This window comes from Mesorhizobium sp. LCM 4576, assembly GCF_001854815.1.
GTDB classification, from domain to species: Bacteria; Pseudomonadota; Alphaproteobacteria; order Rhizobiales; family Rhizobiaceae; genus Mesorhizobium; species Mesorhizobium plurifarium.
Map to the genome: position 1 here is coordinate 1 of NZ_MDDT01000029.1, position 57,671 is coordinate 57,671.

Below are 57,671 nucleotides of genomic sequence, written 5' to 3' on the forward strand. Positions count from 1 at the left end.
ATCACCGAGCGCGAGGGACTGGCCGACCGCATCGACATCATCCAGGGCACCTTGGCCAAGGCCTTCGGCACGCTTGGCGGCTACATCACGGGAACGAGCGCGGTGATCGATGCGGTTCGCTCCTATGCGCCGGGCTTCATCTTCACCACCGCGCTGCCGCCGGCCATCGCCGCCGCCACCACCGCCTCCATCCGCCACCTCAAGCGCTCGCAGGCCGAGCGCGACGCGCAGCAGCGCCAGGCAGCCAGGACCAAAGAGGTTCTTGCCGCCGCCGGCCTGCCGGTGATGGAATCGGCCACCCATATCGTGCCGGTGCTGGTCGGCGATCCCGAGCTTTGCAAGATGGCCAGCGACCGCCTGCTCGGCGTGCACGGCATCTACATCCAGCCGATCAACTATCCGACGGTGCCGCGCGGCACCGAGCGGCTGCGCATCACGCCAACGCCGTTCCATTCGGATGCGCTGATCGCCGAATTGCAGGACGCGCTGGTCGAGACCTGGGATGCGCTGGGCATCCCCTATGCCAGCTCAGGCCGTCCCGCCGTCGCCAAGACCGACCGGATCATTCCGCTGCTCACGGCGGCGGCGGGCGGCTGAAATCGAGGACGTCGAACTTTGATCCGACGCAATGCGCGGGGCTTCCAAAGGAGGAAAAAAGGAAACCACGTTCAGGGATGCCAGCCATGATACACTCTGTTTCGCACACCTCAATCACGCATGCTGCCGATCAAGCGCAGCAATGGGTAAACGAGCTTGCCAAGGACCTGGATTGGAACGAACAAAGTGCGTTCCGGCTGTTGAAGGCAGTCCTGCACACTTTGCGCGACTGGCTCTCGCCACAGGAAACGGCGGATCTGTCGGCACAATTGCCCACCTTGATCCGTGGAATCTATTTTGAGGGGTGGAACCCACCCGGCTCCGTGTGTGAGCGCAAGAAGCGCGACTTCGTCATCAGCGTCAGGAAGAGCTTCGGTTATGAGCCGGAGATCGACGTCGATAAGGCTATTGCAGTTGTGTTCCGACTGCTCGACCGTCACATTTCCCACGGCGAAATCGTCCAGGTCCGGAACTCGATGAAGAAGTCGCTGCGTCAACTCTGGCCGGAGGGATGACCGATGTTTCGCGATCGGCAGGAGGCGGGGCAGAAGCTCGGAGCTTCGTTGGAGGCGCTTCAGCTGAAGGATCCAATTGTACTCGCCTTGCCGCGCGGCGGCGTTCCTATAGCGGCCGAAGTGGCCAAGGTTCTCCAGGCACCCATGGATCTGGTCATCGTTCGCAAAGTCGGAGCGCCAGGAAATCCAGAACTTGCCGTGGCCGCCATCGTGGACRGCGATCCGCCGGACGTCGTTCTTAACCGTGAGATCGTGGAGGCCTATGCTCTCGATGATGGCGCCCTTCGTGTTTTGATCGCGCAGGAACGGCCGGAATTGGAGCGGCGGCGGGCATTATATCGCGGCAAGGAGCCGCCCCRGTCGGTGGCCGGCAAAACAGTGATTGTCGTTGACGACGGGGCGGCAACCGGGACGACGATGAAGGTGGCCATCCGGGCGTTGAAGCGACGTTCTCCCCGAAAGATCATCGTGGCGCTCCCCGTCGCGCCACCGGAAACAGTGGACGAACTTGCACAAGAAGCGGATTTGACCATCTGTCTCAACCAGCCAGCGCGCTTCCGGGCGCTCAGCTATTACTATGGCAACTTTCCGCAGCTTTCCGACAATGATGTGCTCGATGTCATGGCCCAGCTTCGCCAGGATCGCCACCCTGCTTTCGAAAGAAGAAGCTCCGGCACAAACGCCGCAAGCAAATCACGGCATGAAGCCGGCACTTAGGAGTTTTAGCCATGGAGATCCGCACGCTTTCCACTCTGGAATGTACGAAACTTCTGACGGCCAACAGGGTCGGCCGCCTGGCCTGCGCAAAGGACGGGCAACCCTATATCGTGCCATTCTACTATGCCCATGCCGACAATCATCTTTATGCCTTCTCCATGCCGGGCAAGAAGATCGACTGGATGCGCGCCAACCCGCTCGTCTCGGTGCAAGTCGACGAGCATGGCACGAACCGAGGTTGGAAGAGCGTCGTCGTCAATGGCCGTTACGAGGAGCTTCCAGATCGGATCGGACACAAGGTGCAGCTCGATCACGCTTGGTCGTTGCTGAGCAGGCACACCGACTGGTGGGAGCCTGGCGCGCTCAAACCGGCAACATCCTCGGTCGCCGAGCATCGCCCGCATGTATTCTTCAGGATATTTATCGCGGAAGTTTCGGGCCGCGAGGCGATGGAGACTTGACTGAGGCGTGGTGCGCCGTGCGCAAGGCAGGCTGCAACGCCGCAGGTCGACATCCGGCGGACGCATCCGCAATCCGGTCAAGGGCAAGCCCACATGGACGCGCTCATCCTTCAACTTGGCGTCGCTTTGGCGATTGGGTTGCTCGTCGGCCTGGAGCGCGGTTGGCAGGAGCGCGACGCGGCTGCCCATAGCCGCACGGCGGGCATCCGGACGTTCGGCATTGCGGGGCTTCTCGGCGGCATCATCGCGGCGTTGGAGCAAGCCCTCAACGCGATTTCCGTATTGATCGCCGGCTTCCTCGCATTTGCCGGCATCCTTGCATGGTACAAGGCGCGTGAAGCCGCGCATGACGAGGATTTCAGCGTCACGACGGTCATTGCCGGCTTGRCTGTCTTTGTGCTTGGAGCCCTGTGCGTAGCAGGCGATTTCCGCGTTGCAGCCGCAGGCGGCGCGGCGCTGGCGGCACTCCTTGCCAGCCGCGAAATCCTGCATGGCCTTTTGAAGCGCCTCACTTGGATTGAGCTTCGCTCGGCATTGGTCCTGGCAGCGATGACCGCCATAGTCCTGCCCCTGCTGCCTGACCGGGCCTATGACCCCTGGGGCGGTTTTAATCCGCGGGAGATTTGGCTGCTCACCGTGCTGATGGCCTCGATTTCTTTCGCTGGCTACGTCGCCGTGCGCATCCTCGGAACTGCTCGTGGTCTGATTGTCAGCGCGCTTGCCGGCGCTGTGGTGTCATCAACTGCTGTCACCCTGTCACTGGCTCGCACTGCCAGCGCGTCGAACAATTCCTTATCCCTGTCAGGGGCGGCCTCGCTGGCCGCGATGGTCTCGGTCCTGCGTGTCTGTCTCGTGGTCCTGCTGCTGGCGCCGGACGTCGCAGCATTCATCGCCATACCAGCACTTTTTGYTGCGGTCGCATTTGCAGCCTGCGGAGCAACCGCATTGGCGATTGCGGGTCAGAAACAGGACAGCCCTGCCCCATCGCGAAATCCGTTCGAGCTGATGCCGCTGACGATATTTGCGCTGCTGTTCGCATTCGCCTCCACCGCAAGCGCCGCATTGGYCTCCCGGTTTCAGGAACAAGGTCTGCTGGCGAGTTCCGCTGTTGCGGGTGCATTTGATGTCGATGCCTCGGTGCTCAGCGCCCTGCGGCTGGCCAAGCACTCGGTTTCCATCGAAACCATCGGGCAAGCCGTGCTGACCGCGCTGACGGCCAACGCCATTGGCCGCCTGTGCCTGGCGATGTCGGCAGGGCCGGTGAAATTCTGGCTGCCAGTGGCCGGCATGACCTTGATCGCCGCGACTGCGGGCTATTGCGTCATGCGGTTCCTCTAGGGGAGCGCGATTTGCGGTCGGCTCCGGCGCCAATTCAGATTTGACCGGCGTCAAGGCTGGCAAGCCCCATTCCTGTTGAACTGCTCCTATCATTCAAGGTGGGAGGGCCCTATGGCCACGACAGACATCAATGTCCCTGTCCGGGAAGCCGCGACCACAGCATCGATGAAATTGAGGCTGGGATCGCTTACGGCACTCGTCATTGGCTCCATGGTGGGCTCGGGCGTGTTCARCCTGCCCCAGAACATGGCGGCCGGCGCCGGCCCGCTTGCTATCCTGATCGGCTGGACGGTCACGGCCGTCGGCATGCTCGCGCTGGTATTCGTCTACCAGTCGCTGGCGGTGCGCCGGCCCGAACTCGATGCCGGCCCCTACGCTTATGCCAAAGCCGGCTTCGGCCCCTTCATCGGCTTCAACAGCGCCTGGGGCTATTGGATCAGCGCATGGGTCGGCAATGTGTCCTACGCCGTAATCGTCTTCAGCGCGTTGTCCTATTTCTTCCCCGCCTTCGGAGACGGGAACACCTGGCAGGCGGTGCTTGGCGCATCCATCCTTTTGTGGATCATTCATTTCCTCGTTCTTGGAGGCATTCGCCAGGCTGCAATCGTCAACACGATCGTGACCGTGGCCAAGATTGCCCCGGTGGTCCTTTTCGTTGGGGTTGTCGCGGTCGCCTTCAAGCTCAACGTCTGGTCGCTCGACTTCACGGGGCTCGGCAACGCTTCGCTTGGTACGATCGCCRCTCAGGTAAAGAGCACGATGCTGGTGACGCTGTGGGTCTTCATCGGCATCGAAGGCGCCAGCGTGTTCTCAGCCCGTGCAGAACGGCGCAAGGACATCGCCACCGCGACGGTGCTCGGCTTCTTCACCTGCCTCGCGCTCTATGCGCTGGTCTCGCTGCTTTCGCTCGGCATCTTGAGTCAGCCCGAGCTGGCCGCCCTCAAGAACCCGTCCATGGCGGGCGTGCTGGAGGCGGTTGTCGGGCCTTGGGGCGCCGTGCTCATCAATCTTGCGCTCGTCGTCTCGGTCGTCGGAGCCTTCCTGAGCTGGACCCTGCTCGCCGCTGAGATCCCGCATGTCGCCGGYAAGGACGGAACGATGCCGAGGTTCTTCGGCCGCGAGAGCGAACGCGGTGTCCCCTCGACCTCCCTGCTCATCACCAACCTGCTGGTCCAGGCGTTCCTGGTGATCACACTCTTTGCCCAGAGCACCTACCAGGCGCTTTTCTACATCGCCTCGGCGGCAATTCTCGTCCCCTACATCTTCTCGGGCGCCCTTGCCGCGAAACTTGCATTGACCGGGGAGAGCTACGAGAGCGGCGAGCGGCGTTCCGGCCCGCTCTTCGCTGGCGTGCTGGCAACGATCTACGGGCTCTGGCTCGTCTATGCGGCGGGACCTGCGTATCTGTTCATGWGCGCGATCCTCTATGCACCGGGCATCATCTTCTATGTCTGGGCCCGCCGCGAGGCCAATCAGCGCGCTTTCCACCCCGTGGAGGCCGTCATCGCCGTCGCGCTTGTCGCAGTCGCAATCCTTGCCGTCTACGAGATGTGGACCGGCGCCGTCAGCGCGCTTTGAGGGCCGTCTCATGGGGAATCTGGGGGTTCATTCGGAAGTCGGTCGCCTGCGCGAGGTGATGGTCCACAGGCCGGACCTCAGCCTGCGCAGACTGACCCCGGACAACTGCAAGTCGCTACTGTTCGACGACGTGCTGTGGGTGAAGCGGGCGCGCCAGGAGCACGACGTCTTCGTCGATGCCTTGCGTGAGCGCGCCGTGGTGGTTCATTCCTTCGGCGAGCTCCTCGCCGAGACCATGGGGATCGGCAAGGCCCGCGACTGGCTCCTCGATCGCCGGGTGCACGCCGGCGTTGTTGGCCTCGACATGGTCGACGAGATGCGAGGCTGGCTGAACGAAATGTCGGCCGGCCTGCTGGCAACCTGTCTCGTTGGCGGCATCGCCCGCGCGGAGCTGCCGTTCGAACCCAAGGGTTTGACTGGGAAAACGCTCGCGCCCCAGGACTTCGTGTTGCCACCGCTACCGAACCAGCTCTTCACCCGCGACAGTTCCTGCTGGATCTACCGCTCCGTCTCCGTGAATCCCATGTACTGGCCTGCCAGGCGACCGGAAGCGGCCAATGTCGAGGCGGTCTACCGCTTCCACCCGCATTTCCGGGACAGCGGCGTGCCATTCGTATCGCCGCAGGCAGGAACAGGTATCAGTCTGGAAGGCGGCGACGTCATGCCCATCGGCGGAGGCGTCGTTCTCGTCGGAATGGGAGAGCGCACGACGCCGCAAGCGGTGGGCGATCTCGCCCGCAGCCTGTTCGCAGCCGGCGAAGCCACGCACGTGATCGCGGCGCTGATGCCACGCGACCGCTCCTTCATGCATCTCGACACCGTCTTCACCTTCTGCGACCGGGACCTTGCCACCATGTATCCGCCCGTCGTCGACAGGCTGCGCACCTTCTCGATCCGGCCCGGAGACGGCGATGCGGCGGTCGAGGTCAGGGAAGAGAACACCCCCTTCACAAAGGTCGTGGCGGAAGCGCTCGGCCTGAAATCGCTGCGCATCATCGCCACCGGCGGCGACCGCTACGAGGCCGAGCGCGAGCAATGGGACGACGGCAACAACGTCGTCGCGGTCGAGCCGGGAGTCGTTATCGGCTATGACCGCAATGTCTACACCAACACGCTTCTGCGGCGCGCCGGCATCGAGGTGATCACCGTCGAGGGCGCCGAGCTCAGCCGCGGCCGCGGCGGCGGTCATTGCATGACCTGCCCCATTGCACGCGACCCGATCTGAAAGGATATCCAATGTCGATCAACCTGCATGGCCGCTCGGTGCTTTCACTGGATGACCTTTCGGCCGAAGAAATCCGTTTCCTTCTGAAGTTGGCCGCCGATCTGAAGGCCGCCAAGCAGGCTGGGCATGAGATACCGCGCCTGGTTCGCAAGAACATCGCCCTCATTTTCGAAAAGGATTCGACACGCACACGGACAGGCTTCGAGGTGGCGGCCTATGATCAGGGCGCCCATGTGACCTATTTCGGTCCTTCCGGCAGCCATATCGGGCACAAGGAGTCGATGAAKGACACCGCCCGCGTGCTCGGCCGCATGTATGACGCCATCGAATATCGCGGCTTTGCCCAGCATCAGGCCGAAATGCTGGCAACGCATGCCGGCGTGCCCGTCTACAACGGCCTGACGGATGAAGCGCACCCGACCCAGATCCTCGCCGATTTCATGACGATGCGCGAGTTCACGCACAAGCATCTGTCGGACATGACCGTCGCGTTCGTCGGCGAGGGACGCGACAATGTCGCCCAATCGCTGGCATTGGGAGCCGCGAAGGTCGGCATGGACATGCGCATCGCCTCGCCGAAGGAACTCTGGCCCGACCAGGAATTCTGTGACCATGTGAAGAAACTCGCCGAGCGCAGCGGAGGCCGCTTCCGGCTCGATGAAGACATCAAGGGCTGCGTGCAGGATGCCGACTTCATCTATACCGACGTCTGGATGTCGATGGGCGAAGACAAGTCCGGCTGGCCGGAACGCATCCGTCTGCTGAAGCCCTATCGGGTGACGAAAGAAGTGATGGCGGCCAGCGCCAATCCGCATATCAAGTTCATGCACTGCCTGCCGGCATTCCACGACACAGAAACCGAAGTCGGCGCCTATATCGCGCGCGAATTCGGCATCGACTGCATGGAGGTGACTGACGAGGTGTTCGAGTCCGACGCCTCGATCGTCTTCGACCAGGCGGAGAACCGCATGCATACGATCAAGGCGCTGCTCGTCGCGACGATCGGCAACTGACATGCTGATCGTCGTCGCCCTCGGCGGGAATGCGCTGTTGCGGCGCGGTGAACCCATGACGGCGGAAAACCAGCGCAACAACGTCAAGCGAGCGGCGTCCGCCCTCGCCGCGCTGATTGACGAAGGCCATTCGCTCGTCATTACGCATGGCAACGGTCCGCAGGTCGGCTTGCTTGCGCTCCAGTCGGCTGCCTCATCGGATGGGGCTTTCCCGCTCGACGTTCTGGGTGCCGAGAGCGCAGGCATGATCGGCTACATGATCGAGCAGGAGCTCGCCAACCTCGCCTCTCAGCGACTGTACGCGACACTGCTGACGCAGGWGAAGGTCGATCCGAACGATCGTGCCTTTTTGCGTCCGACAAAGCCGATCGGCCCGGTTTATGACGAAACGACAGCCCGGCGGCTCGGAAGAGAACGCCACTGGGCCATAGCGCTCGATGGCAATATATGGCGCCGGGTCGTGCCCTCGCCCCGTCCGATCGAGATTCTGGAAGCATCCGTTATTTCCTTCCTCGTAGAGCACGATGTCATCGTCATCTGCACCGGTGGTGGTGGCGTTCCGGTTGTCGCGCGCGAAGATGGCAGTATGGTCGGTGTCGAAGCCGTCATCGACAAGGATCTGGCCAGCTCGCTGCTGGCGCGCCAGATGAAGGCCGACATGCTCTTGATGCTCACGGATGTGGATGCAGTCTATGCAGGCTACGGCACGCCGGATGCCCGCGCACTGCGCAATGTCGGGGCAACGGAGCTTTCGGGGAAGAATTTCGCCGCCGGCTCGATGGGACCCAAGATCAGTGCCGCGAACGCGTTCGTGCAGGCGACGGGCAATCCCGCAGCGATCGGCSGGCTCGAGGACGCGGCGGAGATCRTCAAACGGCGTCAAGGCACCTGGTTTGAGCCCTAGCCTCGTTCGGAACTCATCCTCACAGCCGGAGCGAGGAAAAGGCACGGTATCCGGTTCCTGATGCCGATGCTGAGCTACGGCCTATCGGATCACGGACGCACGCCCGCTCCCTCCAGAAACCCTCGGATTGCTTCGCGAACCTGCTGAGCGTGTCCAACCAACAGATGTCCACCGGTGTCATAGACGATCAGCTTTGCACCGGTGATCTTGCCAGACGCGAATTCCGCTGCYGGCAGCGTGTTAAACAGGTCATCGCGCGCGGAGATGACCATTGTCGGCGCAGTGATTTCTTTCAACGGCAGTTCGTGCAGCTCGGGGACGCTGTCGATCTTGATTCCGGGAAAACGCAGCGACAGCGGCTCGACGCTCCTGACGAAGCTCATAACGCGTTCCCTCTCGGCCTGKGGCGCGACCGATACCAGCGCCGGCCGAACACCGAGAAAGCGAATGAGTATCGACGGTGCGGCGGTCTCGGCGGCCCACCATGCAAAATCGCCGCCGACATTGACGGCCCAGAAAGCGATCCTGTTRCCTAGACTCACATTGATCGAGACGGGGCTAGTGGGCGAGTAAAGCGCTGGGACGATCAGGACGAGAGCGGCAACCTTGTCAGGGTGCCGCAGTGCCAGCTCGACCGCCGAACGAGCGCCGGCCGAAACGCCGACAACCACCGCTTTGGGGACGTTCAATCTRGAAAGCAGCGCCGCGTGCGCGTCGCCCTGCGCGGCTGGAGAGGCGTCTCTGGGAACKGGCGTGCGCAGATAGCCGAAGCGCGACGGYGCGATGACCCGGAAGCCTCCACCTGCARGATCGGCGGCAAGGACGAGTCCAACGTCAAAACCGCCGCCGGCGCCGTGGACCGACAGCAGCGGAAAACCCGCGCCGCTGTCGGCATATTCGATCGGGCCAATGTCGAGGTTGGCGACCAGACTGCCTTGGCCGACGGCATGGCGCAGACGACCAAGCTCGTTCCGGTAGAGCAAGAAAGCCACGCCAATCGTGGTCGCCATGGCGATGACCGTGACCAGCAGGAAACTGCCAATTCGACTCATCGCGAATGCTCCTGCCCTTCTACCCCTTCGGTGATCGCGACGTCGCCCGCGCCTAGTGCGACATCAGCACCGGCAAGCGCAGATCCGATAGTATTCCCTCGGTTGCCCCACCGAGTACAAAGTCTCGGAGGCGAGAATGGCCCCATCCGCCCATGACAAGGAGGCTGCCATTGATCCTTTTGGCATAATCCTCGAGTGCGGCGCTAATYATCGACCGACATCATCGCCCCAGGCTTTTAATATAGCTGATAATCGCGACGATCTGATCGGGAGACGCCACGAACTCGGGCATGTCCGGATGTCCGGTGGATATTCCCTCGGCCAGAGCTTCCTGAAGATCTTCGATCGGGTACCGCAGGTGCAGCAATCGGAATGGCGGGGCGTCGGGATGGGTGCTCTGGCCACCCGGACCGACCGCGTGACAGCGAACACAGTTTTTCTCGACCAGTCTTTTTCCACGAACGATCTGCGTGTCTTCGCCAGCACAGGCCGACGATGCAACACCGAGTGCGAACATAAGCAGTAGGATCGAAAGCGCTGGCCTGGATCGCATCATCGACAGGGTCCTGCTTGGTCGCATCAGGCTAAGGAGCGAGGGTGGCTGCCCGCATGTCTTCGATCGTGGCTTCGGCCTCTTCTCGAGCTCGGCCCRCCGTTTCCGAAGCGAATCCGGCGCCCAGGAACGCAAGCCTGGCGACCTCGCCGGTATAGTCCGACGTGGCGTTCTGGAAAAAGTTGACGAACACATCGTAAGCATCAGCGAATTCGTCCCGCCTCATCAGCGTTTCGATCAGCCTCAGATCATCCCAAAACCGCCGGCTGAGAAAGGATGCTGCTTCTATCTGCAAACTGAACAGTGCACCGGTAGACTGCATCTGCAGCGCCACAGCGGCATGCGATAGTTTCTGCCCTGCCTTCACGAACGGCAGCAGATCCGGCGCGTTGAATTCTTCTACATTCCAACTCATCATAACGTTCCTTGGTGTCCGGCTTCGGTGTTYGGCTTTAACGTCAACGCCTGATCTTCGGGTGGCGCGGCCTTGAGCGGCGGCCGAAGCCATGGCTCACCGCATCGAGCTTGCGTTTCTTGGAAGACGCCGTTTCGAAATAGATGCCGACCCCGGCGATCCAAGCGAGGCAAAGCAGGACGCCCCAAAAGAGAATGCCTTCAGCGGACATGAACTGATCCTCGTGTGGCTCTGATCTAACATCGCAAGGTCGATTCCGGCATGCATTGATCCCGATCAATCGGCCGCCAGGCGCAAACCAGCATCGACCTCTTGGCTTCCCTTCTCGTCCCCGCCTTCCGACTTTGACCTCGATCAAGGCGAGGAAGGGCATTGGCTGGCACGACATCGCTGAAACAACTGTCTTGCGAAGAGCAGAAACGAGGACTGCGATGAAGGAACTGCCGCTTGCCGAAGTCTATCGGCTGATCGAGCCCGGTCCCGTTGTCCTCCTGACAACCAGGTCAAAACAGGGTCGCGCGAACGTCATGACCATGTCCTGGCACATGATGACGGGGATCGCGCCGCCGACAATCGCCTGCGTCGTATCGAGCGACGACTTCTCCTTCTTCGCCTTGCGTCAAACGAAGGAATGCGTAGTCGCGATCCCTGCCATTGGCCTCGCGGAAAAAGTCGTCAAGGTTGGAAACTGCTCCGGACGCGACACTGACAAGTTCGCGACAGCTTGGCTGACGCCCCTTCCCGCCGAGCGAGTTTCGGCTCCCCTGATCGCCGAGTGCTACGCCAATCTCGAATGCCGGGCCATCGATACACGCCTGGTGAACAGATGTAACCTGTTCGTCCTTGAGGTCCTGAAAGCCTGGGTCGACCCGGTTCAACCGAAACCGAAGACGATCCATCACGTCGGAAATGGCAACTTCGTTGTGGATGGCGAGTCGGTCCATTTCCAATCCCGCATTCCGTAAAGCGTGTCGCGATCTTTCAGATTCGCTCCGTGCGCTTTTGGTTTTTGTTTTGCGCATGTCTTTGTCGGAAGCCGGTTACCACTTCGGCGCCATTTTGATCGACATCAAGGTGAGATGTTTCTGCAAAACTAGCTTCGGTGCACCGAAACTCTCGAACCGGAAGCGCCCGATGAGCTACAGATCCATTCTCTTGAACCTAGGCATTGACGGTTCAATCGAACCGCTGATGCGGATCGRCATCGATCTTGCCAAACGTTTCGATGCAAAGCTGATTGGCTTCTGCGCCGCGGACGCCCCGCTGCCGGTGACGACGGCGCCCGAGGGTGCGGCGATTGCTGCTGAGCTTTGGGAGCAGTCGAGGAACGAAATCCGGCAAAGGCTGAATGATCAGCACTCCAAATTCAACGAGCTCGCCGGAACGGTCAAGGCGGAATGGCGTGACACGGTCGAGAATCCGGATCATGCCCTCGTCAGAGCTTCTCTTCTTGCCGACCTCGTCGTCACGGGCGCCTCCTTGGGCGCATCCACGGGTGACGGCTACCGTATGGCCGATCCGGGCAGTTTGGTGCTGCGCGTCGGTAGACCCGTGCTGGTCGCCGCTCGTGGCGCGGCGAGTTTGYCGCTTGGCAGAGTCGTCGTCGCCTGGAAGGACACGCGCGAGGCAAGGCGCGCCGTGGCAGATGCAGTGCCGCTGATGGCCATGGCCAATGAAGTCATCGTGGTGGCGGTTGATCCCAATCCGGGTGAWTGGATTGGAGACGGAGTCAAGGACGTCGCTAGCTTCCTCGCCGGGCACGGCATCAAGGCGCGGACCCAAGTCATCAGAACGGACGATGATGAAGGTAGCCGTCTCATTGATTTCCTCGCCTCGGTCAAGGCGGAGTTGGTCGTGTCAGGCGCCTACGGACACAGCCGCGTGCGGGAATGGGTGTTCGGCGGAGTTACCCGTTCGCTGTTGGATGAGGTTTGGCTCAATCGGCTCATGTCGAACTAACGCCGAAGCGGACCAACTTCCGTGATGTTGCTACCAATGACTGCTTTCAGACTGCCGCTGAACTCAACATCCGATATGAGGTGGAAAGCTGCCGTTCCCGTAGAAGATAAACACGGTCGGCGACTAGCTGGATCAGCTTCTTGAATCAACTTTGGCGAACTTCTTCGTAGTCCATTGGCAAATAACGATTATGTTATTCGCTGAGGGATGACCTTTACCAAAGAAAGTCAATAGTTTGCGGGCGGTTCGCCAATCCATGTGCTTCGTGTGATTTGGCGCGGTCTGGCAACCGGATAAGAACCCGAAGTGAGCCACCTTCTTATTCCTAATCTGTAGGTCGCATTCGATTCCTGYCGGGATCACCACTTGGGCTCGCGATAGGCTCAACTGACGTTGTCAAGGTCGGTATTCCGGGCAACAGCGCCTTATCGCTCGATTACGCGCGGAGCCACGAACCTAGTAGGCCTTCTCGTCATATCGCCCCGGCCCCGCGGGTGCGGTTTAAATGCRCCAAGGCCACAGACGTAAAGAACTTCTCGTGGTTCARTTKGCTGGGATCGCCACATTGAAATGCTGTTGTTTTTACTTACTTTTTTGTTCTTTGCCAACGATGTTGTATCACAATAGGTAGCACAAATGGTAGCACATCTTGGCCGGCGGTTGCTGCAACGGCGTCCCCCTGGCTTCAAGGTATCACTACCACGTATGTGGCTATGTTCCTTGCGAGGTGCTCAATGACCGGAGAGACGGCGTCGAGAATTTGGCAGACCCGGAGGATGTAGTAAGAAAGCTGATTCCATTGCGTTTTTGCGGGCTGAATCCCGGACGCTCCCGTATTGTTCCGTAAGCTTCCGCAAGTAACCCCCGACCGCTGACTTACCTACCCGAAGTCTCGCTCGCCGCAGCCTCCAGCGTCGGTCTTAGGTTCAAATCCTGGACAGGATTTGGCTTTCTTTGTTCCGCRGCGTCGGCTTCGCCTCCTCGCGGGCCCCTTATGCAGGTTAAAATCACCGGGCAGTTCCATTTTCCGACGCTTCCAAGCCCCCTGGGCTGTCAGCTGCCTCCCCCGAGCCCTTAGCTGGCCGCCCGTTCTTTCGAAAGGCGGAAATGACATCTCGCCGGCAGGCCAGCAGCATGATCGTCGTGCCGCCGCGCATGTGCGCGGTCATTCCCAAGCTGGTTGAGGAACTGAGTAAGGACCTTCGCGCGGCGTTACCCGGTTTTCAGTTTCAGATCGTACCCGACTACATCGGCTGRCACAGTCGCGAGTTCGTCGTCGAGGCGGATGTCATCGTGACCGATGCAGCGGTTGATGCGCTTCAGGAGGTGCTGGCACGGTATGGCGACAACGCGAGTGCTAAGGATTAATTCTCGCGCAAGCTTCAGCTAATAAACTCGCYTCAGCCGTTATTTATGGGAGGGCCAGTTGGATCAACCCACAACGCTTGAGAACTTGGAGTTTGCGCAGTCCATGCTGACGGAGATCCGCCGGAGGACTAGCGCTTCCGGCGAGCCGTTCCTCACATATTTGATCGATATAGCAGCTGCCGAAGCGCAAAAGCGGGCCCACGACGTTCGGTCCCAAGATTGTTCTGGCAAGACGATGCCCGGCCTGGAGACGTCTAGAGGGGATTAGGCAAGGCAGGCCGGGCCCTTGCCCAGCGCGCACCGCGCGGGCAGGCTTACACTGTGAGCCRCTTTCGGCCGTGCGGCATTAACAACTTTAGGACACGCCTAAAGAAAAGCCCGTCGCAGCTTCCTGGCTGCCACAGCAACATTTTAGCTAAGGCGAAAGTGTGGCTTCCACRCATCTTCCGAACAATATCCACGCACTCGAACTTGTCGGCGTTGACAATTGACGGGGTTCGGCAGCAACGCTATCCRCACTCAGGTGAAGACGCTTCGTGGGCGTACAATTGAGCTAAGCAATGGCACAAAGGGGCTATTCCGTGAAACAGATTCTTCTTGCAACCRCTCTCGTTCTCGCGACCGGCACCGCCTACGCGGCCGATGCTTTGCAGGAGGCACCGGTTGCTGCTTCCTATGATTGGACCGGCGCATATATCGGCGTGAACGCAGGCGGCGGTTTCGGCACGTTTAGCATTGATCCTTCTGATGGCGGCCCTGGTGGTTTCGACCTCAGCTCAAGTGGTTTCCTGGGCGGCATCCAGGCCGGTTACAACTGGCAGGTTGGCCAATTCGTCTACGGCGTGGAAGCCGACTYCCAGGGTTCCGACGTCAAGGGCGAGCTATCGACCGGCGGCGCCTCTGTGGAGACAAAGGTTGATTGGTTCGGCACGCTGCGTGCTCGCATCGGCTATACGCCCGTCGATCGCTTCCTGGTCTATGGCACTGGCGGCTTGGCCTACGGTCACGAAAAGCTCGAYATATCCGGGCTCGGCGGACCTAGCTTTTCGAAGACCAAGGTTGGCTGGACCGTTGGCGCGGGCGCCGAATACGCCATCACCAGCAATTGGTCGCTCAAATCCGAGTATCTGTACACAGACTTGGGTAAAACGACGTTCGATCTCCCGGGGCCAGGGCCAGATGCCGTGGTCAAAGTCCCCTTCCACACCGTTCGCGTCGGTCTGAACTACAAGTTCTAATTTTTTGGCGGACCTCCTAGAAGCCCCGGCAGATTTGTCCGGGGCTTTTTGTTTGCGCGGCAATCTCAAGCAGCGAATGCGGCAGCGCCGGGCCGATCAATGCAAGGTCACGGTCAATCTTGGTGCGCCTGTCACAGTTAATGCCGACACTCTCAGGCTGGTCACGCACCGTGTGCCGCCGAAGCGGAAGACGCCGCTCACAACCGGAGATGTGACTGCGGCTGGCGGGGCTTACGGTTATTGCGTCCCGCTGGTTCGCAAAGAAGGGGCGCAGCCTAGAGGCGTATCACCTCGTCGACGCCAAGCCGCAAGCGCTGGCCCTCGGCATGGGCCCAAGCAAAGCTATCTTGCTCGAATGAACGCGTGGCAGAAATAAAAAGAACCCATCCAACAAATGTGGTAGCTCCCGAGCCCGTCGAGGCGTACTGTCGAAAAGTCGTCCGTCCCCCCCGGCATACGGACGCTTGAAAGTCAACTCAGGTGCTTTCGCCACTTCGTGGAGAAAGCCCCGTGAACAGACACTCAGCTAATTTCATTTCCGCTTTTGAATTCGACGTGATCCGCCAGGCGTTTCGACGGTCGATTGCAGACGACCGCATCCCGCCGGAGGAATGGGAAAAATGCGCAGATGACCTGGTGCGGCATTTTGTAGGCGGCGAAGCGCCGAGGGAGGTAGTCGCTGCCTTGCTTAACTCAGTGCGGCAAATAAAAAACCCGCCGGCCGAAGCCAGCGGGCTTTCATAGTCAATCGGCGAACGCTTAATCAGAGGACGGCGGCGGGGGGACCGATGGCCCCGCGACAATAGCCGACAGCTTTGCCTTGCGGACAAGGACAGGCTTCTCGTAGGTCTTCTTCAATTGCACCCCCTTTGATCACGGAAACGTGAAGATTTTTGCCAGCGGCGACCAGGGGTTGTCAAGTTCTGGCCACAGGAACGCACAGGCTGTTCCTCGGACGGCGCTACATCCCCGGCGTGCCTTTGCGCACCATCTTATCGCCCTCGATGACGCGGTCCATTCGCTCGTGGAGCGTCGAGACGCTGCTCGCCGCGGCCGCCTTAACGTCGGCATCCGAGTCCTCCGGCAGATAGGGCGCCTCAACTGCCGGCACTACTCTCGCCGAGACACTTCTTCGCAGGCGCGCAGCTCGAGCCGGCGTGCGCCGCGAAATCGGACTGCCGTTGGAACAAACGCTGCGCCGCTCGGTTTGCCTCTAGGCACAATTCTGTGCATTGGAGGATATCCATGAAATTTCATTTGTTGTCGGCTGCGCTCTGCACAGCCGTCGGACTGGGTTTTGCCCATCCGGCGCTCAGTGCCGAAACGGCGCAGGATTTCGTCAACAAGGCCGCGGAAGGCGGGATCTTCGAGGTCGAGTCCAGCAAGATCGTCCAGGGCAAGGCAAAGGACCAGGACGCCAACGACTTTGCCCAGAAAATGATTACCGATCACGGCCCGGCCAACGCCAAGCTGCAGTCTATCGCCGGCGAGCAGAAACTTCAGGTTCCGGCGGAGACGGACGCCAAGCACAAGAGCGACCTCGAGGCGTTGAAGTCGTCGAACGGTTCGGCCGACCAGTCCTACGTGAAGATGCAGCAGGAAGCGCACGCCGACGCAGTCAAGCTGTTCCAGGACTATGCGGCCGACGGCGACAATGCGGATCTCAAGGCATTTGCCCAGCAGACGTTGCCGACGCTCAAGATGCACAAGGAGATGATCGAAAAGATCGCCTCCGGCAAAACCGACAATATGGCAACCACCAGCACCGCGCCGGCGGCGACAGGCACAGACCAGAACGCTTCCGCCCCAGTGCCTGGAGCCAACAGCTTCACTGAAGCACAGGCGAAATCGCGGATCCAGGATGCCGGTTTCGCCAATGTCAGCGGGCTGACGAAGGACGACCAGGGCATCTGGCGCGGCACCGCCGAGAAGGACGGAAAGCAGGTAGCCGTCGCACTCGATTTCAAAGGCAACGTGGTTGCCGGCGCTCAATAACCGAACTCACGAGATGGAGTGAAAAATGACGACTGTCACCGGACTTTTCGATGATTATCAGGACGCCTTGGGCGCCGTGCGCCAATTGGAAGCCATTGGCGTGCCGCGAGACGACATCAGCATCGTGGCGAACAATTCCGACAATTGGTATCGGGACGATGAGACTTCAGAAGCTGGCGAAGATGCCGCCGCCGGCGCGGGCCTGGGAGCGCTAGTCGGCGGCGCGGGTGGCCTGCTCACGGGGCTCGGGATCATGGCCATACCCGGCGTCGGGCCTGTCGTGGCGGCAGGCTGGCTGGCCGCAACGGCCGTCGGCGCGGTGAGCGGCGCCGTGGTCGGCGGAGCCGCCGGCGGAATTGTCGGAGCGCTGACGGAGTCCGGCGTTCCAGAGCGCGATGCGCATGTCTATGCCGAGGGCGTTCGCCGCGGCGGCAGCCTGGTGACTGCCAGGGTGGATGATCGGCTTACCGGCGAAGCTGAGCGCATTCTGCAAGGCGAGCGTTCGGTCAACCTCGATGAGAGGCGTAGCGCTTACGTGTCCGCCGGATGGACAGGATTCGACGACACGGCAGAGCCCTTTGACATCGAGGCCKAGCGCGATCGCGTTCGCCGAACCACACCGCTCTGAGAAATGCGGCCCCGTCGAACCATCGGCGGGGCTTTTTTTCCGGCAAGGGACAAAATAAGACCTCTTGTTTAGCTGCCCTGAGAACTTTTCCCGTGGCCGCTACTTCCTCATCGAACCTTGGGGGGAAATTGAGGGGMATGTTGCCTCATAGCGGCTGCGCGTTTTTGGTGAGGTTAGGCGGCGTGAAAATCTCCTGCCCGCACCAGTTTGTGCCGGTTGACCGCTTTGACCGCTGAGTTTGAGACGGCTATTAATCTCTCGCGGCGAAGCTCCTGAAGCACTCGGTACACATCCACGGTGGAAAGACAACATAATAACGGTTTCGGGCTGTTCGCATTCGCAGGTAAGCGGGATTGCAGAGCTGAGGCGCCACAGGCCTATCCAGCAAATTGCTTCCTCGGCTCAACAACGATCCAAGCTATTTACTAGAATAGGCATCTGCAAACGACCGAGCCGGGGCGCGCTGCACGCGGGCGAGATATCTCGGATCAGCGCCAGACAGAATGGAGGCTCGATGGTGGYGGCCAATCGTCGTAATGGGCTCGCGAGCCTGCTCGCCGCTTCCAGGGGCCATCCGCGCACGGCCCTGCCGACCGTGGCGAGCGTGTCATCACCGTCGCCGCGCTTTATTTCGGGCGCGAGGTGTTCCTGCCGATCGCCGGTGCGGTGCTCCTGGCCTTCGCCATCGCCCAGTCGTTTCATGGCTCAAACGCCTCGGCATTCCCCGCATGGCCGCGGTCATCGCCAGCCTCGCCGGCGCCTTTGCAGCGGTCTCGCTGTTCTCCTTCGTCGTCGCCACCCAAGTCAGCGATCTCGCGCAGAACACTCCCGTCTACCAGATCAACATCCTGACCAAGGTCCGCGCGTTGAAGTACCGCACCACACATGCAATCACACAGGGTGGCAAATCCTTACCAGGAAGAGTACACCCACTCCATAAGGGATGACGAGAAGTGCGAGGGCGATCCAATAGCCCGGCTGCGCCAATGCCGCGAAATCTGAACGAAGCTGTTCCATTGCCACCAAACGATGCKCCAACATCGTTGTTCCAAGAGGCAACTCGGAGCTGTATATGACCTTCCCTTTTTTGCCGGCAATTGAACATGTTCTTGGGTTTCAGTTGGAGGCATGATCAAAAAGGCAGTGGCGATGTTTGGTGGCTCCTCTAACGCCAAACAGGTAACCGCGGCTCGAGCCTCGCTGACTTGCCTCGGGGGCAAAGTGCGATTTGGGCGAGGCGAGTGTTCGCGAATTCGAGTGTGGTGGCCGCCTTCCTTCGCAGGAAAAGCTACTGCCGATACGCCAGCTATCTTGCGCCGCCGGCGTCGTGTTCTTCGGCCAGGATAGCTACTGCCAACCTGTTGTTCGATTGCAAGAACCCGCCCAGTTTCCCGTTACCAATCTTAGCGACCGCGAGGCTGGGATAATCTGCATCAGGGAATGTACGCGCTCTTATCTCGATCGGAATGCGAAGGTTCGGGGAATATTCACCTSTCAAACAGGTCTGGATCATCCTTGCAAGGCAGCCTCCGTTGCCAACACGGTCGGGCCCGCGAACGCCATGATCCGATCTGTCGCCGATGCGTGCGATACAGCGGGCGATCCAAACTGAATCCGCTRCTCGGTCGCCCTTCTGAACAGCGGAGTTGATTGGCTACGAAGCTTTCACGAAGGAGGAACAAAGCAGCCGATTGGCAGTTTGGTAACATCAACAAACGTTTCCGGATCATGGCTCATCGTCGGTCTTCGTTGCTAGCTTTGGGCCTTCTGGTCTTGGCGGTTGGCTTGACGCATCAGAACGCGGCTGGCGCCCAAGCCCCCTGTCCAGCCGATCACGACAAGCTGCTCTCGGCCGTAAAGGCAAATGTGAAGGCGAGCGGCGGTCCGGCGAATGGCGGCTTCGAAACCAATGAATGGGCGGCACTGGTCGCTCGCGACGGCACCGTCTGTGCCGTTGCCTTCAGTGGCCCCACGGTTGATGCGCAGTGGYCCGGTAGCCGGCTGATCGCGGCCGAGAAAGCCAACACCRCCAATGGGCTCAGTCTTGCGACCATGGCGCTTTCGACTGCGAATCTCTATGCCGGCGTCCAGCCGGGCGGTCCGCTATTTGGCCTGCAGGCCACCAACCCCGTTAACCAGGCAGCGGCTTACGCGGGCGATCCCAAGACGTTTGGAAGCGCCAACGACCCGCTGATCGGCAAGCCGATCGGAGGCGTCGTCGTGTTCGGCGGAGGCTTGGCCCTGTACGACGGCAAAACAATCGTCGGGGCGCTCGGCGTGAGTGGAGATTCCTCCTGCGCCGATCATAACGTCGCCTGGCGAGTTCGGGCAGCCCTCGGCCTCGACAAGGTTCCAGCTGGCGTCAATCCCAACCGCAAAGATGCCATCATCTATGATCTCGATCCCGGCGGAAAGAGCGCCTCCGGCTGGGGTCACCCGCTTTGTGCCGGGCACGAGGCAGACATTGCGGCGGAACTCGGCGCGGGAGTCGGAGGCGCGGCGCCAAAATGAAGCGAGCAATGCAAGCTGCAGCATCCTGCAGTGACTTGGCACGCGTCGATAGCCCAGCGGCGTCCCGAAAACATTTCGTGGGTGTTCTTGCAGCGATGCTGTTGGTGTGCGCCCCCTTGCCGACAGCCGCTTCGGAAGCTCCGCTTGCGCCCGCGATCTCTCCGCCCGCCGCGGCCGCGCCACCCGATGACGGGCAATGGAGAATGCCGGCCAAGAACTACGCCTCGACCCGTTACAGTGAGCTCGCGGAAATCAACGAAGGCAACGTCAAGAACCTGCAGGTCGCCTTCACCTTTTCGACCGGAGTGAACAAGGGGCAGGAAGCCGCACCGCTGGTCGTCGGCACCACCATGTACATCGTGACGCCGTTCCCCAACATCGTCTACGCGCTCGACCTTTCCAAACCCGGCGCGCCGATGAAATGGAAATACGAGCCCAATCCTGAACCCGCCGCGCAAGGCGTTGCTTGTTGTGACGTCGTCAACCGCGGCGCGGCCTTTGCGGACGGGCGCCTCTTCTTCAACACGCTCGACGGCCACACCATCGCGCTCGATGCGAACAGCKGGCAGCCGATCTGGAACGCCCATATCGGCAATATCAATATCGGCGAGACCATCACCATGGCGCCGCTTGTGGTGAAGGGCAAAGTGCTGGTCGGCAATTCCGGCGGCGAGATGGGCGTTCGCGGTTGGGTCAAGGCGCTCGACGCCGGCGACGGTCATGTCGTGTGGAYGRCTTACAATACCGGGCCCGACAAAGACGTGCTGATCGGGCCCGACTTCAAGCCGCATTACGACATGGACAAGGGCAAGGACCTCGGCGTCACGACATGGCCGCCCGAAGCTTGGAAGATCGGCGGCGGCAACATGTGGGGCTGGATTTCCTACGATCCGGACCTYAACCTGATCTTCCAYGGCACCGGAAATCCAGGGCCCTGGAATCCGGATCTGCGGCCTGGCGACAACAAATGGACATCCGGAATCTTTGCGCGCGACGCCGACACTGGGGCGGCGAAGTGGTTTTATCAATGGAGCCCGCACGACCTGCACGATTATGACGGTATCAACGAGCAGGTCCTGCTGGACCTGAACTGGCAGGGCAAGCCGCGCAAGGTGCTGGTCCGCCCCGAGCGCAACGGTTACCTTTACATCCTCGACCGGACCACGGGGGAGGTTCTGTCCGCGAAACCTTATGGCCCCGTYAATTCCAGCAAGGGCGTCGATCTCAAGACCGGCCGCCTGATCRAAAACCCGGACAAGCTGACCGGCACCGGCAAGGTCATCCGCGACATCTGCCCCACCGCCTCGGGCCTCAAGGACTGGCAGCCTTCCGCCTTCTCGCCAAAGACCGGGTTGCTCTACATCCCGCACAACAATCTGTGCATGGACGAAGAAGGCGTCGAGGTGAACTATATCGCCGGCACGCCCTATGTGGGGATGAACGTGCGAATGATCCCTGGCCCGGGCGGCAATCGCGGCGCCTTCACCGCCTGGGATATCGCCGCCGAAAAGCCTGCCTGGAGCCTCAAGGAGAATTTCCCGGTGTGGAGCGGCGCCGTCGCGACCGCCGGCGACGTAGTCTTCTATGGAACTATGGAAGGCTGGTTCAAGGCGGTGAGCGCCAAGACCGGCGAGCTGCTTTGGCAGTTCAAGACCTCGTCCGGCATCATAGGCCAACCCATCACCTATCGCGGCCCTGACGGCCACCAATATGTCGCCGTTTTGTCCGGCGTCGGCGGCTGGGCCRGYGCCATCGTTTCGGGCGACCTCGACCCGCGCGATGCCACCGCCGCGCTCGGTTTCGTCAATGCGATGAAGGACCTGAAAAACGCGACCACGGCGGGAGGCACGCTCTATGTGTTCCGTCTGCCCTGATGTGTTCGGCTTGATTCACAGCGCGGCACGGAAGCTGTTCCCGCGGGTCGCGCTCGGCATCACCGCGCTTGCCTTGCTGCTCTTGCCGGCGACCGCCGGCGCTCGTGAGCTTAGGGTCTGCGCCGACCCGAACAATCTGCCCTTTTCCAACGCGGCTGGCCAGGGCTTCGAGAACAAGATCGCGCAAATCATTGCCGACGATCTCGGCGCCGAGCTGACCTACACCTGGTGGGCGCAGCGCCGCGGTTTCGTACGCAACACGCTGAAGGCGGGACTTTGCGACCTCGTGCCCGGCACGCCGACCAACCTCGAAATGCTGCGCACCACCAGGCCCTATTACCGGTCCTCCTATGTCTTCGTGACGCGCCAGGACAGTCCCGACGTGACTTCCTTCAACGACCCGAGGTTGCGCGGCTTGCGCATCGGCGTTCAGCTCATCGGGGACGACGGCGCCAACTCGCCTCCTGTCCAGGCGCTTGGGCGCCGCGGCATCGTCGGGCATCTTATCGGCTACCCGGTCTATGGCGACTACTCCGCTCCCAATCCGCCGGCACGTATCGTCGAAGCGGTGGCGAGCGGCGAGATCGATCTCGCGGTGGTCTGGGGCCCGCTCGCCGGCTATTTCGCCCAGAAGCAGAAGGTGCCGCTCAGGATCACGCCGGTCACACCTCGCATCGACGGGCCGCAATTGCCGCTGATGTACGACATCTCGATGGGCCTTCGGCGCGAGGACGATGCGCTCCGCAGCGATGTGAACAGCGCTCTCGCCAGGCACAAGTCCGAGATCGACGCGATTCTGGCGCAATATGGCGTGCCGCGTCTCGACATGGCCGGGGGCCTGATGCGATGAGGCCCATGGTCGCCGTGCTTCTCGTTGCGGTTTTAGCGCTGGCGGCATGCCAGCGCGAGGAGCGGGACACGCGCCCGCAATCGGCGCTCGGCTCCGGCGAACAGCCGACGCCGGTGACCACTTTGGAGCCCGGCGGACAGCGGCCCYCCCCGACGGACAATAAGGCGGCGAGCTTCGAGGCCAATGCCTTTCATCTGAGCGAAGGCAAGCGCCTGTTCGGCTGGTTCAACTGCTCGGGGTGTCATGCCAATGGCGGTGGCGGCATGGGCCCGGCTCTGATGGACGCAAAGTGGATCTATGGCAGCTCGATGGAAAGCATCCATGCAACCATCCGCGACGGCCGCCCGAACGGCATGCCTAGCTTCCGCGACAAGATCCCGGACGACCAGATCTGGGAGCTTGCGGTCTTTGTTCGCTCGCTGAGCGGCAACGCGCCCTCCTCCGCTGCGCCGTCGCGCAATGACGACATGATGGCGCACCCCTCGGAAAACCGCATGCCGGATGCCGCCACGCTGGGGAAGTCGCCGTGAAACGCTWGGCCTCGATTGCGTTCGCCACGGCAATCGCCCTGTTTCTTCAGGGCTGCGCGGGCTGGCAATCGGCTCTCGACCCGAAGGGCCCGGCAGCAGGCGAGTTGGCATGGCTGATCTGGTTCTTCACYGGCCTGTGCGCAGTGGTGTGGGTGCTGGTGATGGCCGCCCTTGCCGTGCCGTTGATGATGCGCTCGCGGCAACGTGCCGGGCCGCTTGCGCTCGACGCCGGTGCGGACAATCGCAAGCTGCGCGTGGTGATGACCGCCGTCGGTCTGACCGCYGTGATCCTGATCGGGCTCACCTTGCTCAGCTTCTTCGCCAACAGGACGCTTGCGGCGATCGGCTCGGACGCCGCGCTGACCATTCGCGTCACGGGTCACCAATGGTGGTGGGAAGTGCGCTACGAGGATGCCACGCCGAGCCGCATCCTCACCACGGCGAACGAGATTCACATTCCCGCCGGCGAGCCGGTGCGGCTTCTTCTCACCTCCACGGATGTGATCCACTCCTTCTGGGTCCCGAGCCTGTCCGGCAAGCTCGACTTGATCCCCGGCCATATGAATGTGCTCGACATCAAGGCCGACAAGCCCGGCGTCTACCGGGGCCAATGCGCCGAGTTTTGCGGGGCGCAGCATGCCAACATGGGCACCTTCATCATCGCCGAGCCGCGCGCAGAATTCGACGCCTGGTGGAACGACCAGCTGCAGYCGGCCGCCGCGCCCACAAGCGACGAGGCCAAGACCGGCGAGGATCYCTTCCTGAAACGGCCCTGCGTGATGTGTCACAAGATCGGCGRCACGCCCGCGGGCGGAACCGTCGCGCCCGATCTCACCCATGTTGCCAGCAGGCAGACGCTCGCGGCCGGAACATTGACGATGARCCGCGGCAATCTCGCTGCCTGGATAGCCGACCCGCAGGGCGTGAAGCCCGGCTCGCATATGCCGGTGGTCGATCTCAGCGGCGACGAACTCAACGCCATCGTCGCCTATCTCGAGGGGCTGAAATGAGCAGCGCGGATCTTACCAGCGAACGCGATCTGCCGCAGGAGCACCAGGCGTCCGGCAAAGGTGATATCGCACCCGAACGCGACGGACCGCGCGACACCGGCATGGATGATGCAACCCTGCATCGCTGGCTGGCGCGGACGTGGCGTACGCCTCCCGGCATCATCGGGGCGCTGTCGAGCGTCGATCACAAGGTCATYGCACGCCGCTACCTGATCACCGCCTTCCTCTTTCTGTGTCTGGGTGGCCTCAATGCCGTGGTCATGCGCATCCAGCTCTCGGGCCCGCGCCGCGGCCTGATCGGCCCGGATCTCTACAACCAGCTCTTCACGATGCATGGCGTCACCATGATGTTCCTGTTCGCCGTGCCCATCGTCCAGGCGACCGGCATCTACCTGGTGCCGTTGATGGTCGGCACCCGCAACATCGCCTTCCCCCGCCTCAACGCCTTCAGCTATTGGGTCTATGTCTCGGGAGGCCTCTTCGCCTGGGTGTCCTTCGCCCTCTCGATGGCGCCGGATGTCGGCTGGTTCGCTTATGTGCCGCTGTCCGGGCCGGAATACGGGCCCGGCAAGCGCGCCGATGTCTGGGCGCAGATGATCACCTATACCGAGGTGTCCTCGCTCGCGGTCGCCGTCGCGACCATCGTCACCATATTCAAGCAGCGTGCGCCCGGCATGTCGCTCGACAAGATCCCGCTCTACGTCTGGTCGCTRCTGGTCACGTCCTTCGTCGTCGTCTTCGCCATGCCGGCCGTGATGATCACCTCGACCTTCCTGATCCTCGACCGGCTCGTCGGCACGCACATCTTCAACCCGGCCGAAGGCGGCGACGCACTGCTGTTCCAGCACCTGTTCTGGTTCTTCGGCCATCCCGAAGTCTACATCATCTTCCTGCCGGCAACGKGCATGGTCTCCGCCATCATCCCGGCCTTCGCCCGGCGCCCGGTGTTCGGCCATCTCGGTCTGGTCCWTTCGTTGATCGCCGTCGGTTTCCTGTCGTTCGGCCTCTGGGTTCACCACATGTTCGCGACCGGGCTGCCGAAGCTCGGCGCCAGCTTCTTCACAGCGTCCAGCATGATGATCGCCATCCCCAACGGCGTTCAGATCTTCTGCTGGCTGGCGACTCTCTGGGACGGCAGGCCGGTGATCCGCACGCCGCTGCTGTTCGTCTTCGGCTTCTTCTTCATCTTCGTGATCGGCGGCCTCACCGGGGTCATRCTGGCCTCGGTGCCGCTCGACCTGCAGGTGCACGACACGTATTTCGTCGTCGCTCACTTCCACTACGTGCTGATCGGCGGCGCGGTCTTTCCGCTGCTTGGCGCGGCTTATTTCTGGTTCCCCAAAATCACCGGTCGCATGATGAGCGAGCGCCTCGGGCGCTGGCATTTCTGGCTCGCCCTGATCGGCTTCAACGCGGCTTTCTTCCCCATGCACATCGTCGGCCTGTGGGGCATGCCGCGCCGGGTCTATACCTATCCGGCCGAGCTCGGCTGGGGGAACATCAATCTTTTCATCACCGCCGGCGCGGTGCTCTTTTTCCTGAGCTTCGTGCTGTTTGCCTTCAATCTGATCCACGGCGCGCTAAAGGGCGCGCCCGCGGGCGACAATCCCTGGGATGCCGGCACGCTTGAATGGGCGACCTCCTCGCCGCCGCCCAGCTATAATTTCGCGCGCATTCCGGTCGTGACGAATGTCGAGCCGCTTTGGGCCGAACCCCAGGCGCTTCCCGTGGCGACCGGGCTTCGCGCCGACGTACGCGAGCTGCTGATCTCGACGGTGGCGGAAGCCCATCCCGACATCCGCGAGAAATCGGCGACGCCGTCGATCTGGCCGCTGCTGGCGGCGATCGCCGTCGGCGGCACCTTCCTCTACTCGATCTTCACGCCCTGGGCGATCGTCTGGGGCGCCGCGCCGATCGCCGTCACGCTGATCGGCTGGTTCTGGCCCAAGGGAGATCCGGAGGACGAGGAATGAACCAGCGTCCTGCCTTGGATCTTTCCGCGCTCCCGACCTTTGGACATGGCCCGCGCAGCCCGACCTGGTGGGGCACGCTCGGCTTCATGGCGCTGGAAGGCACGGRCTTTGCGCTCGCCGCCGGCGCTTACCTCTATCTCGCGACCTTGTGGCCCAACTGGCGGCTAAGCGCTCCGCAGCCAAACCATTGGCCGGGAACGATCGTGACGCTGCTTCTCATCGTCAGTCTGGTGCCCAACCACATCCTCAACGGCTACGCCAAGCAATGCGCCATGCGGCCCGTGCGGATCGGCATGGTGGTGATGTCGCTGCTCGGCTTAGCGCCGCTGATCGTGCGCTGGTTCGAGTTTCCGGCGCTGAACATCTACTGGGATACGAACGCCTACGGCTCGATGCTCTGGGTGCTGCTCGGTCTCCACACCACGCATCTGATCACCGATGTCGGCGACACAATCGTTCTGATGGTGCTGATGTTTACACACCATGGCTATAGYGGCCGGCGGTTCGGCGATGTCGGCGACAATGTTTTCTACTGGGATTTCGTGGTCCTCACCTGGATTCCGATCTACCTGCTCATCTACTGGCTACCGAGGTTAGGCTGAGATGCGCGCGCTGCGGCTGGGCATGTCCTGGGGTGGTTTGTTGTCGGGGCCACTGGCCTGGGCAATCTCGACGCAGCTGAATTATTCGCTCGTGCATTGGCAATGCAATCGCCAGCTGCAGGTGGTGCTCCCGTTGGCGCTGTTGCTGGCCGTATTTTCTCTGCTGGGCGGCGCGCTATCATGGCGGGCCAAGCGGCAAGGCGGTGCCGCCTTCAAGCCCGAGCGCACGCGCAATACCGAGCGTTTCGTCGCCGATCTGGGCATGCTCGCGGCACCGCTGTTTGCCCTCGTCATCATCATGCAGGGTAGCGCCGCGCTCATCCTCGACGAGTGCCTGCGATGAGCTTCGACGCCTTCTTCTCGACCTCGATCTGCTACGGGGCCRGTGCGCCGGAGGCCGGATGGACGTTGGCGTTTCCTATCACGCTCCCCCTGGCAGCCATTGCGTTTGTCTATGCGGTCGGCGCGAGCCGTCTATGGCGTCGCAGCAGCCGAGGTCGCCCTGAGCGGTTGCGACACGCTCTGTTGTTCGCGGCGGGCTGGGGTGTGTTGACGGGAGCGCTGGTCAGCCCGATCCATGCGCTCGGCGAGCGGGTGTTTTCTGCCCACATGATCGAGCACGAGCTGCTGATGGCCGTGGCGGCCCCGCTTCTTGTCGCCGCCTGCCCCGGCGCGGCGTTGATGTGGGCATTGCCCGCTACGGTTCGCCGACGGACGGGAAAGCTCACCCACGGCAAGATGCTGCAGGCGCTCTGGACCTTCGCCGCTCGCCCGCTCAGCGCGACGATCCTTCATGGAATAGCGATCTGGATGTGGCATATTCCGGTGCTGTTCGACGCAGCGCTGCAGCAGGGCGCGCTGCATTATGCCCAGCATGCGAGCTTCCTCGGCACCGGCTTGCTGTTCTGGTGGGTGCTTCTGCCCCGCTCCGGGCACCAGCAGTCCTATGGCATTTCCGTCATGCATCTGTTCTTCACCTCGCTGCACACCGGCTTGCTCGGCGTCCTGCTGCTGGTCTCGCCAAGACTCTGGTACCCGGAAAATGCCTCCGGCGCCGCGCTGTGGGGGCTTAGCCCGCTCGAGGACCAGCAACTGGCGGGGCTGGTCATGTGGGTGCCGGCCGGGCTGATCTACGGCGGAGCCGCCCTGCTCCTCGCCGGCCTTTGGATAAGCAACAGCGGAACGAGGGAGGCGGCGCATGCGCTCCGACCTGGCTAAGCTGCTCAGCGGCGTGATCGTCGGTGTCGTGCTGCTAGCCATCGCAATCGCGGCGGCGGGCTTGTGGATTGACCGGCGTGAGCGCGTTCGRCACGAGTCGGATGTGGCGACCGGCGGCGTGGGCGCTCGCGCCGTTCCGATCATGACCGCCAATGGCTGTTCCGGCTGCCACACGATTCCTGGCGTGCCCGGGGCGCAGGGCCAGGTCGGGCCGCGCCTCGACGGCAGCCTCGCCGGTCGCGTCTATATCGGGGGCGTGCTGGCGAACAATCCGGAGAACCTGATCCGCTGGATCCGTTCGGCAAGGGAAATCAATCAGCACACCGCCATGCCGTCGACGAGGATCACGGAGCAGCAGGCGCGCGATATCGCGGCCTATCTCTACGCATTGAGATAGTAAGCAAAGCGAGATCGCAAGCCGCGTCCAAGGGCGCTTCGGTGCCATGATGAAAAAGCAGACGCGACCATCGGGCCGCTCGTTTGAGGAACCAAGAAACACAGGCGTCCCCTCAGAATGCCCCGAAGATAAGGCGGTTCGCCGCGTGAACGGCGACCCGCTCTAATCGATATCTACGTCAGCGCTTGGCGCTGTCGCTGTCCGCCTCCGCGCGCGTCAGGAAGGTCTGGGTGACCTGCGGCAGGTTGCTCTCCAGCCACTCGGCCATCGCTTCCTCTTCGCGCAGGTTCTCTTCGCACACGCGGGCAATCTCGGACTCGCCGGCCGCATTGGCCGCGGCGATGAGGATCGTATAGGACGCGATTTCCATATGTTCGAACGTGTAGCTCGCGAGCGAGCCTTTCATGACCTCGTCGCCAGCGAACACACCGCTGATCGACTGCGCCGTGGCGGTCAGCTTGCCGCCTGCGTCCTTCAACATGGACGACCCCTCATCCAGGCCATCCAGGCAGGTCTTCAGCCGCCTCGCCTGCTCCTTCGTTTCTTCCAGATGGCTGCGAATTCGCTCGCTGAGTTCCRGATAGCTGTCTATCCGGCTCAGTTGGCCCGACAGCATGGTCTCGGCCTGTTCCTCCATTGCGTGAGCGTCCCTCAACCATTGGATAAGCCATTCGCGCGATTCAGCCATTTCAGCGTCTCCATCGGTTTGACACCGCCCGAACCGCTTGTGACGTGAGTTGTTCCTTGAATGTGAGATCCGGTTGCGATTTCCGCGACGAGGCCGGATCCGAAACGGAGAGCTTCTGGCGCCTCGGTCCTGTCGGTCGCGGCTTTGACAACACCGCTCACTTTGTCGGCGAGCGTTCCCTCGCTCGATGACTACGGCTCGGCAAAGCAACGCGAGTGCCTCCGCGTTGGTTGGGCGACGGTCTTCTTCCCGGAAAGCAGGAACGTCTACGCTCGCATGCTGAACCTAGGCTGGGTGGAGGCGATGCGACGGATCCTCCTCGGCAAAGGCATATACACCTACTGGAACTTTTCCTATCGCGGCGGCTACGACCGAAGCTCAGGCCTGCGCATGGATCACTTGCTTATAAGGCCATTACTTGCGCAGACGATCCAAGCTGCAGGCGTCGATGTCGAGACCCGTGGGCGGGAAAAGCCCAGCGATCACGCACCCGCCTGGATCGGCGTAGGCGGATAAGCCGCTCGCGCATGGAATCCATTATTGCCTCGGCCTTTGCCTTTTTTCAGCTCGCGGCCCCCGACGGGTAGATCACTGACCCGTCGTCTCGAAGCACCGCACCAAGTGTCGGTTCGGCCTTCTCGATCCGGCCGTTGCCCATGAGGTGAAAAACCTGTTCGCCATGTGCGAGAAGATAATCCACGATGATCCGGCGGTGGCATCGCCACCAGACCGCCTCCGAGCACATTATCGCGCAGCGACGCGGCCGCAGCGCGAGCAGGCGATGGAGTCCGCCTCGAAATTGTGCCGACAGCGCGTAGTCCGCGTAATTGTGGAAGCTTCGGTTTCTCCAAGCGCCATTCGTTTCGGGCGGCACCCCGTCCACCTTGCCGCGCCGCCCGCCGAGCGGCGCCACAATTTCATAGCCGATCTGCGCCTCCGCGAGTGAAGCTGCCAGGCGTTCGCTGCCGAACTGCGGGTAGGCGCGGGATCCGGGCAGACGCCTCACGTCGACGACGATGCCGATCTGCCCTTGCTGAAGAATATCGATGAATTCCTCGAGGGTGCGGTTCGAATGCCCGACGGTGAAGAAAGGTGTGGGCGAGTGGCTGGTCGACCGATGAGAATGCATTCCACACGACGTGGCAGCCGCTTCATTGTTCCAAGTAATCCAGGGTGTCTCTGCACCAGCGCTGAGCTGGCCGAATGCGGAGCATCTCCAGATTATCGCGCGGCGGCGGAAGTTATTCCGGTCGAAAAAGTCGGCTCGAGTCACTTCATCGTGACGCACAACGCGGGCCGGAACAATCCAAGAGGCCTCCCGTTTGGGCAACTTGAGGCAGACCACGTCCAATCAAATGGAGCATGCCATGAAATTCCCCCACTGCGYGGCGACTGCGGCCGCCGTTTTCATATTCGCGACTCTCCCTTCTCTCGCCCAGACGAGCGGAAGHCCTGCGCCGACGCCTGCGACCGAACAGCCTGGCGCCGGGCAGTTGCCGGATGTGAACGGGCAAGCAGGCGGTCCAACACGTGAAATGATCCGCCAGATGATTGACCAGGCGATCCAAGAGAGGATGCAGCAGGATCGAGGCTCCGGCTTGGCCAACAATCGTCGAGAAGAGTATGACAACGCCCAGGACGATGCTGATCATCATGGCGCTCCCTGGAATAAAGACCGTTATGGCGGCCCGTCCGGCGAGCACAGGATGGCTGGGCACCATGGCCCGCGCATGATGATGCGCGGCGCCGGAATGCGACTGATGTTCGCGTTTTTGGACACGAATGGCGACGGATCATTGTCTGAGAACGAGGTTCAGGACGCCGTCGGGCGCATCTTCTCTGCAATTGACCAGAATGGCGACGGGAAGATCGACATGGATGAGATCCAGTCCTTCTTGCACGGCTCTGGCGGCGAAGACATGCATTGACGCATCAGAAGTTGGGGYAAGGCCATGCGCCGATATCGCTGTGCCCGCTGAGCGCATTCTCTGGACTAGACCTTCTCCTCAAAAGGAAGCAGCTTACGCCAATCAAAGCTGACTCCAATGCCTGGTTCGTCCGGGGCGACTGCCAACCCATCCTGCAACCTGAGCGGATGAGTGGTGTACAGGTCGATATCGAAGCTGTGAGCCTCTACCCAACCAGCGTTTGGTTGACCCGCGACCAAACTGACATGCAACTCCTGCATGCCGTGGCTGCACACCGGAATTCCGGCCTTGCGGGAAAGCTCKGCCACCCGCAACCAACCTGTGATGCCGCCGCAGTTCGACGCGTCGGGCTGGATGTAGGACAGCTTCGACCAAGCGAAGGCATGCTCGAACTCCTCGACGACATGCAAGTTCTCGCCCATGGCCAGCGGCATGCCGGTTGCCTCGGCAATGGCTGCGTAGCCCCGGTAATCATCCGGTATGATAGGCTCCTCGAACCACAGCAGATCGTAAGGCGCGAATGCTTTCGCCGCCTCGATCGCCCTATCAATGTCGAGCGCATAATTGGCGTCCACCATGAAGGGGGTATGTGGCCCAATGCGCTCGCGGATGGCCTTTACGCGGGCGACATCCTCGGAGAGATCATCTTTGCCAACCTTGATCTTCACGGCGTTGAACCCTGCGGCAAGATAGGAGTCGATGCTCGCTTGCAACTGATCGAGCGAGAAGTTCAGATCGATGCCGCCGCGATATGCCTTGGCTGTTTTGCCGGCTCCGCCGGCCATTTCCCAGAGCGGCCGGCCGATGCGCCGGCCCCTTAGATCCCAGAGCGCTATGTYGAGCGCAGAAATCGCAAAGGACGCGATGCCCCCGCGCCCGACATAATGGATGTRCCATAACATCCCGTCATAGAGCGCCTCGATCCCGGTCGCGTCTCGTCCTTTCAGGAAGGGCGCCAGATCGTGCACCATCATGGCCGCGATCGCGTRCCCCCCTTTGCCGCCAGTGTAAGTGTAGCCAGTTCCTTCGCTGCCGTCCGCCAGCCTAATGGTCGCTGTCACGAGTTCGAAATGCGTGTGAGCACCATGCTTGGCGTCGGTCATCACCTCACGCAGCGGCACGCGGAAAAGCCGAACCCTCACATCCGTGATTATTGTATCGCCCATTGCGAGGCTCGTCCCTCGATCTATTTTTCGTCATACCATAATTGCACTCAGACGAGCAGATCGCAACCGGCTTGGCATTTTTGATGCATTTGGTCCGATGATAATTCGTCGGACCTTGTGCTTTGGTCCGATCTGCGCATTAATGAATCCGTGACGTGGAGGACGGCTTGTTAAGTACATCACAGCATCTTGGAACGCGGGCCACGAGCGGCGCTGCGCGCGCCGCGGACGCCATGGTGGCCGGAATCGAAGCGGACATAGCCTCCGGCAAGCTCGGTGACGGCAGCTTCCTGCCGGCCGAACGCGAATTGATGGCCGAGTACGGCGTCGGCCGCGGTGTCGTGCGTGAAGCGGTCGCTCGCCTGGCGAGCCRCGGCCTTGTCGAAGCGCGTCCCCGCTTTCGCCCGGTGGTGCRCCGGCCGGGACTGGACGCGGCGCTCGGCGCTTTGGAAGGTGTTGTCGGCCACCTGCTAAGCGCTCAGGCGGGAGTGAAGAGCCTCTACGATACCCGGGTCTTTCTTGAGGCCGCACTTGCGCGCAACGCCGCCATCCATGCGCGCAAGGATGACGTGACCACTCTCAGATCGGCGCTCGAGATGAACGAGGCGGCGATACCGGATTCGCAAGAATTCTATGCCACCGACGTAGCCTTCCACGCCGTGCTCTACCAGATCACGCGCAACCCGGTGATGCCCGCGGTGCACAAGGCCTTCACCGCATGGCTGTCGCCGCATTGGATGAGCATGCCCCGATCACCAGAGCGCAACCGGATCAATTTCCTGAGCCACCGCGAGATCTGCATGGCGATCATCGAGCGAGATCCAGATGGCGCCGAGCGGGCGCTGCTCAATCATCTTTCCGCGGCTTGGGAGTATGTCCGTGGCACATTTGAAAGCAGTGAGGGTCCGCGGGAGGACCGACGGGAATGACGCAGACGTACGATCATATCGTGGTGGGGGGTGGAGCAGCGGGTTGCGTGGTCGCGGCGAGGCTGGTGAAAGCAGGACGGCGGGTCCTGCTTCTCGAAGCTGGACATTCGCATCACCACCCGCTGCTCGATATGCCGCCGGGGATCTTCAAGATGATCAACGGCTCGAAGTTCATGCGCTATTACCGCACTGAACCGCAACAGCATCTGGATGGCCGTCAACACGAGATCTCGCAGGGCAACGTCTTGGGCGGCGGCACCTCGGTCAACGCCCAGGTCTATATGCGCGGCCGCGCTTCGGACTATGACGAATGGGATGAGTTGCTGCGCGGCAACAATGCCGGCGTCCGCTGGAATTGGCAGGCTGTGCTGCCCCACTTCACGGGCATGGAGGGCAACAATCGCCTAAACGGCGACTTGCATGGCAGCGAGGGACCGCTGCTCGTCTCCGACCCCGGTCACATCGATGACGTTTCGCGTTGGTTCGTGCAGGGGGTGCAGCGCGTCGGACTACCTTACAATCATGACTTCAACGGACCGTCGCAACGCGGAGTGGGCTTCTATCAGTTCATGAACCGGCGCGGGAAGCGCAGCAGCGCGGCTTATGCCTTCATCGAGCCATTGGCGAATGATCCCAGGCTGACGCTTAGGCTGAATTCCGCCGCGAGGCGCCTGCTGGTCCAGAACGAGCGCGCAAAGGGTGTGATCTACACTGACCAATCCGGAACAGAACACCAGGCCTATGCCGACGCCGATGTGATCGTCTCGTCCGGCGCACTTATCACCCCGAAACTCCTGATGCTGTCAGGTATTGGCCCGGCCGATGACCTTGCCAGACACGACATCGCCTGCGTGGCCGACCTTGCGGGCGTAGGCCAGAATCTGATCGACCATCCAGAAGTGCCCATCATCGCCACGATGAACGGGCCCTATGGCTACTTTAAGCAGGGCCAGGGTTGGCGGATGATCAAGAACGGCTTGCATTTCAAGCTGTTCGGCGCCGGCACGATCCTGTCCGCGGGGGTCGAGGCTGGAGCTTTTGTCAATCCGGCCGATCCGGACGGCGAACCGACGATCCAGGCATTTTGCGTGCCACATGTTTACCTGGACCGCGATATCCTCACCCTGGTGGAGAATACCTACGGCCTCACGGTGACAACCGTGGTCGTCAAGCCGAAGTCCCGTGGCTTTGTGAAGCTGCGTTCGGCAGATCCAGATGACCTGCCGGTCGTCTCCCCTCACCTGCTCAAACACCAAGACGACATGAAGGAGATGATTGCCGGCCAGCGCTATTTCCTGAAGGCATTCCACGCGAAGCCTCTGGCGGACCGCATCAAGGCTGTAGCCGTTCCCAGCGAAGACGACCTCAGTGACGAGGCGCTGGAAAAGCACTGCAAGCGTTTTGTCAAAACGAATTACCATCCGGCCGGCACGTGCCGCATGGGTTCCGACGCCGATCGCATGGCCGTCCTGGACGCGGCCATGCGGGTGCGCGGGATAGAGAACCTGCGCGTTGCCGACATGTCAGTCTGTCCTAACATCAATGCCGGCAACACCGCTGCACCCGCCATGATGCTGGGCGATCGCTGCGCCGACTTCATTTTGGAAGCGGGCGCAGTGACCCAATCGAGGGGGCGCCTGCAAGCGAGCTGACCTGGCCCGCATAGGCGAGGAATATTCAACGTCGTCAAAACGCGACAACCAAGGAGGAAAGCATGATCATTACCCGTCGGACATTATTGGTAGGCTCCGCCGTCGGCGTGGCCGCTCTTACCCTCGCATCACGCGCCTTCGCCGCGCTGCCGCCGCTCGCCAAGAAAGACAAATACAAGGTTGGCTTCGCCCAGACCGAGAGCAACAATCCATGGCGGTTGGCTGAAACCAAAAGCATGCAGGACGAGGCGGCAAAGCTCGGCCATCAGCTCGTCTATACTGATGCCGCCGGATCCTCGGCCAAGCAGGCTTCCGACGTAAACTCCATGATCGCTCAGGGGGTCGATGCGATTTTCCTGCCTCCGCGCGAGGACAAGCCGCTGGTGCCAGTCATCCTGGCCGCGCGTGATGCCGGCATCCCGGTCTTCCTCATCGACCGCGATGTCGACCACACCATGGCCAAGCCTGGACAGGATTACGTCACCTTCATCGGTTCCGACTTCATCAATGAAGGCAACCRCATTGCCGAATGGGTGGTGAAGAATGCCAATGGAAAATCGAAGATCATCGAGCTGGAAGGCACCACCGGTTCCTCGCCAGCCAACGATCGCAAGAAGGGTTTTGACGACATCATCGCCAAGCACTCGGAGTTCAAGATTGTCGCCTCACAGTCGGGCGACTTCGCCCGCGACAAGGGCCGCCAGGTGGCCGAGACATTGCTGCAGGCGCATCCCGAAGCCGATATCATCTATGCCCATAATGATGAGATGGCACTCGGCGCGATCGCGGCCCTCGAGGCGGCCGGCAAGACGCCGGGAAAAGACGTGCTGATTGTCTCGATCGATGGCGAAAAGGACGGTGTGCAAGCAATCGTCGACGGCAAGATCGGCGCCATCTGCGGCTGCAGCCCGCTTTTCGGGCCCAAGGCTTTCGCCACGATGGCCGACTATGCCGCCGGGAAGCAAATCCCGCCTTTCATCAAGAACGACGACGACTTCTACGACGGCACGAACGCAAAGGATAAGATTGGTACCGCGTTCTGAAGTCTTCTGGTTAAAACTGCCTCCCCGCCTCGGCGGGGAGGCTTTTCGGAGCTTTGCCAATGACGCGGCCGCCGGACGGGCCCTCCCCGCTTCTCGACATGCGCGACATCCAAAAGCGCTWCGCCGGCATACCCGCGCTGGTGGACGCGTCGCTTTGCGTGCGCTCAGGCGAGGTCCATGCCCTGATCGGCCAGAACGGCGCGGGCAAATCGACGCTGATCAAGGTCTTGACCGGGTACCACCGCAAGGATGCCGGGCAAGTGCTGTTCGAAGGCAAGCCTTTTGAGGTCCACTCGCCCCACCATGCACAAGTCAACGGCATCAGCACGATCTATCAGGAGATCAACCTGGTCCCGCTGCGGTCGGTGACGGAGAACATTTGCCTGGGCCGGGAAAAGCGCCACTACGGCCTGCTCGACTGGAATGCCATGCACGCGGAAGCCGAGGGCCTGCTGAGCCGCTTCTCCATTGGCATCGATGTTCKCCGGCCGCTGGGTGAACTCAACACCGCAACACAGCAGATGGTGGCAATCGCCCGGGCCATAGGGTTCTCCGCTCGCCTTGTCGTTATGGACGAGCCGACCTCGTCCCYCGACGAACGAGAAGTGGGAGTGCTGTTCAGCGTCATTCGTCAGTTGAAGGCCGAAGGGATCTCCGTCATTTTTGTAAGCCATAAGCTCGATGAGCTGTATGAGGTCTGCGACCAGGTCACRATCATGCGCGACGGCCGCACTGTGCGCAGCGCCGCGATGGAAGAGATCGGCAAGCTGGAACTTGTCGCAGCTATGCTTGGCCGCGATGTCGCGGCTGTCGAGGGGCACGCCACAGCCTTCGGCGAGCGCGACCGCTCTAGGATCGGGGATATGATGTTTTCGGCCCGCGGGCTCAGGGCCGGGCAGGCGGTCCGCGATGTAAGCTTCGATCTCCGGCGCGGCGAGATCGCGGGCTTTGCAGGCCTACTGGGCGCAGGTCGCACAGAAACCGCAAGGCTCGTGTTCGGAGCCGATCGCGCGAACGCCGGCGAGATGACGATGGAAGGCGCTGCCTACAATCCTGAGCGTCCCGCCGACGCGATCGTCGCCGGCATGGGCTTTTGCACTGAGGACCGGAAGAGCGAAGGCATCGTGCCGGAGATGACGGTGGCAGAAAATCTCACCCTTGCGTTGCTTCCGAAAATCAGTCGCAACGGCGTACTGGACGAGCAGCGACAGCGCGAAATCGTCGAGCGGTTCATCCGCGAGCTCGGCATAAAATGTTCCGGCCCCAATCAGAAGGTGCGAGAGCTTTCGGGTGGGAACCAGCAGAAAGTGCTGCTTGCCCGTTGGCTGGCGATGAACCCGAAGCTGCTCATACTCGACGAGCCGACAAGGGGAATCGATGTGGGTGCCAAGGGCGAGATCCAGCGTCTGATCCRTGGACTTGCAGACCAGGGCCTCGGCGTGCTCATGATTTCGTCGGAACTGGAGGAAATCATCGAAGGTGCGGATCGGATATTCGTTCTGCGCGATGGGATCAGCGTGACCGAGTTGGAAGCTGAAGCCGCCAACGAAGAAAAAGTGTTGACCGCAATGGCGCATGGGACGAGCGCTTCGTCGGAGGCCGCGACGTGACCGAGCTGCCGAGGTCATACGCGGATCGGGATGCCGTCGCGCGCAGCTTCGATCTCTTGGGTTTTTTGTCGCGCTACGGGACCGTGATCGCGCTGGTTCTGCTGGTTGCGTTCAACCTCGCCTTCACGCGTAATTTCGCGACAATGCAGACGCTGAACGTCAACCTCACTCAGGTTTGCACGATCGTCATCGTAGYCGTCGGAATGACACTCGTGATAGCCACCGGCGGCATCGATCTCTCCGTCGGTTCTCTGATGGCTATTTCGGGTGCGCTGGCACCGATGATCTTCATGGGCAAGATCCTACCGATCGGGAACATCTACCTGGGCGTGGCTGCCGCGATGCTCGTCTCGGTACTGGTGGCCGGGCTGCTTGGACTGTTCAATGGCTGGTTGGTCGCCCGCTTCCGCATCCAGCCCATTGTCGCGACACTGGTTCTGTTCATCGCGGGCCGCGGCATCGCTCAGGTGATGACCAACGGGAACCTGCAGACCTTCCGCGTACCGGAATTTCAATGGATCGGCCTTGCTCGCCCCTTGGACATCCCGGCGCAAGTCATCATCATGGCTGTCATTGTCGCGGCGGCTGCATGGGCGTTGAAAAAAACGCTGTTCGGGCGATGCATATTGGCGGTCGGCGGTAATGAAAAGGCCTCTGAACTCGYRGGTATAGCAGTCTCCAAGATAAAGATTGCGGTCTATGGCATTAGCGGCCTTTGCGCCGGGCTGGCCGGGCTTATCGTGATTGCCATCAACTCCTCCAGCGACGCCAATCTGGTCGGGCTTGGCATGGAGCTCGACGCCATCGCGGCGGTTGCCGTGGGCGGGACCCTGCTCAGTGGCGGCAAGGCCACCATCATCGGTAGCCTGCTAGGGGCGCTTACCATTCAACTGGTGCGCTACACACTTCTCGCAAACGGGGTGCCCGACGCCGCTGCCCTGGTCGTCAAGGCGGGGATCATCGCGCTCGCCGTGTGGCTGCAGCAGCAGCATCGCGGGTAGCCTCATGAATCGCGTCCGCCTGGTCCGCATCATTGGCACCTACGGCGTATTGATCGCCCTGGCTGCGCTCGTTCTGTTCGGGTTCCTGCGTTATGATCGGTTTCTCAGCTTCTACAATGTGATGACTCTCCTGCGCTACAATTCCATGTTCGCGCTGGTGGCACTTGGCATGTGCTTCGTCATCATGACAGGGGGGATCGATCTGTCCGTCGGCTCCGTTGCCGCCTTGGGCAGCGTAGCCTCGGCATTGGCCAGCCCTTATGGCATCGTGCCGGGTCTCRCCACCGKAATAGGCGCAGGGCTGGTYGCCKGGCTCATCAATGCGATCCTTGTCACACGCGCCAATCTGATGCCGTTCATAGCCACCCTCGCCACGATGCAGGCCGCCAGTGGCTCGGCCCTTCTGCTTGCGGGCAACCAGACCGTATCGGTCTCCTACGAATCGGGCTTCACCGCCATCGGCCAGGGTAACTTGTGGACGTTTCCGATCCCTGCGGCCATCGCGGTCGTGGCATATCTCCTCGGTTYCCTGGTCTTGAACTACACCGGCACCGGACGCGCAGTGTTGGCAGTCGGCGGCGGCGAGGATGCTTCGCGCCTCATGGGACTGCGTACCGATCGTGTGAAGTTTTTGGTGTATGTCGCGAGCGGAGGACTGGCGGGGCTCGCCGGCGTCATCCTTGCCTCGCAGTTCGGGGCCGGACAGCCCATTGAAGGAGTCGGCTGGGAATTGTTCGCTATCGCAGCCGTCGTGGTCGGCGGGACGTTGCTCACCGGTGGCTCGGGCTCGGTTGTTACCACGCTAGCCGGCGTGCTCCTGCTCGGCATCCTTTTCAATGTTCTGAACTTTGAGAACGGAATGGGATGGATTTCGCTTTCAGCCTACTGGCAATCAGTGATCCGAGGGCTGTTCCTCCTGGTCGTTGTCTTGCTTCAGGCCCGACTGACGCGACGACGCCTCGGCGCGCTCTGACCGTCCCGGCCCACCGCACTCAAGTATTACATAAGATCATCTTGCAGCAATTGGCGTGCAAGACTGATCAGAATGAGCACGCGACGCCCACGTGGCGCGGCGGATAAAAAACGGCCCATTTAAGCAATTCTATTTTTCCGGAGGAACATTCCAGGAGGCGGCCGGTTAGAGAAGGTCAACCCTTGGAGGAAGCCTCATGTTCATGCACAACAAGCGCCTGCAATACACCGTCCGTGTTTCGGAGCCCAATCCGCGGCTGGCGTGCATGATCATGGAGCAGTTCGGCGGCGCCGATGGCGAGCTTGCCGCCGCGATGCGCTATTTCACCCAAGGGCTGGGTGAGGACGATGTCGRCCGCAAGGACATGTTGCTCGACATAGCGACCGAAGAACTCAGCCATCTCGAAGTCGTCGGCTCAATTGTCACCATGCTCAACAAAGGCCTGAAGGCGCAGCTGGCCGAGGGACAGATGAAAGAAGCCGAGCTCTACTTGATGGTCGGCGCCAGCGGCACGACGGCCAAAGAGTCCATCCTGTTCGGCGGCGCACCTGCGTTGTGTGACTCGGCCGGGGTGCCGTGGACTGCGGCCTACATTGATTCCCGCGGTGAACCTACAGTCGACCTGCGGTCCAACATTGCTGCGGAGGCACGCGCCAAGATCGTCTATGAGCGACTGATCAACATCACCGATGATCCCGGCGTCAAGGACGCGCTGGGCTTCCTCATGACGCGCGAGATCGCGCACCAAAAACCGTTTGAGAAAGCGCTCTACGCGATCGAGAACAACTTCCCCACCGGCAAGCTCCCCGGCATTGCGAAATTTGCAAGCATGTACGTCAACACGTCCCAAGGTGAAGGGGACACGAATGGGCCTTGGAATTCGGGAGACGAATGGGACCGCGTGGACGATCTTGAAGAAGTCATGCCGGCGGACGACGGCGATGGGACAGCAACTGTCAAGCTGGCGGCCAAGGACATGAAGGTCGTAACCAAAATGGGCGAGCGGACGCTCTCAGACCCCTCCTCCGACCCGACCACAGGCGCGGATCTAGGTGCCGGGCCGGGAGCAGGACGGACCAAGAATGGCGACATGGGCGGCGCAGCGAGTATCAAGGAGGCGCCTGCGCAAGCCGAGGCGGCCGCGCGCAAGAAAAAATAGGGTTAGGGCCGATTGGCCTCTGCCGACCTGTTTCGGCTACCCGTCAGCGTCTGACGGYGGAACCGCCTTCTTTGCCACCTTCGCCGAAGTTTCGAGTAGCTGGCGTCCGCGGCGCTGGATGTTGGTCAGCGTTGGGCGCTGGACGGGGCAGTTGCCTGTCTACCGCGCGCAGTAAACTCGGAACAACTCGATTGCGGGCCGTGTGATCATCAGCCAATAGATCGCGGCTACGCACGCAAATGCCGGAAACCCGAAAGCGAACCAAAGCCGAAAGAGCTGATTGTATCGCTTGGGCGGCGGAATGCCCGCGGTGGCGGCCYCCGCCGCGAGATCCCGCATGCGCATCTGCATCCACACCACAGGCAACCAGAATAGCCCGGTGACGACGTAGAGCAGGATCGACAGCACGATCCAGCCCTCCCCGAGCGAATAGCCTGATTGCCAGGCCAGTGCGGCCCCGGTTATCGGTTGGGCGATGACCGCGGTGGCGGTGAACAGGAAATCGGCAACGACGACGATGCGGGCCACGGCGGCAATCGTGGCGGCGCTGCCAGTCCGGTGGGCAAGGAGCATGAAGAATGCAATGCCGGCGCCCGTGCCGAGCAGCACGGCAGCGCCGATGACGTGCAAGTATTTCAGCACAAAGTAGAGCATCAGCGTTCCTCCAGGATCGCCAGCGCGCAGAAGTGCAAGACGAGTATGGGCAGGATTTTCATCAATGGGCCAAGGGGCGTGTTCCACAGGTCCGGGCGCAGAATACTTCCCGCAATTGCATAGAAGCACGAGACTGCGATGGCCCCCCACAACCCTGCCCGGCTTGTCGCGCGCCATGCGATCATGGYGCCGACAACCATATCGGCCAACGCCCCTGCGACAACAACAGGACCGGCCAACGCCTCGAAGGCGGTGCCGAGGAGAAGCTCGACCCCGCTGCCCCAACCCGTGGTGAGCGAAATGATGCCGGTCGCGATCCAGAAGAACGGCAAAACCACGAAGGCCGCCGGCTTCACCAAGTAGAGCGCGGCGAACCAGCGTTCTTGCACGGTGGGAGGGCTGGCGGCCAGGGCGGACGCGACAGTGGACGGCTGAATTCCCGTTGCAAGCTGCCACGGTCCCAAGGCGCCGGTAGCGCCGCGCGCGATTTCCCTGGCGGAGTTGGTCCGCATTGGAGGCCGCCAGCCGAGGAGGCCCGCCAGGTCACCGGACCGATAAAGCATCGCAGCGACCCAACCGGGCAGTACAAACTCCGTCGCCCTCCCCCACCCTAGCCACTCGCGGTAGCGGGCGACAATTTCGCTCATGGTCAATGCTTCCGGCCCTGCGAGTTCAAGCGTCAGGCGCGACGGGCTACCCCTGCCCAGCAGGGTCAAAACAGTGGAGACGACGTCGTCGAGTTGCACGACCTGAAGAAGGCCGGTGCCGGGCATTGTCGGCAGCAGTGGCAGGGCAGCGAGCCCGCGAAAAAGAGCACTTGCGCCGAAGGCTGGCCGGCCGAGCACCACCGAAGGCCGCAGAATTACCCAATCGAGATCACGCTCCATCAAAGCATGATCTCCAGCCAGCTTGCTGGTCGAGAAAGCTGAAGGCTGTTCCCGGTCGACACCGATCGCGGAGAAATGGAGAACCCTTCGAACGCCGGCGCGTTCGCAGGCAACAAAGAGGGCTGAGGCGCCGATGGCATGGACGTTGCCGGTATTCTCCCGAGGGCTGTCCTGCAGCACGCCCGCGCAGTTCACGACGGCGTCGACCCCGACAAGGTGTGTGAGYCAGTCTTCCGCCTCCAAGGCCTTCGCCATATCGACGACGATGGTTCRCCCCTGAAGAAGGCCATGCACTGCGGGGCGACGGACAACCCGGACTACCTCGTGCCCCTCCGCCCCAAGGCGCGCGCACAATGTCGCGCCGATCAGACCTGAAGCGCCAGTGACCAGAACGATCATGTCTTTGATTGATCCATCGCGTTCTCTCCCGTCTCGGTCACGTCGCGTTCTCCCGGACTAAACTGATGCTTCTCAACCTTCAATTTGTCTATCGAACCTACCGCCCGTGCGAGTGTTCCAAGCTCCGGAATGGGGATGGCGCCGACAGCACGGTTCTCTTCAACCCTGGTGCCGCAGGACGCAACGCCGATGAGGTCGATCCGGCCCGACGTGGCAGTCGCTGGTCGCGAGGAACCCACCGGAACAAGCCGTCCCGGCCAAGTTAGGATCATGGTCCCGGAGCGATGCAGACAGTGAAGATCTACAGGGTTGAACAAATAGYCGGCCAGGTGGTTGTGGCGCGCCAAGTCRCTGAGGCGGAGACGCCCTGGGAGGCGGCGACGAAAATCACGGGCAAGGTTGTACGTGGCCGGCGTGATGAGCGTTTCTGGGTACGGGTCACGGATCAGGCGACACTTACGACGTTCAAGTACGCTTATAACTGAGAGCGGTCCTCCCACGGACGTCGGTGCCTCGTCCGGCTAAGGCACTCTAGCGCCAAGTGCAAAACTGATGCTCAACGGGGCGAGATAAAGGGGTTTTTCTCGCAATTGCGTCAAATCTTATTCCGCCATTGGCGGTCGTGGGCGTAACCATGTTTGATGAAGAAATACGTGGTTGAAGTGGTGGCTGGGGAAGCGGTCACATCCAGGCAGTCGGTCCACGCGCACAGCGCCGCTGCGGCGGCATCTCGTGCAACCGGGCGGGCAGTGCGAATCCGAGCAAATGAAGAACTTTGGGTCAGAGTGACGGACGAGCAGAGTCGGATCGTCTACAAATACGCCTTTCAGTGAACGAGATGGGCCGGAATTCCATGGCCCCGGCCTCCGCTACCCAACGGAGGAACCCACGCCCCGGCAAGGGCGCGGGGCCGGTGTCGCACACCGATCTGCGAGGCTTGAGGGGAACTCATCGCAGACATGCTCAAACTGCGCCCGGACGCTCTGATTCCGATCGTCACAGAAAAACGCGGCGACCGGCGGCCCGCCATGGGCTGCAACCGCTATCGCGCAGGCAGAGCAAGAGAACGCGCTAGCATCTGTTATTCAGGGYAGACCTARCCAAAGGAGGCGCCTACCGTCAGTCTGCGCCYTTTTTGACCGCCTTTGCCTGGGGCTCTTCTGTGCTGAACAATTCCCAACGCCCGCGTACCAGCCGTGTAATGCGACCTGTCGCGAAGCGCGGTCCTCGCTCTGGCGCATGACCGCGCCCATCATATCTTTCGTAGCTGGCACCGTCTCTTCACTGAACGCACCTAGCAAGGTCTTCCGTCGATGGCGCTTGACGAACGGCACTGACGTGCGGCCGTGAGTCTCTGGTCCAAGCAGGCCCGCCCTTTGGGCGTCGGGCGGGCCTGTGCCGGAGAATGGGGGATGAGCTCCGACTCGGCACCGGGATAGCTAGGAGCGGGGTGCCATGATATCGAACCAGTATTCGCTAAAAAAGTTCCTAGGTCCGCTCTCGATTGTCCTTGCTTGACCTAGCTGAAGTCACTCGAGCTCGCGCAGCCTTCGAGCTTCCTTGACGAGCACGGCGAGATTGTCTCCATGTTTTCGGATCAATTCCCGGGCCTGTCGCTCTGTGATCCCGTTCACCGCGGAGAAATAGGCGAGCTGCTCTGGATCACTCGTCGAAATGCGATTTGGATCGCGGACGTCGCTATCAGCGCTTTCACTCCCGAAATTCAGAACGTTCACATGAGCGCGCAYGACATCCTCGCATCAGCTTGTGGGTCGGGCCTGCCGGACGATACGRCTGCACAGAATAACCGAAAATGAGCCGGCTCGCCCACTGGAGTCTCTTGGTTCTTCGCAGCAAGTACATAGCTGGCCGCTCCCTGYTGGACGCGACCGAACCATGTCCGAGAGACATTGTTCCCGACGGCGATCTCATTCGTCGGACCGGTCGCAACTCTACGCGGCACTAAACTTGCAKGGATGCCCCGCGATCTGGCGGCGAGCGGGTCAAGCCGCTTTCGAAAGCAGGGACACGTCGAAACTCGCCAACCCGTAGCGCCAGCGATGGTTCGTCGCCGCAACGCGACTCTGGTAAAAAAGGGTGAGCCTGTCGCCATCGATCATCACGGTCGAATGGCCGTTTTCTCCAGGCCCGCCCGGATCGAGCACCGGCCCGATCGAGGAGTAAGGTCCGGCAATGGTGTCAGCGACGGCGAAAAACACCCGCTGCCGACTGCCTCGCGGTCCATGCGGAAGGAAGCAGGTGGCGTTGAGGAGCACGCGGCCGTCTGGAAGTTCCACCAACTGGGCACCTTCAATCCCCCATTCGTAGTCGGGATCGTCCCGCGTGTTGTGGTGGGGAATGTCATTGTGGTCGAGGATTTTGCCCAAGCGCTTCCAAGGCCCGAACCATGAATCGGACTGGCTCCGGGACAGATAGATGTCCGGCTGCGGTACGCGGGTGAATTTCGGCATGCCGGAATAAACGAGGTAACGCTTTCCGCCGATGAGAGCGGGGTGCGGGTCGTAGATGCCGTCTTCATCCGTGTCCGGCACGGACAGAATTGCCGGATTGAGYACAACCCAGTTGAACCCGTCATTTGACACCGCGTGTTCACAGCGACCGCCGGATTTCATGAACTCGGTTTGGATGAACATATGGAAGACGCCGTCTTCGTGCACGACACCCGGCGCCGCGACGCCCGAGCCCGTGACCGGAAGCTCGATCGGCTCGTGCTCCGTCCACGGTCCATGCAATTCAGGCGCGGTCGCGTGAAGGATCTTCCAGGTCTCGCTGGTTACCGTKCCGCTCGACCCGAATACATGCCATTGCCGGCCGTCATAGACCGGGCATGGATCCTTGAGATCGTCCACCGCTTGTGGGTGAAACAACGGAAACATATTCGTCTCAAAGTCGATCTTCATTTTTCTGCCCCAGCGATTGCCGGTCGTTAAGCGGCCCTGCGGTTCGGCCCGGCGAATCAATTCAARCCATCGGATATTTTAGCTGCTGATCCAACAAAAATGCGGCACCCGARCGGCCGTCCCCAGAAAGCTGCAGCCAGAGATGCCGGACGCTCTGGCCGGCGCTCCGCCTGCATATCGCTCAAGGGCTGGAACAAGTTACTCAGCGGACAGTTAGACATGCGACAGGAATAGCTTCCTGCATCTCGCGATTAACAAATGTTATTCGCAGTCTAAACGGTCATGTCACCAAGGAAAAACTTATATGGATGCGGCAATAAGAATACCTGCCACCATCAAAACCAGAAAAGAACAAGATTTATTGATATGCTTCTCACATTTGCGATGGAATTTTGTCTATCAACGCCCCCAGCACCTTCTCACGCATGCTTCGAGAGAGCATCAGATCGTCTACTTCGAGGAACCCGTCTTCGAAGAATGCTCCCACTCGTCCATTCGGTTTTGCGACGCTGCCCCGGGCATTCGCGTCGCGACCCCTGTGCTGCCAACCGGAACCAGCCCCGCCAGGGCCGACGCTATCCAGCGCAGATATCTTGACCGGATCGTCGCGTCGACCCCGCACGCTCAGCTGACTGCCTGGTATTATACCCCGATGGCGCTGCGCTTCAGCGCGCATCTCAACGTCGACGTATGCGTCTATGACTGCATGGACGAGCTTTCAGCGTTCAAGAATGCGCCGGCCCAGCTTGCGCTCCTGGAACGGGCGCTCTTCGAACGCGCCGATGTGGTCTTCACGGGCGGCTTAAGCCTGTTCGAAGCGAAGCGTTGCCAACATCGGGCGATCTATCCTTTCCCCAGCAGCATTGACGTCAACCACTTTCACAAGGCCAGGGCGCCCGGCGACGAGCCGGCGGATCAGCTCGCCATCCCGCATCCTCGCGTTGGCTTCTTTGGAGTCATCGACGAGCGCCTCGATATCGACCTCGTGGCGCAGGCTTCCAAGAGGATGCCTGACGTGCACTTCGTGATGCTTGGTCCGGTCGTCAAGATCGACCCGGGCAGCTTGCCCAGGGCCAATAACCTGCACTGRCTCGGCAGCAAAGCCTACAAGGATCTGCCCGATTACCTCCGGCATTGGGATGTCGGGTGGATGCCGTTCGCCCTCAACGAAGCAACACGCTTCATCAGCCCTACGAAAACTCCCGAATTCCTTGCCGCCGGCCTGCCCGTGGTCTCGACTGCGATTGTCGATGTGGTGCGAAGCTACGCTGCCGCYGGCCTTGTCGACATCGCGGACGCCGAGGACATCGAGGCCAAACTGCGCTCCGCACTCGCGCAACCGCGCGAAATGCACCTGCCAGCGGTCGATGCCTACCTAGCCAAAATGTCCTGGCAGCGGACGTGGGATGCCATGGCCGCCCACATCAAGAAAGCCGGTGCAAGCAAGAAGGTCGTGCCCTTCCGCAGGAGCGCATGACATGTTCGATTGGCTGATCGTCGGAGCCGGCTTCGCCGGCAGTGTGCTCGCGGAACGGATCGCCTCGCAAAGGGGCGAAAGCGTTCTCCTCATCGACCGTCGGAGCCATATCGGCGGCAACGCGTATGACTGCTACAACGAAGCCGGCATTCTCATCCATCGTTATGGACCGCATATATTCCACACGAACGCCCAGTCGATTGTCGATTACCTCTCGCAATTCACCGCCTGGCACCCGTACGAGCACCGTGTGCTCGCTTTCGTGGACGGCAAGCTTCTGCCGATCCCGATCAACCTCGACACCATCAACCGTCTTTACGGTCTGGAGCTGAGCTCGGCAGAGCTGGAAGAGTTCTTCGCGTCGCGGCGGGAAACCGTCGAGGAAATCCACACTGCCGAAGATGTGGTCGTCAGCACCGTTGGAAGGGAACTCTATGAGAAATTCTTCCGCGGCTACACCAGAAAGCAGTGGGGGGTCGATCCCAGCCAGTTGAGCAAGTCCGTGACGGCCCGCGTTCCAACAAGAACGAACCGCGACGATCGCTATTTCGGCGACAGCTTTCAGCAGATGCCGGCCAGCGGCTACACGCGCATGTTCGAACGGATGTTGGACCATCCMAACGTCAAGATCATGCTGCAGACCGATTATCGCGAGGTCCGAGAGCGAATTCCCTTCCGGCGGCTGATCTACACCGGGCCGATTGATGAATTCTTTGACTGGAAGCTGGGCCGCTTGCCCTACCGCTCACTGCGCTTCGAGCATGTCACCCTCGACTGCGAGCAATTTCAGCCGGTAGCTGTGGTGAACTACCCGCAGACGGAAGCCTATACCCGCATCACGGAGTACAAGCATTTGACTGGCCAGAGGAACGTCCGGACCAGCCTCACCTACGAATACCCGACAGATATCGGCGACCCATATTACCCCGTGCCGCGTCCGGAAAACGAGGCGCTCTACAAACAATATGAAGCGCTCTCTGCCAACTGCCCTGGYGTGTGGTTCGTTGGCCGTTTGGCGACATATCGCTACTACAACATGGACCAGGTCGTGGGGCAGRCCCTGGCCACTTTTGCCCGTATTCAGAAGACTATCCCAGCCTCAGATCGCGCACCGCAACCGGCACTCRCAATCCCCGTCTAGATGCCGTCTGCGAAGCGATGCTTAATGTTGCRCACACAACGAACCGTCATGATGCCGGACCCGGAGCTGCAAGTTGAGCGATAGTCTCGAAATCTGGGGCGGCGTTGAATGTAGCATTGTGCGCCTGCGCGAGYGGACCCGCGATCAACTCCGCGAGACCGGCCATTTCGACCGTGYCGGCGATCTCAGCCTGATAGCCGAGATGGGTATCAAGACCGTGCGATACCCCGTGCTCTGGGAAGTGGTCGAGGGCGATGGTTCGCGCGACTGGCGGTGGCCGGACTCGCGTCTCAACGAATTGCGACGGCTTGGCGTGAGGCCGATCGCGGGGCTGGTCCATCATGGCAGCGGACCGAAATCRACCCATGTGCTTGATCCGGACTTCCCCGAATTGCTGGCCAGGTATGCCGGGCAAGTGGCGCGACGTTATCCCTGGCTGGAGATGTTCACGCCGATCAACGAGCCACTGACGACAGCGCGCATAAGCGGCCTCTATGGGCTTTGGCATCCGCATGGCACCTGCGAGGCAACCTGCTTCCGATTGACCGTCGCGCAGTGCCGCGCAAYCGCCATGGCCATGAAGGCAATCCGCAAACACATACCTGGTGCGCAACTTGTCCAGACCGAAGATTTTGGGCGGGTGTTCTCCACGCCCCGGCTCCGTTACCAGRCCGACTATGAAAACGAGCGGCGATGGCTGGCGCTTGATCTGCTGAGCGGCCTGGTTGACGACGACCATCCATTCCACCGGCGGCTGCTTGACGCGGGCGTGGACCGCCGCCATCTCGTTGAGCTGACCGCGGACCCTTGCCCGCCCAACGTCATCGGGATCGATTACTACCTGACAAGCGACCGCATGCTCGACGACGATCTGCGGCGGTATCCGGGCGAGCAGACCGGGGGGAATGGCGTCGACGCCTATGTCGACATCGCTGCAGTGCGGTCCCAGATGCGCGACCACGCACGTTTACGGTTCCGGCTAAAGGAAATTTGGGATCGCTACCGCAGGCCAATCGCCGTCACCGAGTTRCACAACGGATGCACGCGTGAGGAACAGTTGCGGTGGCTGATCGAGGGATGGCACGAAGCCGAGGCGGGGAGGCGCGACGGAGYCGACATTCGCGCCATAACCGCCTGGTCACTGTTCGGAGCCACCGACTGGAACTCGATGCTGGTACATCAAAAGGGCTATTACGAGAGCGGAGCCTTCGACGTGCGGGACGCGAGCCCCAGAAAGACCATCATTGGGAGCGCTCTGAGTCAAATCGCAAAGGAAGGTGCATTCGATCATCCCGCGCTCGATCGGCCCGGTTGGTGGCGAACGGAGTGCCCACCAATAAAGCCTGCACGGACAATRCTTCTGRCAGGGTTTGRYCGAATGGCGTCAGTCATCGAGGAGTGTTGCCACATTCGTCGCTTGGCGGTTYGCCCAACGCCAGCGGACAAGCTCACGCAAGAGCTGGCGCAGACGAATTCCTGGGCGGCGATAAGTGTTGACGAAGATCGGTCCTCGCGAGGATCGCTGTCAGCTCTAACTAATCTTCGCTGTCGGTTTCCCGGCACCGCCACGTTGGATCTGCAAGCCGCCCGTACGATCGGCATGGTCGAGACTGYCAACGCCTTCCTTGACCTCGTAGTGGACGGACAAACGGGGACGTTCAGGTTGCTGCGGGCGGGGCCTAACAATCAGTATTGGATAGGGACTGTCGCAGGAGACGAGAGCGGCGCCAGCTACGYGGTCTAAGCCGTTTACGCAGAGTTGCGATCTCGCTGTAGGCGCGCATGGTGACCGAAGCTGTCGACGGACCAGCCGACGACCCCTTCAGACGTCTCTAAGGAACATCACCCGATATACCAAGTTCGGAGTTGGAGGTGACGTGATCACCGCCCAGAACCGGAGATTATCGATGGCCGAAGATATGTCCCGCAGGCAGGAGCAGAAAGGTACGGCGCGCATCGTCGGCTGGGGRGCAGCGCTAATTTTAGTGCTGTTCTTGTGTTTGCTTGCTTTCTTCATGCTCGCGCGCTCGATGGAATCGAGGCAGACGCCGGGCTTAAAGCGCACGCCGGAACAGAACGTTGGGCAAGGCAACGCCCCAGCGGATAGCCGACCATCTCCCGGCGTCCAGAAAGATCCCCTCGGGAACTACAAGCTTCCCAACCAACAGGGAGGGTGACGGCATACGGTTTCCTTAAGGTCGCCCGTGAGCACAGACCTTTCTCGGTAGTGGGTCAGGTTGGCAGGCCCAACTTTTTTCGGATGAAGGTCAAATGCATTTCGTGCTGGCGCTAAGGATCGAGCAGCGTTGCGAGGATTTCTTCTGCCTCTCCCATAGGGAAGCCTTTTTCCTTGAACGCTTGGATGATCTGGTGTTGGCGCGCGATGTGCTGGCTAAGCGGACGTGACCCTCTACCGTTTCCAGCTCACTTGGATCGTGCCGCATGCCTTCAGGCTAAGCAGCTGCGTCTGGACGGGCGCCGGCTCACTTCGAAACTCGCGCCGATCTGCCGCGCTAACCCGTCAACAAAGCGCAGACCCGACGCAGACGATCGCACTGAACTGAGTTCGAAGCCCGACCCCTCACCAGGCTAATGCCTTCGCCGCTTCGTCTGATGGAAACCCGGATGGCTCCGCGCCCGTTTCCGGGTAACCCATACTTCACCGTTTATCAAAAGCTCGTTGATAATAGCGCCAACGACATTGATGTCGTTTGGCAGTTGGATTGGATTTGCCTCGTCCAAGTGAACGCCGGAAGGGAATATTGGTTTTTGCTGTCTTGCGAACAGCTCACAGGACAGGCTCGGCTCCGAAGTTGACTGGCCCGGCTAAGCCGACCCCAAATCTTAGCCTAGCGGCTTTCGCGATCGCTTCGCCCCTTGTGCCCGGCGCCGCCTCGTAGCACGCGAGCGCTTGCTGAGCACCTCCTCGATTTCAGCTGCCGTCAAATGCTCGAGACCGACAAAATCGTTCTTGGCTTTGCCGGAGCGGATCAACTCGTCGAGCTTAGCCTGAACCGCTACGCCGTCACGGTTCTGGGTGTTCTGGATGAGGAACACCATCAGGAAGGTGACGATGGTGGTGCCGGTGTTGATGATGAGCTGCCACGTCTCCGAGTAGTGCATGACGGGGCCGGAAATCCCCCACACCGCCAGAGACAAGAGACAGAGCGCAAAGGCCCATGGGCGTCCGCACGCGCGGGCCACACTGCCCGCCAGCCGGCTGAAGGTCTTTTCCAGCTGGTCCCCTATCYGCTCTGTCACGGCTGTCACTGAGCAGGGCTGGTCAGCTTTTTCCTGGTGCGGCTCGGTCGGCTTGCCCTCAATCGCATGGCTCTGACGAACGCAATTGCGCCCATGTCGCAGCCGTGACGGGAAGGACCGTTGGAGCTTATGATGACTTTGGCTTGTTGGACGGTGAGCCCGTATTTCCGGGCGAAGGTCACTACATCGTAGGCATCGGCCCAGTTCTCGATATCTTTGCTCATTCTGTCCCATGTCATGGCTAGAGGTTCCTCACAACGTTGCGTGCGCCAGGAGGTTGCAAAGTGATTGCCCGGGAGAGCAAGCGGGTATCATAGGAACGTAAGTCGCCTGAGCAGAATACGGTGGGTTACTAGCCGGCTCATTGCGTCGCAGGAACTTGATAGTGGCCGGGAACCATTCGCCTCGTCCGAAGTTTCTTCACGGCTYATCGCGTTTGACGGGACATCAATGGCAAAGACGAGGCCCTCCGRGCTGGTAGACGACCTCGTGTCCGTCAACTACGAAGACTTCTTCGAGAATGCTGCCGTTGGCCTGCACATCGTCGACGCGGACGGYCGCATCGTCCACGCAAACTCTGCAGAATTGCGCATGTTGGGCTATGAACCTGCCGAGTATATTGGGCAGGAGATCGCCGGTTTCTACGACGACAGAACCGTCATCCGCGACATCATGGATCGCCTCGCACGGGGCGAGAAGGTCCACCGTTATCCTGCGCGGCTGAAGGCTCGGGATGGCTCATTGAAACATGTGGAAGTCAGCTCCAGCGGGTCCTACAAGAGCGGCCGCCTGGTCCACACCCGCTGCTTTACGGTGGACGTGACACCCCTGAAAACAGCCGAACAAGTGATCGGCAGGCAAGAGCAGCGCTTCCACCAGATCCTGGACGCCCTGCCTGTGGCGGTTTACACGACCGACGCCGGAGGAACGATCACCTACTACAACCAGGCGGCGGGCGCACTGGCGGGCCGCGAGCCGAAGATCGGGCAGGACAAGTGGTGCGTGACCTTTCGGCTCTTCACCCCCGAAGGCGAAGAGTTGCCGCATGACCAGTGTCCCATGGCTATCGCGCTCAAGGAAAATAGCCCGGTCCGCGACGTCGAGGCCATCGCGCAGCGTCCAGACGGCTCGCTCTTTCCGTTCACGCCATTCCTTACCCCGTTGCGTAACGAGCGCGGAGAGCTGACCGGCGCCGTCAACATGTTGCTCGATCTAACCGACCGCAAGCGCGGCGAAGATGCTGCCCAGCACCTCTCGGCGATTGTTGAGTCCTCGTTCGACGCGATCATTAGCAAGGACCTCGAGGGGTTCATCAGAACCTGGAACAAGGGTGCCGAGCGGCTGTTCGGCTATACCTCAGAGGAGGCGGTTGGGCACCACATCACCATGCTCTTCCCGCCGGAACACGTGGACGAAGAGCCCATGATCCTCGATCGCATTCGCCGCGGCGAACGCGTCGAGAGCTTTGAAACCGTCCGCCGGCRCAAGGACGGCACCGAAATCCCGGTGTCACTCACCATCTCGCCCGTGCGTGACGCAACCGGCCGTATTGTCGGCGCCTCCAAGATCGCGCGCGACATCACGGCCGCGAAGGAGAGCGAGCAGCGTATCCGCACGCTGATGCGGGAGGTGAACCATCGCGTGAAGAACCAGTACGCCGTCATCCTGTCGATGATCCGGGAGACCAACAAGCGCTCGGAAAGCCCCGACGTTTTCGAGAAGCGGGTCCGCGAACGTATCATGGCGCTCTCGCGCTCCCACGATCTCCTGGTATCGGCCGATTGGAAAGGGGCCACCGTGGCCGACCTTATCCTAGATCAGGTCAAGCCATTCGGGCGGGAGGACGYCATCTCCCTGCATGGCCCTCTCCTCGTGCTGACCCCAAATGCGGTCCAGTATCTCGGGATCGCGTTCCATGAACTCAGTACCAATTCCGCCAAATACGGGGTGCTGTCGGGCCACAGGGGCTCGATAACGCTGACTTGGGACGTGACTGACCTTGACGGTGTCCGAACCTTCCATCTGGAGTGGACCGAAAAGGACGGGCCGGAGGTCAAGACGATCGCCCACGATGGATTCGGAACAGTCGTGCTGAACCGGGTGGCACCGGAGGCGCTGAACGGGATTGGCGGGGTCACCTACGACGCCGACCGGGTGGTCTGGACACCTCGAGCGCCTATGGCATTTGTGGCAGCGGATGATCGCAGCGCAGCTTAATGTGCGATCGGCACGGCCTCGCCCTGGCTTATGAGGTGACGGTGGCTGGACCGGGCGTGGCCCTAACGGAGGCGGGGCGGGCAATCACCTTTTCAGGCTCCGTTCCGATTTGAAATTCACAAGCCGGGGTGACCTACCGCGAGGCCACGCTCGCCACGGAGACCGAGTGTTTTGCTTAACCGGCTTTGTCGAGAACGTCGCGGATCTTCGCCGCGAGCTCTTCAAATGAAAAGGGCTTGGAAAGGAGCTGGACGCCCTTGTCGAGCCTGCCGTAGTGGACGACGGCGTTGCGCGAATAGCCGGTGGTGAACAGGGCCTTGAGGCCGGGCCGGAGTTCGGCAGCCCTTTTGACAATATCGGCGCCGGTCATGCCGCTGGGCAGGACAACGTCGGTGAAGATCATGTCGATGCGGACATTGTCCTCCAGGAACGCCAGTGCGGCGGATCCGTCACGGGCTTCCAGAACGAGGTAGCCGAGCTCCTTCAAAGATTCACCGTGTAAGCGCGCACATCGAAGTCATCCTCCACCACCAGGATCGTCTCGCCRGTGGCAGCTTCGGGGACGGGCAGGACCTCCGGGGCATCCTCAATCGACGCCTCGGAAACGAGCCGCGGGAGGTATATCTTGACGGTCGTGCCCTCCCCGACTTCGGAGTACAGTTTGACGTGGCCCTTGGACTGTTTGACGAAGCACCGCGAGTCCAGGGGTGGCAAGCTGATTGGGCCTTGCCAGCGGACGAAGGTGCTCCAGCAGGGCTTCGCGCTTCGCCTCATAGGCGCGCTTGGTGCGCCGGAGATGGCGGATGTAATGACCCTCCCGCATGAATTCGGCGGTCGCGAGTTGCACCGCCGGCCCGGGTGGGGGCGTCAGGCACGCCGCTACCTGCGCGAAGCGGCTGACGAGTTCGGCCGGCGCGATCACGAAGCCCAGCCTGATCGTCGGGCTGATCGTTTTGCTGAATGAACCGATATGGATGACGCGTCCATCGCGGTCGAGCGACGCGAGCGCCGGCGCGGCCCTGCCCGTCAATTGCAGCTCACTCAGATAATCATCTTCGATGACCCAGGCGCCGTTGGCCGCGCTCCATTCGAGCAGGCGAAGCCGCCGTTCAAGCGAGAGGGTGGCCCCCAGGGGCGCATGCTGGCCAGGTGTAACGAGGACAGCTTTGCATGCGGATGATGGCGAAACGCCTGGTCGATATCAATTCCATCCCGATCGACCGGGATCGGAGCGAGGGAAAGGCCCGCAAGCTCCAGCCCCTTCCTGGACCATGGGAAGCTGGGTTCCTCCACCCAGGCAGTGCGCCCCTCCAAGCGTAGAACGTGAAGCGCCAGGCCAAGCCCCGCTGCGAAGCCGCCGGTGACGATGACCTGCGATGGAAGGCAATTGATACCCCGGGCGACGGCAAGATAGCCCGCGATCTCTCATGCGTGTTACCGACGATTTCGCCCGAGGACTGAGAAGCTCTTTGGCTCTCCCCAGAATTCACCGGTCGCACTCTGCGACCTTGAGCTCGGGAAGCCGGCACTGAAGCGCCTGGAGGCGAGCCATGGTTCAGCCCGCGGTTCGCCAATGCGTGAAGCCTGCACCGCAAGAACCGTCGCGACGGCGAATCCTTTTTACGCGCCGTTGGCCGACAGCCCGACGAAACGGAATGCCCAGCTTCGCTCTGCCGGGACGTCATCATACAAGAATCTGATTTTTGTATGTTGACATTATTTCCTGCCGATCCTACCGATGGCGGAATTGGGAGGATCGATGTGGCTGGACTGACCGATCCCGACCTGCTGTTTCCGCCGGAGGCGAATTCGCGCGCATTGGCACGCGCGCTTTACGCCTCGGTTCGGGACCTGCCCATCGTCAGCCCGCACGGTCATACCGACCCGCGCTGGTATGCGCTCAACGAGCCGTTTCCGGACCCCGCACAGCTGCTCATCGTGCCGGACCATTACATTTTCCGGATGCTGTTCAGCCAGGGCGTGCGGCTGGAAGAGCTCGGCGTGGCGAGCCTTGACGGCTCGCCGGTCGAGAACGACGGCCGGGCGATCTGGCGGCGCTTCGCCGAGCACTATCATCTCTTCCGCGGCACGCCGACGCGGCTCTGGCTCGACCATGTGCTCGAGCATCTGTTCGGCATCGAGGAGCCGCTCACTGCGGCCAGCGCCGACCGCACCTACGATAGGATCGCCATGCTGCTGCAGCGCGACGACTATCGTCCGCGTGCGCTGTTCGAGCGCTTCAACATCGAGGTGATCGCCACCACCGAAGGCGCGCTCGATGACCTCAAATGGCACCGGACGATCCGCGAAAGCGGCTGGGGCGGCCGCGTCGTCACCGCCTACCGGCCGGACGCCGTCGTCGATCCCGATTTCCAGGGGTTTGCTTCCAATCTCGATCGGCTCGGCGACATCACCGGATGCGACACCGGCAACTGGGCCGGTTATCTCGAGGCGCACCGGAAGCGGCGCGCCTATTTCAAGGAATTCGGCGCCACCTCGTCCGATCACGGCCATCCGACGGCCGAGACCGCCAATCTCTCCGATGCGGCAGCGCAGGAGCTGTTCAACCGCATCCGCCATGGCTCGGAAGACGGCCGCGAACGGAAACTGTTCCGCGCCCAGATGCTGACCGAAATGGCCAAGATGAGCCGTGACGACGGCCTGGTGATGCAGATCCATCCTGGATCATGGCGCAATCATTCGCCTTCCGTTTTCCAGAAATTCGGCCGCGACAAGGGCTTCGATATCCCGACCCGGACCGATTATGTGACGGCGCTGAAGCCGCTGCTCGACTGCGTCGGGCTGGAACGCGACCTCACGATCATCCTGTTCACGCTGGACGAGTCGAGCTATGCGCGCGAGCTGGCGCCGCTCGCCGGCGTCTATCCGGCGCTGAAGCTCGGCCCGGCCTGGTGGTTCCATGACAGTCCGGAAGGCATGCGCCGCTTCCGCGAGATGACCACCGAGACGGCCGGCTTCTACAACACCGTCGGCTTCAACGACGACACGCGCACCTTCCCCTCGATCCCGGCGCGCCATGACGTCGCGCGCCGCGTCGATTGCGCCTTCCTGGCCCGCCTCGTCGCCGAGCGTCGACTGCGCGAGGACGAGGCGCATGAGCTGGCCGGGGAGCTCGCCTATATGCTTGCCAAGAAAGCATATCGCCTGTGAGCAGAGCGCTGCAATGTCAAGGGAGGAAGTCATGTTGCATTTTTCGAAATTGTTGGCGGCCACATTCGCCGTCGGTTCGCTGATGGTCGGGGGCGCGCAGGCCGAAACAGTCCTGCGCTCTTCGGACACCCATCCCGACGGCTACCCGACGGTCGAAGCGGTAAAATATATGGGTGACTTGATCAAGCAGCGCACCAACGGACGCTATTCGATCGAGGTCTATCACTCCGCGCAGCTTGGCGAGGAGAAGGACACGATCGAGCAGACCCAAAGCGGGGTCATCGACCTCGATCGCGTCTCGATGGGCCCGTTCAACGGCATCGTGCCGGAAACCGCCGTGCCGTCGCTACCCTACATGTTCCGCTCGGTCGAGCATATGCGCCACGTCATGGACGGGCCGATCGGCGACCAGATCCTGAAGGCGTTCGAGGCGCATAACCTCGTCGGACTGGCGTTCTACGATTCGGGCGCGCGCTCCTTCTACAACACCAAGAAGGACATCACCTCGATGGCGGACATGAAGGGCATGAAGTTCCGCGTCATCCAGTCCGACGTCTTCGTCGACATGGTCAATGCGCTCGGCGCCAACGCCACCCCGATGGCCTATGGCGAAGTCTACTCGGCCCTGCAGACAGGCGTTATCGACGGCGCCGAAAACAACTGGCCGAGCTTCGAGTCCGCCAAACACTATGAGGTCGCGAAGCATTACACGCTCGACCAGCACCAGATCGTTCCGGAAGTGCTCGTCATGTCGAAGGCGAGCTGGGACAAGCTCACGCCGGAAGACCAGGCGATCGTGCGCCAAGCGGCCAAGGACAGCGTCGTCAAGATGCGCGAGCTATGGGACGCGCAGGAGAAAAAGTCGCGCGACAT

60 protein-coding genes and 2 pseudogenes (1 of these 62 running past the window's edge) are annotated in these 57,671 nt (G+C 61.4%); 44 read left to right on the forward strand and 18 right to left on the reverse strand.

Annotation, left to right across the window (positions count from 1 at the left end):
• The 9 genes from LCM4576_RS18745 to arcC form a co-directional block, all read left to right on the forward strand.
• Positions 1 to 597 (forward strand): aminotransferase class I/II-fold pyridoxal phosphate-dependent enzyme (locus LCM4576_RS18745; RefSeq protein WP_116390120.1); only part of this gene is annotated, 597 nt, incomplete at its 5' end.
• A gap of 86 nt (positions 598 to 683) precedes the next feature.
• Positions 684 to 1,112 carry a DUF2267 domain-containing protein gene (locus LCM4576_RS18750; RefSeq protein WP_071033833.1) on the forward strand — a complete coding sequence of 143 codons (429 nt, stop codon included), beginning with the start codon at positions 684 to 686 and terminating at the stop codon, positions 1,110 to 1,112.
• Between the two features lie 3 nt (positions 1,113 to 1,115).
• Positions 1,116 to 1,829: a phosphoribosyltransferase gene (locus LCM4576_RS18755; protein WP_071033754.1), complete on the forward strand. Its 714-nt coding sequence runs from the start codon at positions 1,116 to 1,118 to the stop codon at positions 1,827 to 1,829.
• Positions 1,830 to 1,840: 11 nt separating this feature from the next.
• Positions 1,841 to 2,290 (forward strand): pyridoxamine 5'-phosphate oxidase family protein, encoded by a 450-nt coding sequence (locus LCM4576_RS18760; RefSeq protein WP_041011680.1) that lies wholly within the window; start codon positions 1,841 to 1,843, stop codon positions 2,288 to 2,290.
• A gap of 93 nt (positions 2,291 to 2,383) precedes the next feature.
• The gene (locus tag LCM4576_RS18765; protein WP_071033756.1) at positions 2,384 to 3,628 is read left to right on the forward strand and encodes an MgtC/SapB family protein; all 1,245 of its coding nucleotides are present in this window, start codon (positions 2,384 to 2,386) and stop codon (positions 3,626 to 3,628) included.
• 111 nt (positions 3,629 to 3,739) lie between these two features.
• Entirely contained in the window at positions 3,740 to 5,206 is a 1,467-nt protein-coding gene (arcD, locus tag LCM4576_RS18770) for an arginine-ornithine antiporter (RefSeq protein WP_071033758.1), read from the forward strand.
• Between the two features lie 10 nt (positions 5,207 to 5,216).
• Entirely contained in the window at positions 5,217 to 6,431 is a 1,215-nt protein-coding gene (locus tag LCM4576_RS18775) for an arginine deiminase (RefSeq protein ID WP_071033760.1), read from the forward strand.
• 11 nt (positions 6,432 to 6,442) lie between these two features.
• Complete coding sequence (gene argF / locus LCM4576_RS18780; RefSeq protein ID WP_071033762.1) at positions 6,443 to 7,444, forward strand: ornithine carbamoyltransferase; 1,002 nt, start codon at positions 6,443 to 6,445, stop codon at positions 7,442 to 7,444.
• Between the two features lies 1 nt (position 7,445).
• Complete coding sequence (gene arcC / locus LCM4576_RS18785) at positions 7,446 to 8,348, forward strand: carbamate kinase (protein WP_071033763.1); 903 nt, start codon at positions 7,446 to 7,448, stop codon at positions 8,346 to 8,348.
• Positions 8,349 to 8,437: 89 nt separating this feature from the next.
• Here the strand turns inward: arcC and LCM4576_RS18790 are convergent, their stop codons facing one another.
• The 5 genes and pseudogenes from LCM4576_RS18790 to LCM4576_RS36540 all read right to left on the reverse strand — a co-directional run bounded on the left by LCM4576_RS18790 (position 8,438) and on the right by LCM4576_RS36540 (position 10,579).
• Entirely contained in the window at positions 8,438 to 9,400 is a 963-nt protein-coding gene (locus tag LCM4576_RS18790) for an alpha/beta fold hydrolase (protein WP_071033765.1), read from the reverse strand.
• A 52-nt stretch (positions 9,401 to 9,452) separates the two neighbouring features.
• Positions 9,453 to 9,608 (reverse strand): annotated as a pseudogene (locus LCM4576_RS34880) (universal stress protein); the annotation flags it as partial.
• A 12-nt stretch (positions 9,609 to 9,620) separates the two neighbouring features.
• Positions 9,621 to 9,917, reverse strand: a complete 297-nt coding sequence (locus LCM4576_RS18795) for a cytochrome c (RefSeq protein ID WP_244508393.1) — start codon at positions 9,915 to 9,917, stop codon at positions 9,621 to 9,623.
• A gap of 67 nt (positions 9,918 to 9,984) precedes the next feature.
• The gene (locus tag LCM4576_RS18800; protein ID WP_071033837.1) at positions 9,985 to 10,368 is read right to left on the reverse strand and encodes a hypothetical protein; all 384 of its coding nucleotides are present in this window, start codon (positions 10,366 to 10,368) and stop codon (positions 9,985 to 9,987) included.
• Between the two features lie 43 nt (positions 10,369 to 10,411).
• Positions 10,412 to 10,579: a hypothetical protein gene (locus LCM4576_RS36540; RefSeq protein WP_157900488.1), complete on the reverse strand. Its 168-nt coding sequence runs from the start codon at positions 10,577 to 10,579 to the stop codon at positions 10,412 to 10,414.
• Between the two features lie 220 nt (positions 10,580 to 10,799).
• Here LCM4576_RS36540 and LCM4576_RS18805 point away from each other — a divergent pair, with 220 nt between their 5' ends.
• The 5 genes from LCM4576_RS18805 to LCM4576_RS36330 all read left to right on the forward strand — a co-directional run bounded on the left by LCM4576_RS18805 (position 10,800) and on the right by LCM4576_RS36330 (position 15,677).
• Complete coding sequence (locus LCM4576_RS18805) at positions 10,800 to 11,333, forward strand: flavin reductase family protein (protein ID WP_071033767.1); 534 nt, start codon at positions 10,800 to 10,802, stop codon at positions 11,331 to 11,333.
• Between the two features lie 169 nt (positions 11,334 to 11,502).
• Positions 11,503 to 12,327 carry a universal stress protein gene (locus LCM4576_RS18810; protein ID WP_071033839.1) on the forward strand — a complete coding sequence of 275 codons (825 nt, stop codon included), beginning with the start codon at positions 11,503 to 11,505 and terminating at the stop codon, positions 12,325 to 12,327.
• Between the two features lie 1,134 nt (positions 12,328 to 13,461).
• Entirely contained in the window at positions 13,462 to 13,695 is a 234-nt protein-coding gene (locus tag LCM4576_RS18815; protein WP_071033769.1) for a hypothetical protein, read from the forward strand.
• Positions 13,696 to 14,276: 581 nt separating this feature from the next.
• The gene (locus tag LCM4576_RS18825) at positions 14,277 to 14,933 is read left to right on the forward strand and encodes an outer membrane protein (RefSeq protein WP_071033841.1); all 657 of its coding nucleotides are present in this window, start codon (positions 14,277 to 14,279) and stop codon (positions 14,931 to 14,933) included.
• A gap of 510 nt (positions 14,934 to 15,443) precedes the next feature.
• On the forward strand, positions 15,444 to 15,677 hold the full coding sequence (locus LCM4576_RS36330) for a hypothetical protein (RefSeq protein WP_131803265.1): 234 nt from the start codon (positions 15,444 to 15,446) through the stop codon (positions 15,675 to 15,677).
• 217 nt (positions 15,678 to 15,894) lie between these two features.
• Here LCM4576_RS36330 and LCM4576_RS36545 read toward each other — a convergent pair whose 3' ends face one another.
• Positions 15,895 to 16,044 carry a hypothetical protein gene (locus LCM4576_RS36545; RefSeq protein ID WP_157900487.1) on the reverse strand — a complete coding sequence of 50 codons (150 nt, stop codon included), beginning with the start codon at positions 16,042 to 16,044 and terminating at the stop codon, positions 15,895 to 15,897.
• Between the two features lie 134 nt (positions 16,045 to 16,178).
• Between LCM4576_RS36545 and LCM4576_RS18830 the strand changes: the two genes are divergently transcribed.
• Both LCM4576_RS18830 and LCM4576_RS18835 read left to right on the forward strand, forming a co-directional pair.
• Positions 16,179 to 16,928 (forward strand): DUF4142 domain-containing protein, encoded by a 750-nt coding sequence (locus LCM4576_RS18830; protein WP_041011668.1) that lies wholly within the window; start codon positions 16,179 to 16,181, stop codon positions 16,926 to 16,928.
• A 25-nt stretch (positions 16,929 to 16,953) separates the two neighbouring features.
• Positions 16,954 to 17,556 (forward strand): general stress protein, encoded by a 603-nt coding sequence (locus LCM4576_RS18835; protein WP_071033770.1) that lies wholly within the window; start codon positions 16,954 to 16,956, stop codon positions 17,554 to 17,556.
• Between the two features lie 402 nt (positions 17,557 to 17,958).
• Here the strand turns inward: LCM4576_RS18835 and LCM4576_RS37635 are convergent, their stop codons facing one another.
• The gene (locus LCM4576_RS37635) at positions 17,959 to 18,258 is read right to left on the reverse strand and encodes a hypothetical protein (protein WP_320411863.1); all 300 of its coding nucleotides are present in this window, start codon (positions 18,256 to 18,258) and stop codon (positions 17,959 to 17,961) included.
• Between the two features lie 26 nt (positions 18,259 to 18,284).
• Here LCM4576_RS37635 and LCM4576_RS37640 point away from each other — a divergent pair, with 26 nt between their 5' ends.
• The 11 genes from LCM4576_RS37640 to LCM4576_RS18890 all read left to right on the forward strand — a co-directional run bounded on the left by LCM4576_RS37640 (position 18,285) and on the right by LCM4576_RS18890 (position 28,521).
• Positions 18,285 to 18,503 (forward strand): hypothetical protein, encoded by a 219-nt coding sequence (locus tag LCM4576_RS37640; protein WP_071033772.1) that lies wholly within the window; start codon positions 18,285 to 18,287, stop codon positions 18,501 to 18,503.
• A gap of 781 nt (positions 18,504 to 19,284) precedes the next feature.
• Positions 19,285 to 20,067 carry a heme-binding protein gene (locus LCM4576_RS18845; RefSeq protein WP_071033774.1) on the forward strand — a complete coding sequence of 261 codons (783 nt, stop codon included), beginning with the start codon at positions 19,285 to 19,287 and terminating at the stop codon, positions 20,065 to 20,067.
• Positions 20,068 to 20,162: 95 nt separating this feature from the next.
• On the forward strand, positions 20,163 to 21,941 hold the full coding sequence (locus tag LCM4576_RS18850; protein ID WP_274534973.1) for a methanol/ethanol family PQQ-dependent dehydrogenase: 1,779 nt from the start codon (positions 20,163 to 20,165) through the stop codon (positions 21,939 to 21,941).
• Positions 21,922 to 22,791: a substrate-binding domain-containing protein gene (locus LCM4576_RS18855; RefSeq protein WP_083354800.1), complete on the forward strand. Its 870-nt coding sequence runs from the start codon at positions 21,922 to 21,924 to the stop codon at positions 22,789 to 22,791. Before LCM4576_RS18850 ends, LCM4576_RS18855 begins: the two co-directional genes overlap by 20 nt.
• Complete coding sequence (locus LCM4576_RS18860; protein WP_071033777.1) at positions 22,788 to 23,321, forward strand: c-type cytochrome; 534 nt, start codon at positions 22,788 to 22,790, stop codon at positions 23,319 to 23,321. The genes LCM4576_RS18855 and LCM4576_RS18860 overlap by 4 nt, the downstream gene beginning before the upstream one ends.
• Entirely contained in the window at positions 23,318 to 24,331 is a 1,014-nt protein-coding gene (coxB, locus tag LCM4576_RS18865) for a cytochrome c oxidase subunit II (RefSeq protein ID WP_071033779.1), read from the forward strand. The genes LCM4576_RS18860 and coxB overlap by 4 nt, the downstream gene beginning before the upstream one ends.
• Positions 24,328 to 26,304 (forward strand): cytochrome c oxidase subunit I, encoded by a 1,977-nt coding sequence (gene ctaD / locus LCM4576_RS18870; protein ID WP_083361428.1) that lies wholly within the window; start codon positions 24,328 to 24,330, stop codon positions 26,302 to 26,304. The genes coxB and ctaD overlap by 4 nt, the downstream gene beginning before the upstream one ends.
• A complete protein-coding gene (locus LCM4576_RS18875) occupies positions 26,301 to 26,906 on the forward strand; it encodes a cytochrome c oxidase subunit 3 (protein WP_071033781.1) in 606 nt (201 codons plus the stop codon). The genes ctaD and LCM4576_RS18875 overlap by 4 nt, the downstream gene beginning before the upstream one ends.
• 1 nt (position 26,907) lies before the next feature.
• Positions 26,908 to 27,249: a hypothetical protein gene (locus LCM4576_RS18880; protein ID WP_071033782.1), complete on the forward strand. Its 342-nt coding sequence runs from the start codon at positions 26,908 to 26,910 to the stop codon at positions 27,247 to 27,249.
• Positions 27,246 to 28,124 (forward strand): cytochrome c oxidase assembly protein, encoded by an 879-nt coding sequence (locus LCM4576_RS18885; RefSeq protein ID WP_071033784.1) that lies wholly within the window; start codon positions 27,246 to 27,248, stop codon positions 28,122 to 28,124. Before LCM4576_RS18880 ends, LCM4576_RS18885 begins: the two co-directional genes overlap by 4 nt.
• Positions 28,105 to 28,521, forward strand: coding sequence for a cytochrome c family protein (locus LCM4576_RS18890; protein ID WP_071033786.1), 417 nt, complete (start codon positions 28,105 to 28,107; stop codon positions 28,519 to 28,521). Before LCM4576_RS18885 ends, LCM4576_RS18890 begins: the two co-directional genes overlap by 20 nt.
• A gap of 178 nt (positions 28,522 to 28,699) precedes the next feature.
• Here LCM4576_RS18890 and LCM4576_RS18895 read toward each other — a convergent pair whose 3' ends face one another.
• Entirely contained in the window at positions 28,700 to 29,209 is a 510-nt protein-coding gene (locus LCM4576_RS18895) for a ferritin-like domain-containing protein (protein ID WP_071033788.1), read from the reverse strand.
• Between the two features lie 144 nt (positions 29,210 to 29,353).
• On the opposite strand from LCM4576_RS18895, the gene LCM4576_RS37010 reads away from it, so the two are divergent.
• Positions 29,354 to 29,725 carry a hypothetical protein gene (locus LCM4576_RS37010; RefSeq protein WP_071073211.1) on the forward strand — a complete coding sequence of 124 codons (372 nt, stop codon included), beginning with the start codon at positions 29,354 to 29,356 and terminating at the stop codon, positions 29,723 to 29,725.
• A gap of 46 nt (positions 29,726 to 29,771) precedes the next feature.
• On the opposite strand, the gene LCM4576_RS18905 is transcribed toward LCM4576_RS37010, so the two are convergent.
• Positions 29,772 to 30,338: a DUF488 family protein gene (locus tag LCM4576_RS18905; protein WP_071033791.1), complete on the reverse strand. Its 567-nt coding sequence runs from the start codon at positions 30,336 to 30,338 to the stop codon at positions 29,772 to 29,774.
• Between the two features lie 406 nt (positions 30,339 to 30,744).
• On the opposite strand from LCM4576_RS18905, the gene LCM4576_RS18910 reads away from it, so the two are divergent.
• Positions 30,745 to 31,137, forward strand: a complete 393-nt coding sequence (locus LCM4576_RS18910) for an EF-hand domain-containing protein (protein ID WP_244510841.1) — start codon at positions 30,745 to 30,747, stop codon at positions 31,135 to 31,137.
• Positions 31,138 to 31,202: 65 nt separating this feature from the next.
• Here the strand turns inward: LCM4576_RS18910 and LCM4576_RS18915 are convergent, their stop codons facing one another.
• Positions 31,203 to 32,303, reverse strand: a complete 1,101-nt coding sequence (locus tag LCM4576_RS18915) for a mandelate racemase/muconate lactonizing enzyme family protein (RefSeq protein WP_071033792.1) — start codon at positions 32,301 to 32,303, stop codon at positions 31,203 to 31,205.
• 233 nt (positions 32,304 to 32,536) lie between these two features.
• Here LCM4576_RS18915 and LCM4576_RS18920 point away from each other — a divergent pair, with 233 nt between their 5' ends.
• The 7 genes from LCM4576_RS18920 (at position 32,537) to LCM4576_RS18950 (ending at position 40,670) form a co-directional block, all read left to right on the forward strand.
• Positions 32,537 to 33,232, forward strand: a complete 696-nt coding sequence (locus LCM4576_RS18920) for an FCD domain-containing protein (RefSeq protein WP_083361429.1) — start codon at positions 32,537 to 32,539, stop codon at positions 33,230 to 33,232.
• Positions 33,229 to 34,884: a GMC family oxidoreductase gene (locus LCM4576_RS18925; RefSeq protein WP_071033794.1), complete on the forward strand. Its 1,656-nt coding sequence runs from the start codon at positions 33,229 to 33,231 to the stop codon at positions 34,882 to 34,884. The genes LCM4576_RS18920 and LCM4576_RS18925 overlap by 4 nt, the downstream gene beginning before the upstream one ends.
• Before the next feature lie 62 nt (positions 34,885 to 34,946).
• Positions 34,947 to 35,927, forward strand: coding sequence for an ABC transporter substrate-binding protein (locus tag LCM4576_RS18930; RefSeq protein ID WP_071033796.1), 981 nt, complete (start codon positions 34,947 to 34,949; stop codon positions 35,925 to 35,927).
• Between the two features lie 59 nt (positions 35,928 to 35,986).
• On the forward strand, positions 35,987 to 37,537 hold the full coding sequence (locus LCM4576_RS18935) for a sugar ABC transporter ATP-binding protein (protein ID WP_071033798.1): 1,551 nt from the start codon (positions 35,987 to 35,989) through the stop codon (positions 37,535 to 37,537).
• Positions 37,538 to 37,542: 5 nt separating this feature from the next.
• The gene (locus LCM4576_RS18940) at positions 37,543 to 38,538 is read left to right on the forward strand and encodes an ABC transporter permease (protein ID WP_071033850.1); all 996 of its coding nucleotides are present in this window, start codon (positions 37,543 to 37,545) and stop codon (positions 38,536 to 38,538) included.
• A 4-nt stretch (positions 38,539 to 38,542) separates the two neighbouring features.
• Positions 38,543 to 39,511: an ABC transporter permease gene (locus tag LCM4576_RS18945; protein WP_071033800.1), complete on the forward strand. Its 969-nt coding sequence runs from the start codon at positions 38,543 to 38,545 to the stop codon at positions 39,509 to 39,511.
• 196 nt (positions 39,512 to 39,707) lie between these two features.
• The gene (locus tag LCM4576_RS18950) at positions 39,708 to 40,670 is read left to right on the forward strand and encodes a manganese catalase family protein (RefSeq protein ID WP_071033802.1); all 963 of its coding nucleotides are present in this window, start codon (positions 39,708 to 39,710) and stop codon (positions 40,668 to 40,670) included.
• Between the two features lie 159 nt (positions 40,671 to 40,829).
• Here LCM4576_RS18950 and LCM4576_RS18955 read toward each other — a convergent pair whose 3' ends face one another.
• From LCM4576_RS18955 to LCM4576_RS18970, 4 genes are all read right to left on the reverse strand, one after another.
• A complete protein-coding gene (locus LCM4576_RS18955) occupies positions 40,830 to 41,324 on the reverse strand; it encodes a DUF2269 family protein (protein ID WP_071033804.1) in 495 nt (164 codons plus the stop codon).
• Complete coding sequence (locus tag LCM4576_RS18960) at positions 41,324 to 42,610, reverse strand: SDR family oxidoreductase (protein ID WP_071033806.1); 1,287 nt, start codon at positions 42,608 to 42,610, stop codon at positions 41,324 to 41,326. The genes LCM4576_RS18955 and LCM4576_RS18960 overlap by 1 nt, the downstream gene beginning before the upstream one ends.
• A 1,529-nt stretch (positions 42,611 to 44,139) precedes the next feature.
• On the reverse strand, positions 44,140 to 44,346 hold the full coding sequence (locus LCM4576_RS34890) for a DUF3606 domain-containing protein (protein WP_157901219.1): 207 nt from the start codon (positions 44,344 to 44,346) through the stop codon (positions 44,140 to 44,142).
• A 267-nt stretch (positions 44,347 to 44,613) separates the two neighbouring features.
• The gene (locus LCM4576_RS18970) at positions 44,614 to 45,531 is read right to left on the reverse strand and encodes a hypothetical protein (protein WP_041005796.1); all 918 of its coding nucleotides are present in this window, start codon (positions 45,529 to 45,531) and stop codon (positions 44,614 to 44,616) included.
• A 304-nt stretch (positions 45,532 to 45,835) separates the two neighbouring features.
• On the opposite strand from LCM4576_RS18970, the gene LCM4576_RS18975 reads away from it, so the two are divergent.
• The 5 genes from LCM4576_RS18975 (at position 45,836) to LCM4576_RS37540 (ending at position 50,555) form a co-directional block, all read left to right on the forward strand.
• Entirely contained in the window at positions 45,836 to 47,008 is a 1,173-nt protein-coding gene (locus LCM4576_RS18975; protein ID WP_071033810.1) for a glycosyltransferase, read from the forward strand.
• 1 nt (position 47,009) lies between these two features.
• Positions 47,010 to 48,149 (forward strand): UDP-galactopyranose mutase, encoded by a 1,140-nt coding sequence (gene glf, locus LCM4576_RS18980; RefSeq protein ID WP_071033812.1) that lies wholly within the window; start codon positions 47,010 to 47,012, stop codon positions 48,147 to 48,149.
• Positions 48,150 to 48,222: 73 nt separating this feature from the next.
• On the forward strand, positions 48,223 to 49,893 hold the full coding sequence (locus tag LCM4576_RS18985) for a family 1 glycosylhydrolase (protein WP_083361431.1): 1,671 nt from the start codon (positions 48,223 to 48,225) through the stop codon (positions 49,891 to 49,893).
• Between the two features lie 163 nt (positions 49,894 to 50,056).
• Entirely contained in the window at positions 50,057 to 50,326 is a 270-nt protein-coding gene (locus tag LCM4576_RS18990) for a hypothetical protein (protein WP_041005973.1), read from the forward strand.
• A gap of 94 nt (positions 50,327 to 50,420) precedes the next feature.
• A complete protein-coding gene (locus tag LCM4576_RS37540; protein ID WP_274534972.1) occupies positions 50,421 to 50,555 on the forward strand; it encodes a hypothetical protein in 135 nt (44 codons plus the stop codon).
• 438 nt (positions 50,556 to 50,993) lie between these two features.
• On the opposite strand, the gene LCM4576_RS18995 is transcribed toward LCM4576_RS37540, so the two are convergent.
• Both LCM4576_RS18995 and LCM4576_RS19000 read right to left on the reverse strand, forming a co-directional pair.
• On the reverse strand, positions 50,994 to 51,419 hold the full coding sequence (locus tag LCM4576_RS18995; RefSeq protein WP_244510842.1) for a low affinity iron permease family protein: 426 nt from the start codon (positions 51,417 to 51,419) through the stop codon (positions 50,994 to 50,996).
• Positions 51,416 to 51,634, reverse strand: coding sequence for a hypothetical protein (locus LCM4576_RS19000; protein ID WP_041005801.1), 219 nt, complete (start codon positions 51,632 to 51,634; stop codon positions 51,416 to 51,418). The genes LCM4576_RS18995 and LCM4576_RS19000 overlap by 4 nt, the downstream gene beginning before the upstream one ends.
• 265 nt (positions 51,635 to 51,899) lie before the next feature.
• Here LCM4576_RS19000 and LCM4576_RS19005 point away from each other — a divergent pair, with 265 nt between their 5' ends.
• The gene (locus LCM4576_RS19005; RefSeq protein ID WP_244510843.1) at positions 51,900 to 53,627 is read left to right on the forward strand and encodes a PAS domain S-box protein; all 1,728 of its coding nucleotides are present in this window, start codon (positions 51,900 to 51,902) and stop codon (positions 53,625 to 53,627) included.
• 175 nt (positions 53,628 to 53,802) lie between these two features.
• Here the strand turns inward: LCM4576_RS19005 and LCM4576_RS37185 are convergent, their stop codons facing one another.
• Positions 53,803 to 54,114 carry a response regulator gene (locus tag LCM4576_RS37185; protein WP_071033818.1) on the reverse strand — a complete coding sequence of 104 codons (312 nt, stop codon included), beginning with the start codon at positions 54,112 to 54,114 and terminating at the stop codon, positions 53,803 to 53,805.
• A gap of 183 nt (positions 54,115 to 54,297) precedes the next feature.
• Positions 54,298 to 55,052 (reverse strand): annotated as a pseudogene (locus LCM4576_RS34900) (PLP-dependent aminotransferase family protein); the annotation flags it as partial.
• A 336-nt stretch (positions 55,053 to 55,388) separates the two neighbouring features.
• Between LCM4576_RS34900 and uxaC the strand changes: the two are divergent.
• Both uxaC and LCM4576_RS19030 read left to right on the forward strand, forming a co-directional pair.
• On the forward strand, positions 55,389 to 56,798 hold the full coding sequence (gene uxaC, locus LCM4576_RS19025; protein WP_071033823.1) for a glucuronate isomerase: 1,410 nt from the start codon (positions 55,389 to 55,391) through the stop codon (positions 56,796 to 56,798).
• A gap of 31 nt (positions 56,799 to 56,829) precedes the next feature.
• Positions 56,830 to 57,671: the 5' portion of a TRAP transporter substrate-binding protein gene (locus tag LCM4576_RS19030; RefSeq protein ID WP_071033825.1), read on the forward strand. Its footprint extends 136 nt past the window's final position; the window shows 842 of its 978 coding nt (coding positions 1-842); its start codon is at positions 56,830 to 56,832; the stop codon falls past the right edge of the window.

What these genes read in the sequence shown, in the direction of transcription:
- LCM4576_RS18750 (WP_071033833.1), top strand. Translation starts at nt 684, where the DNA reads ATGATACACTCTGTTTCGCACACCTCAATCACGCATGCTGCCGATCAA.
- LCM4576_RS18795 (WP_244508393.1), bottom strand. Translation starts at nt 9,917, where the DNA reads ATGTTCGCACTCGGTGTTGCATCGTCGGCCTGTGCTGGCGAAGACACG.
- LCM4576_RS37540 (WP_274534972.1), top strand. Translation starts at nt 50,421, where the DNA reads ATGCATTTCGTGCTGGCGCTAAGGATCGAGCAGCGTTGCGAGGATTTC.
- LCM4576_RS18855 (WP_083354800.1), top strand. Translation starts at nt 21,922, where the DNA reads ATGTGTTCCGTCTGCCCTGATGTGTTCGGCTTGATTCACAGCGCGGCA.
- LCM4576_RS18880 (WP_071033782.1), top strand. Translation starts at nt 26,908, where the DNA reads ATGCGCGCGCTGCGGCTGGGCATGTCCTGGGGTGGTTTGTTGTCGGGG.
- LCM4576_RS18760 (WP_041011680.1), top strand. Translation starts at nt 1,841, where the DNA reads ATGGAGATCCGCACGCTTTCCACTCTGGAATGTACGAAACTTCTGACG.
- LCM4576_RS18775 (WP_071033760.1), top strand. Translation starts at nt 5,217, where the DNA reads ATGGGGAATCTGGGGGTTCATTCGGAAGTCGGTCGCCTGCGCGAGGTG.
- LCM4576_RS18910 (WP_244510841.1), top strand. Translation starts at nt 30,745, where the DNA reads ATGATCCGCCAGATGATTGACCAGGCGATCCAAGAGAGGATGCAGCAG.
- LCM4576_RS37640 (WP_071033772.1), top strand. Translation starts at nt 18,285, where the DNA reads ATGGCCGCGGTCATCGCCAGCCTCGCCGGCGCCTTTGCAGCGGTCTCG.
- LCM4576_RS18830 (WP_041011668.1), top strand. Translation starts at nt 16,179, where the DNA reads ATGAAATTTCATTTGTTGTCGGCTGCGCTCTGCACAGCCGTCGGACTG.
- LCM4576_RS19000 (WP_041005801.1), bottom strand. Translation starts at nt 51,634, where the DNA reads ATGAGCAAAGATATCGAGAACTGGGCCGATGCCTACGATGTAGTGACC.
- LCM4576_RS18925 (WP_071033794.1), top strand. Translation starts at nt 33,229, where the DNA reads ATGACGCAGACGTACGATCATATCGTGGTGGGGGGTGGAGCAGCGGGT.
- LCM4576_RS36540 (WP_157900488.1), bottom strand. Translation starts at nt 10,579, where the DNA reads ATGTCCGCTGAAGGCATTCTCTTTTGGGGCGTCCTGCTTTGCCTCGCT.
- LCM4576_RS18805 (WP_071033767.1), top strand. Translation starts at nt 10,800, where the DNA reads ATGAAGGAACTGCCGCTTGCCGAAGTCTATCGGCTGATCGAGCCCGGT.
- LCM4576_RS18905 (WP_071033791.1), bottom strand. Translation starts at nt 30,338, where the DNA reads ATGCATTCTCATCGGTCGACCAGCCACTCGCCCACACCTTTCTTCACC.